The sequence below is a fragment of the Nocardioides oleivorans genome (assembly GCF_004137255.1).
In the GTDB taxonomy this organism is placed as follows: Bacteria; Actinomycetota; Actinomycetes; order Propionibacteriales; family Nocardioidaceae; genus Nocardioides; species Nocardioides oleivorans.
The window spans coordinates 338485-394711 of record NZ_SDWT01000001.1 but is presented as its reverse complement, the minus strand read 5'-3'; the positions used below and the strand labels follow the sequence as shown (position 1 = coordinate 394711).

General features: G+C 71.5%; 52 protein-coding genes and 1 riboswitch (2 of these 53 running past the window's edge). Of the genes, 27 read left to right on the top strand and 25 right to left on the bottom strand.

Annotated elements, in window-relative coordinates:
• Positions 1–463, top strand: the 3' portion of a protein-coding gene (gene sucC / locus EUA93_RS01860; RefSeq protein ID WP_129398238.1) for an ADP-forming succinate--CoA ligase subunit beta. Its footprint begins 707 nt before the window's first position; 463 of the gene's 1170 nt are visible here — the last part of the coding sequence; the start codon falls outside the window, past its left edge; its stop codon occupies positions 461–463.
• An 18-nt stretch (positions 464–481) separates the two neighbouring features.
• Positions 482–1363: a succinate--CoA ligase subunit alpha gene (sucD, locus tag EUA93_RS01855; protein WP_129398236.1), complete on the top strand. Its 882-nt coding sequence runs from the start codon at positions 482–484 to the stop codon at positions 1361–1363.
• A gap of 1 nt (position 1364) precedes the next feature.
• Here sucD and EUA93_RS01850 read toward each other — a convergent pair whose 3' ends face one another.
• Genes EUA93_RS01850 through EUA93_RS01840 form a run of 3 tightly spaced genes read right to left on the bottom strand, consistent with a single transcriptional unit; the run spans position 1365 to position 4306 of the window.
• Positions 1365–1589, bottom strand: a complete 225-nt coding sequence (locus tag EUA93_RS01850) for a hypothetical protein (RefSeq protein ID WP_129398234.1) — start codon at positions 1587–1589, stop codon at positions 1365–1367.
• Between the two features lie 47 nt (positions 1590–1636).
• A complete protein-coding gene (locus EUA93_RS01845; protein WP_129398232.1) occupies positions 1637–2368 on the bottom strand; it encodes a hypothetical protein in 732 nt (243 codons plus the stop codon).
• Between the two features lie 45 nt (positions 2369–2413).
• Positions 2414–4306, bottom strand: a complete 1893-nt coding sequence (locus tag EUA93_RS01840) for a SigE family RNA polymerase sigma factor (RefSeq protein ID WP_129398231.1) — start codon at positions 4304–4306, stop codon at positions 2414–2416.
• A gap of 74 nt (positions 4307–4380) precedes the next feature.
• Here EUA93_RS01840 and EUA93_RS01835 point away from each other — a divergent pair, with 74 nt between their 5' ends.
• The 6 genes from EUA93_RS01835 to EUA93_RS01810 all read left to right on the top strand — a co-directional run bounded on the left by EUA93_RS01835 (position 4381) and on the right by EUA93_RS01810 (position 10556).
• Positions 4381–5682 (top strand): cell division protein PerM, encoded by a 1302-nt coding sequence (locus EUA93_RS01835; protein ID WP_129398229.1) that lies wholly within the window; start codon positions 4381–4383, stop codon positions 5680–5682.
• A 1-nt stretch (position 5683) separates the two neighbouring features.
• The gene (locus EUA93_RS01830; RefSeq protein ID WP_165355026.1) at positions 5684–6910 is read left to right on the top strand and encodes a YibE/F family protein; all 1227 of its coding nucleotides are present in this window, start codon (positions 5684–5686) and stop codon (positions 6908–6910) included.
• 19 nt (positions 6911–6929) lie between these two features.
• The gene (gene purN / locus EUA93_RS01825; RefSeq protein WP_129398225.1) at positions 6930–7532 is read left to right on the top strand and encodes a phosphoribosylglycinamide formyltransferase; all 603 of its coding nucleotides are present in this window, start codon (positions 6930–6932) and stop codon (positions 7530–7532) included.
• Between the two features lie 16 nt (positions 7533–7548).
• Positions 7549–7626, top strand: a riboswitch (ZMP/ZTP riboswitch).
• Between the two features lie 37 nt (positions 7627–7663).
• Complete coding sequence (gene purH, locus EUA93_RS01820) at positions 7664–9241, top strand: bifunctional phosphoribosylaminoimidazolecarboxamide formyltransferase/IMP cyclohydrolase (protein WP_129398224.1); 1578 nt, start codon at positions 7664–7666, stop codon at positions 9239–9241.
• Between the two features lie 116 nt (positions 9242–9357).
• Positions 9358–10206, top strand: a complete 849-nt coding sequence (locus tag EUA93_RS01815; RefSeq protein WP_129398222.1) for a bifunctional methylenetetrahydrofolate dehydrogenase/methenyltetrahydrofolate cyclohydrolase — start codon at positions 9358–9360, stop codon at positions 10204–10206.
• Positions 10206–10556 carry a DUF3017 domain-containing protein gene (locus EUA93_RS01810; RefSeq protein ID WP_129398220.1) on the top strand — a complete coding sequence of 117 codons (351 nt, stop codon included), beginning with the start codon at positions 10206–10208 and terminating at the stop codon, positions 10554–10556. Before EUA93_RS01815 ends, EUA93_RS01810 begins: the two co-directional genes overlap by 1 nt.
• An 82-nt stretch (positions 10557–10638) precedes the next feature.
• Here EUA93_RS01810 and EUA93_RS01805 read toward each other — a convergent pair whose 3' ends face one another.
• On the bottom strand, positions 10639–11625 hold the full coding sequence (locus tag EUA93_RS01805) for a malate dehydrogenase (protein WP_129398218.1): 987 nt from the start codon (positions 11623–11625) through the stop codon (positions 10639–10641).
• 78 nt (positions 11626–11703) lie between these two features.
• Here EUA93_RS01805 and EUA93_RS01800 point away from each other — a divergent pair, with 78 nt between their 5' ends.
• Positions 11704–12369, top strand: coding sequence for a hypothetical protein (locus EUA93_RS01800; RefSeq protein WP_129398216.1), 666 nt, complete (start codon positions 11704–11706; stop codon positions 12367–12369).
• Positions 12370–12375: 6 nt separating this feature from the next.
• Here the strand turns inward: EUA93_RS01800 and EUA93_RS01795 are convergent, their stop codons facing one another.
• On the bottom strand, positions 12376–13488 hold the full coding sequence (locus EUA93_RS01795; protein WP_129398214.1) for an MIP family channel protein: 1113 nt from the start codon (positions 13486–13488) through the stop codon (positions 12376–12378).
• A 169-nt stretch (positions 13489–13657) separates the two neighbouring features.
• On the opposite strand from EUA93_RS01795, the gene EUA93_RS01790 reads away from it, so the two are divergent.
• The 3 genes from EUA93_RS01790 (at position 13658) to EUA93_RS21460 (ending at position 17494) form a co-directional block, all read left to right on the top strand.
• Entirely contained in the window at positions 13658–15865 is a 2208-nt protein-coding gene (locus EUA93_RS01790; RefSeq protein WP_129398212.1) for an NADP-dependent isocitrate dehydrogenase, read from the top strand.
• An 86-nt stretch (positions 15866–15951) separates the two neighbouring features.
• Positions 15952–17181 carry an MFS transporter gene (locus EUA93_RS01785; RefSeq protein ID WP_242497202.1) on the top strand — a complete coding sequence of 410 codons (1230 nt, stop codon included), beginning with the start codon at positions 15952–15954 and terminating at the stop codon, positions 17179–17181.
• 151 nt (positions 17182–17332) lie between these two features.
• The gene (locus EUA93_RS21460) at positions 17333–17494 is read left to right on the top strand and encodes a hypothetical protein (protein ID WP_165355025.1); all 162 of its coding nucleotides are present in this window, start codon (positions 17333–17335) and stop codon (positions 17492–17494) included.
• Between the two features lie 52 nt (positions 17495–17546).
• Here the strand turns inward: EUA93_RS21460 and EUA93_RS01780 are convergent, their stop codons facing one another.
• The 6 genes from EUA93_RS01780 to EUA93_RS01755 form a co-directional block, all read right to left on the bottom strand.
• Entirely contained in the window at positions 17547–18737 is a 1191-nt protein-coding gene (locus EUA93_RS01780) for a hypothetical protein (RefSeq protein WP_129398210.1), read from the bottom strand.
• A complete protein-coding gene (locus EUA93_RS01775) occupies positions 18734–19252 on the bottom strand; it encodes a sigma-70 family RNA polymerase sigma factor (protein WP_129398209.1) in 519 nt (172 codons plus the stop codon). Before EUA93_RS01775 ends, EUA93_RS01780 begins: the two co-directional genes overlap by 4 nt.
• Positions 19253–19339: 87 nt before the next feature.
• Positions 19340–20167 carry a carbohydrate ABC transporter permease gene (locus EUA93_RS01770; protein WP_129398207.1) on the bottom strand — a complete coding sequence of 276 codons (828 nt, stop codon included), beginning with the start codon at positions 20165–20167 and terminating at the stop codon, positions 19340–19342.
• The gene (locus tag EUA93_RS01765) at positions 20164–21177 is read right to left on the bottom strand and encodes a carbohydrate ABC transporter permease (RefSeq protein WP_207208584.1); all 1014 of its coding nucleotides are present in this window, start codon (positions 21175–21177) and stop codon (positions 20164–20166) included. Before EUA93_RS01765 ends, EUA93_RS01770 begins: the two co-directional genes overlap by 4 nt.
• Positions 21174–22427, bottom strand: a complete 1254-nt coding sequence (locus tag EUA93_RS01760; protein ID WP_129398205.1) for a sugar ABC transporter substrate-binding protein — start codon at positions 22425–22427, stop codon at positions 21174–21176. The genes EUA93_RS01765 and EUA93_RS01760 overlap by 4 nt, the downstream gene beginning before the upstream one ends.
• Before the next feature lie 58 nt (positions 22428–22485).
• Complete coding sequence (locus EUA93_RS01755; protein ID WP_165355024.1) at positions 22486–23544, bottom strand: LacI family DNA-binding transcriptional regulator; 1059 nt, start codon at positions 23542–23544, stop codon at positions 22486–22488.
• A gap of 72 nt (positions 23545–23616) precedes the next feature.
• Here EUA93_RS01755 and EUA93_RS01750 point away from each other — a divergent pair, with 72 nt between their 5' ends.
• Positions 23617–25695 (top strand): glycogen debranching N-terminal domain-containing protein, encoded by a 2079-nt coding sequence (locus tag EUA93_RS01750; RefSeq protein WP_165355023.1) that lies wholly within the window; start codon positions 23617–23619, stop codon positions 25693–25695.
• Here the strand turns inward: EUA93_RS01750 and EUA93_RS01745 are convergent.
• On the bottom strand, positions 25692–26921 hold the full coding sequence (locus EUA93_RS01745; protein ID WP_129398199.1) for a lipase family protein: 1230 nt from the start codon (positions 26919–26921) through the stop codon (positions 25692–25694). The two genes, EUA93_RS01750 and EUA93_RS01745, sit on opposite strands and share 4 nt — an antisense overlap.
• Before the next feature lie 96 nt (positions 26922–27017).
• Complete coding sequence (gene trpS, locus EUA93_RS01740) at positions 27018–28076, bottom strand: tryptophan--tRNA ligase (protein ID WP_420819071.1); 1059 nt, start codon at positions 28074–28076, stop codon at positions 27018–27020.
• Between the two features lie 50 nt (positions 28077–28126).
• Between trpS and EUA93_RS01735 the strand changes: the two genes are divergently transcribed.
• The 3 genes from EUA93_RS01735 to EUA93_RS01725 all read left to right on the top strand — a co-directional run bounded on the left by EUA93_RS01735 (position 28127) and on the right by EUA93_RS01725 (position 30894).
• Complete coding sequence (locus EUA93_RS01735) at positions 28127–28636, top strand: 2'-5' RNA ligase family protein (RefSeq protein ID WP_129398197.1); 510 nt, start codon at positions 28127–28129, stop codon at positions 28634–28636.
• Positions 28636–29691 carry a YihY/virulence factor BrkB family protein gene (locus EUA93_RS01730; protein ID WP_129398195.1) on the top strand — a complete coding sequence of 352 codons (1056 nt, stop codon included), beginning with the start codon at positions 28636–28638 and terminating at the stop codon, positions 29689–29691. The genes EUA93_RS01735 and EUA93_RS01730 overlap by 1 nt, the downstream gene beginning before the upstream one ends.
• A gap of 261 nt (positions 29692–29952) precedes the next feature.
• Positions 29953–30894 carry a hypothetical protein gene (locus EUA93_RS01725; RefSeq protein WP_129398193.1) on the top strand — a complete coding sequence of 314 codons (942 nt, stop codon included), beginning with the start codon at positions 29953–29955 and terminating at the stop codon, positions 30892–30894.
• A gap of 211 nt (positions 30895–31105) precedes the next feature.
• Here the strand turns inward: EUA93_RS01725 and EUA93_RS01720 are convergent, their stop codons facing one another.
• The 3 genes from EUA93_RS01720 to EUA93_RS01710 are packed head-to-tail and all read right to left on the bottom strand — an operon-like array spanning position 31106 to position 34597.
• Entirely contained in the window at positions 31106–31849 is a 744-nt protein-coding gene (locus tag EUA93_RS01720; protein WP_129398191.1) for a succinate dehydrogenase/fumarate reductase iron-sulfur subunit, read from the bottom strand.
• The gene (locus EUA93_RS01715; protein ID WP_129401031.1) at positions 31846–33882 is read right to left on the bottom strand and encodes a fumarate reductase/succinate dehydrogenase flavoprotein subunit; all 2037 of its coding nucleotides are present in this window, start codon (positions 33880–33882) and stop codon (positions 31846–31848) included. The genes EUA93_RS01720 and EUA93_RS01715 overlap by 4 nt, the downstream gene beginning before the upstream one ends.
• A gap of 31 nt (positions 33883–33913) precedes the next feature.
• On the bottom strand, positions 33914–34597 hold the full coding sequence (locus EUA93_RS01710; RefSeq protein ID WP_242497200.1) for a succinate dehydrogenase cytochrome b subunit: 684 nt from the start codon (positions 34595–34597) through the stop codon (positions 33914–33916).
• Between the two features lie 161 nt (positions 34598–34758).
• Between EUA93_RS01710 and EUA93_RS01705 the strand changes: the two genes are divergently transcribed.
• From EUA93_RS01705 to EUA93_RS01695, 3 genes are read left to right on the top strand one after another with little or no spacing between them, the layout of a single operon-like run.
• Positions 34759–35580, top strand: coding sequence for a hypothetical protein (locus EUA93_RS01705; protein ID WP_129398189.1), 822 nt, complete (start codon positions 34759–34761; stop codon positions 35578–35580).
• Positions 35580–37478, top strand: coding sequence for a fumarate reductase/succinate dehydrogenase flavoprotein subunit (locus EUA93_RS01700; protein WP_207208583.1), 1899 nt, complete (start codon positions 35580–35582; stop codon positions 37476–37478). The genes EUA93_RS01705 and EUA93_RS01700 overlap by 1 nt, the downstream gene beginning before the upstream one ends.
• Positions 37478–38254: a succinate dehydrogenase/fumarate reductase iron-sulfur subunit gene (locus EUA93_RS01695; RefSeq protein ID WP_207208582.1), complete on the top strand. Its 777-nt coding sequence runs from the start codon at positions 37478–37480 to the stop codon at positions 38252–38254. Before EUA93_RS01700 ends, EUA93_RS01695 begins: the two co-directional genes overlap by 1 nt.
• Positions 38255–38263: 9 nt before the next feature.
• On the opposite strand, the gene EUA93_RS01690 is transcribed toward EUA93_RS01695, so the two are convergent.
• The 4 genes from EUA93_RS01690 to EUA93_RS21745 form a co-directional block, all read right to left on the bottom strand.
• Entirely contained in the window at positions 38264–38761 is a 498-nt protein-coding gene (locus tag EUA93_RS01690) for an Hsp20/alpha crystallin family protein (RefSeq protein ID WP_129398187.1), read from the bottom strand.
• 31 nt (positions 38762–38792) lie between these two features.
• The gene (locus tag EUA93_RS01685; RefSeq protein WP_129398185.1) at positions 38793–39725 is read right to left on the bottom strand and encodes an ABC transporter substrate-binding protein; all 933 of its coding nucleotides are present in this window, start codon (positions 39723–39725) and stop codon (positions 38793–38795) included.
• Entirely contained in the window at positions 39725–41290 is a 1566-nt protein-coding gene (locus tag EUA93_RS01680; RefSeq protein ID WP_165355022.1) for a BCCT family transporter, read from the bottom strand. Before EUA93_RS01680 ends, EUA93_RS01685 begins: the two co-directional genes overlap by 1 nt.
• A gap of 69 nt (positions 41291–41359) precedes the next feature.
• Positions 41360–42178: a DUF4328 domain-containing protein gene (locus tag EUA93_RS21745; protein WP_207208581.1), complete on the bottom strand. Its 819-nt coding sequence runs from the start codon at positions 42176–42178 to the stop codon at positions 41360–41362.
• Positions 42179–42283: 105 nt separating this feature from the next.
• Between EUA93_RS21745 and EUA93_RS01670 the strand changes: the two genes are divergently transcribed.
• From EUA93_RS01670 to EUA93_RS01635, 8 genes are all read left to right on the top strand, one after another.
• Positions 42284–44152: a methylmalonyl-CoA mutase family protein gene (locus EUA93_RS01670; protein ID WP_129398181.1), complete on the top strand. Its 1869-nt coding sequence runs from the start codon at positions 42284–42286 to the stop codon at positions 44150–44152.
• On the top strand, positions 44149–46344 hold the full coding sequence (gene scpA / locus EUA93_RS01665; protein ID WP_129398179.1) for a methylmalonyl-CoA mutase: 2196 nt from the start codon (positions 44149–44151) through the stop codon (positions 46342–46344). The genes EUA93_RS01670 and scpA overlap by 4 nt, the downstream gene beginning before the upstream one ends.
• Entirely contained in the window at positions 46344–47354 is a 1011-nt protein-coding gene (gene meaB, locus EUA93_RS01660) for a methylmalonyl Co-A mutase-associated GTPase MeaB (RefSeq protein WP_129398177.1), read from the top strand. Before scpA ends, meaB begins: the two co-directional genes overlap by 1 nt.
• 73 nt (positions 47355–47427) lie before the next feature.
• Complete coding sequence (locus EUA93_RS01655; RefSeq protein WP_129398175.1) at positions 47428–47775, top strand: hypothetical protein; 348 nt, start codon at positions 47428–47430, stop codon at positions 47773–47775.
• Positions 47772–48605 carry a hypothetical protein gene (locus tag EUA93_RS01650; protein ID WP_129398173.1) on the top strand — a complete coding sequence of 278 codons (834 nt, stop codon included), beginning with the start codon at positions 47772–47774 and terminating at the stop codon, positions 48603–48605. Before EUA93_RS01655 ends, EUA93_RS01650 begins: the two co-directional genes overlap by 4 nt.
• A 10-nt stretch (positions 48606–48615) precedes the next feature.
• The gene (locus EUA93_RS01645) at positions 48616–49119 is read left to right on the top strand and encodes a hypothetical protein (RefSeq protein ID WP_129398172.1); all 504 of its coding nucleotides are present in this window, start codon (positions 48616–48618) and stop codon (positions 49117–49119) included.
• Positions 49120–49160: 41 nt separating this feature from the next.
• Positions 49161–50126 carry a hypothetical protein gene (locus EUA93_RS01640; RefSeq protein WP_129398170.1) on the top strand — a complete coding sequence of 322 codons (966 nt, stop codon included), beginning with the start codon at positions 49161–49163 and terminating at the stop codon, positions 50124–50126.
• 35 nt (positions 50127–50161) lie between these two features.
• Positions 50162–51346 carry an amidohydrolase gene (locus EUA93_RS01635; RefSeq protein ID WP_129398168.1) on the top strand — a complete coding sequence of 395 codons (1185 nt, stop codon included), beginning with the start codon at positions 50162–50164 and terminating at the stop codon, positions 51344–51346.
• A gap of 28 nt (positions 51347–51374) precedes the next feature.
• Here the strand turns inward: EUA93_RS01635 and EUA93_RS01630 are convergent, their stop codons facing one another.
• The 5 genes from EUA93_RS01630 to EUA93_RS01615 form a co-directional block, all read right to left on the bottom strand.
• Positions 51375–51866, bottom strand: coding sequence for a nucleoside deaminase (locus EUA93_RS01630; RefSeq protein WP_129398166.1), 492 nt, complete (start codon positions 51864–51866; stop codon positions 51375–51377).
• A gap of 20 nt (positions 51867–51886) precedes the next feature.
• Positions 51887–53191 (bottom strand): ABC transporter permease, encoded by a 1305-nt coding sequence (locus EUA93_RS21740; protein ID WP_242497199.1) that lies wholly within the window; start codon positions 53189–53191, stop codon positions 51887–51889.
• Positions 53188–54447: an ABC transporter permease gene (locus tag EUA93_RS21735; protein WP_242497198.1), complete on the bottom strand. Its 1260-nt coding sequence runs from the start codon at positions 54445–54447 to the stop codon at positions 53188–53190. Before EUA93_RS21735 ends, EUA93_RS21740 begins: the two co-directional genes overlap by 4 nt.
• A complete protein-coding gene (locus EUA93_RS01620; protein WP_129398162.1) occupies positions 54444–55967 on the bottom strand; it encodes an ABC transporter ATP-binding protein in 1524 nt (507 codons plus the stop codon). Before EUA93_RS01620 ends, EUA93_RS21735 begins: the two co-directional genes overlap by 4 nt.
• Before the next feature lie 148 nt (positions 55968–56115).
• Positions 56116–56227 carry the 3' portion of a BMP family lipoprotein gene (locus EUA93_RS01615; protein WP_242497197.1) on the bottom strand. It continues 1010 nt past the right edge of the window, so 112 of the gene's 1122 nt are visible here — the last part of the coding sequence; the start codon falls outside the window, past its right edge; the stop codon is at positions 56116–56118.

Sequence of the window (56227 nt, the reverse complement as noted above, 5' to 3'; positions counted from 1 at the left end):
GAAGGCCAAGGACAAGGGCCTCAACTACGTCAAGCTCGACGGCGAGGTCGGCATCATCGGCAACGGCGCGGGCCTCGTGATGAGCACCCTCGACGTCGTCGCGTACGCCGGTGAGGCGCACGGCGGCGTGAAGCCCGCCAACTTCCTCGACATCGGCGGCGGCGCCAACGCGCAGGTCATGGCCGACGGTCTCGACGTGATCCTCAACGACGAGCAGGTCAAGAGCGTCTTCGTCAACGTCTTCGGTGGCATCACCGCGTGCGACGAGGTGGCCAACGGCATCAAGGGTGCCCTCGAGATCCTCGGCGACAGCGCCACCAAGCCGCTCGTCGTCCGCCTCGACGGCAACAACGTCGACAAGGGCCGCGCGATCCTCGACGAGCTCAACCACCCGCTGGTCACCCAGGTCGACACGATGGACGGCGCGGCCGACAAGGCCGCCGAGCTCGCCCACCAGGCCTGAGAGAGAGAAACAGAACCGATGAGCATCTACCTCAACTCAGACTCCAAGATCATCGTCCAGGGCATGACGGGCGGCATGGGTGCCAAGCACACGACCCTGATGGTCGAGTCCGGCGCCAACATCGTCGGCGGCGTCAACGCCCGCAAGGCCGGCACCACCGTCGAGCTCGGCGGCAAGGAGCTCCCGGTCTTCGGCACCGTCGAGGAGGCCATGAAGGAGACCGGCGCCAACGTGTCCGTCGCCTTCGTCCCGCCGGCCTTCACGAAGGACGCCGCGATCGAGGCCATCGACGCCGAGATCCCGCTGCTCGTGGTGATCACCGAGGGCGTCCCGGTCCTCGACACCGCCGAGGTCGTGCAGTACCTCGAGGGCAAGTCCACCCGGATGATCGGGCCGAACTGCCCCGGCATCATCACGCCCGAGGAGTCGCTGGCCGGCATCACGCCCCACACCATCGCGGGCAAGGGCCCCATCGGCCTGGTCTCGAAGTCGGGCACGCTGACCTACCAGATGATGTTCGAGCTGAAGGACTTCGGCTTCACCACCGCGATCGGCATCGGCGGTGACCCGATCATCGGCACCACCCACATCGACGCGCTCGAGGCCTTCGAGAACGACCCCGACACCAAGGCGATCGTGATGATCGGCGAGATCGGCGGCGACGCCGAGGAGCGTGCGGCGGCCTACATCAAGGAGCACGTCACGAAGCCGGTCGTCGGCTACGTCGCCGGCTTCACCGCTCCGGAGGGCAAGACCATGGGCCACGCCGGCGCCATCGTGTCGGGCTCCTCGGGCACCGCGCAGGCCAAGAAGGAGGCCCTCGAGGCCGCCGGGGTCAAGGTCGGCAAGACGCCGTCCGAGACCGCTGAGCTGATGCGCGAGATCCTGCAGGGTCTCTGACTCAGAGCACTTCCAGACGGCCCCGCAGGTCCACCTGCGGGGCCGTTCTGTCTGCCGGCTGCCGGGCGGGACGCACCGCAGGACGCACCGCAGGACGTCGCGCGTCCCACAGCATCCGCCACACGACGTGGGCGCCGAGCAGGCGCACCGGTGCGACCGCGCTGACCCGGCGCGGCGACGGCAGCGTCGGGCACGCCGAGCTGGCGAGCGTGGAAGGTATGGACATGGTCTAGCACCCCGTTTTCTCGAACACGACACCGTACGTCTGCACCGTCACCCGACCTCCACCGGCGCCTCGAACGCCGCCATCGCCTCGACGGTCGCGAGGAGCGGGCCCCGCGTCGAGGCGATGCCGTCCGCGAGCTCCTCGGTGCTCCACCCGCCGTACGTCGACGACACGAGGAGCGCAGCACCGAGGGGCACCACGTGGACGATGGTCGCGCCGGGTCCGGGCTGGTCGTCGAAGGCGTAGGTCTGCACCAGCATGGTGGCCGGCGCGGGTCCGAAGGGCGACGTACGCACGTCCGTGGTCACCTCGGTGCCGCCGCTGGCCTCGACGCCGCCGCACGTGGGCGGGAGCTCGGCGAACGCCTCGGCGACCGCGGCCGCCTCGTCGGGGCTCCCGAGCAGCACCAGCTCGCGCGTGCTGGCGGACTCGCCTCCGCTGTTGTCGGCGACCATCCGGTCACGGGTGTCGAGGCCGCGCAGGGGAGTGGTGCCGCAGAGGGCGAGGTCGCGCAGCCCGGTGCCGGTGCGGGAGGTCGCGACCAGGTCGTCCGGCCCACCCATCCCGGCGGACAGCGGGAAGTCGTCGGCGATCGTGACCTCCGGTGCGGGCGGCGCGGGCGTCGTGGGCGTCCCCGCCGTCCCGGACGAGGCGGACGCCGGGGAAGGGGCGTCGGCGTCGGTCCCGGTGGATCCGCCGTCGTCGGCGCGCACCGCGCAGCCGGCCACGACCAGCGTGCCGGCCACGGCGGCCGCCGTCAGCGCGGGTCGGAGCCTCATGCCCCTTATGACTACGACCGGGCCGAAAAGGTTGCGTCGCGGTCGTCAGCCGCCGTCGAGCGTGTCGAGCCGGTCGAGGACGCGGCGGGCCAGGGAGACGAAGTCGGGGCGCGACATCGTCATGTCGCGGTCGGGGGCGAAGCCGAGCTGGGAGACCGCCGTGCCCTCGCGGGCGATGGCCATCAGGAACGGGTAGGACTGGTCGTCGTTGAGCTGGAAGGTCAGGGCCCAGACGCTGAGGTCGCGACCCTCGGACGACGACGAGGTGAGCGGCGTGACGCTGGTGCCGAGGTTGGCCTGGCCGCACGCCCGGATGCGCGAGCGGACCTGCTCGACGAAGGCGCGGGCGCGGGGCTGCTTCATCCTGCCGACGGTCTGGGTGAGACCGAGCTGGGTGGCCTCGGGGGTCTCGGGGAAGACGAACGTGCGGGTGAGCGCCTTCTTGATGCCCTTGCCCTGGAACGACGTCCGGTCGCAGCGGGTGTTGGCGTCGTTGGTGCGTGCCCTGACCGGGTCGAGGCCGACCCACGGGCCGCGGACCGCGGCGACCGGCGGCAGGTCGACGACGGCCAGGACGCCGGGCGGGTTGCCGATGTCGAGGGGACGGGTCGTGGTGGAGCGGGCCCGACCGGCGCAGGCGGTGGCCGCGTCGGTGCCGCACAGCCCGTTGACGGCTGCGGCGAGGCCGGACAGCGCGGCCCGGTCACTGATCGGCCGGCCGCGGGTGCTGACGACGTTGGTCACGAGGAGGTTGCCGGTGCGGGCGATCCCGACCGTGATGTTGGTCGGGTTGCGGCCCCACGAGCGCAACCGGAACGCCCGCGCCTCGTCACCGATCCGCTCGACGGTCTGGGTGGCGAGCAGCTGGGTGCGGGGGTCGATGCAGCCGGCGACCCACATCGAGGCGGTGGCCAGGCCCGCCTCTGCGGCGGTGACGTTCGGGGAGAGCTCGACCATCTGCGTGGCCGTGGTCTGCACGGTCGTGACCTGCCGCTTGCGGGTGCGTTGGTTGTCGCCCTTGCCGACCTTCGCCTGCACGGTCCGGGTCGCCGATCCCTCCCACGTGCGGGCCAGGGCGGACACGGCAGCCGGGTCGGCGAAGCGCTCGCGCTGGCACGGGAGGATCAGCCCGTCGCCGCCGAGGTTGTCGGTGGTGGAGGTCTCCTCCCAGTCGAGCCCGGCGCCGAAGCGGGCCATCTGGGTCGGGGCGAGGAGCGAGGCCTCGCTGATCAGCTCGGCGCCGGCCGGCTCTACCGGGTCGTGGACGGTGATGGCGCCGGTCGCCTTCTCCTCGCTGAGGCTGGTGGGCTCGGCACCCGACCCCGTCGCGACCAGCGACCCGGACACGACGAGCGCCGTGGTGGCGAGCCCCGCGCCGATCACGGTGTGGGTGCGGCGCCGGGCCGCGCCCGCACGTCGTACGACGGTCGCGCGGGGCCAGCGGATCTCCTCCAGCGGTGCGGCGAGGTCCTCGAGCAGGCGGCGGATGTCGGTCGTGGGCAGGTCACGGTTCAGGGAGAACTGCGCGGTCGCGGTCTGCAGCTCGCGCTCGGCGTCGGCGCGGGTGAGGCCGACCTCGCGCCCGATCGAGGTCAGCGTCAGCGAGGTGAGGCCGTGGAGCACCAGCAGCTCGCGCTGGCGCGGGGTGAGCTTCGCGAGGGCGTCGAGGGTCGCGCGGCACTCGGGGTCGAGCGACTTGTCGCGGTGCCAGATGCGCGCGGTGTGGCGCCGCCGGGCACTGCGGAAGGCGAGCGGACGGACGTAGCCGTCGCGGTCGTCGAGGGCTCCCACCTTGCGCCAGTGGTGCCACGCGACCACGAAGGCGTCCCGCACGGCCGCGCGGGCGGCCGGTGCGTCACCGGTCAGCGCGTAGGCCTCGTGCAGGAGTCGCGTGCGGTTCTCGACGTAGTAGGCGTCGAAGGTCTCGGGGCTCCTCATGACCCGCTCCACGGTACGGGGTGGCGGCGTGGGAGCGCGATCCGAGGCGGGCCGCGAGTCATGATGGCTCGGCCATGACGTCCCTCCTCGCCCGCCCCGACCACGCCCGGACCGAGGCCCCGCGCCCGCGTCCGCTGGTGCTGATCGCGACGCTCGGCGGGGTGCTGGCGGCGCTCGGGCCCCTGGTCGTGCTGCTGGCCGTCGGGGTCGTCGGCTGGTTCGTGAGCGACGCCGGCGTGCACGGCGCCCCGCGCGACGGGATGCGGATGGGCGCCCTCGCCTGGCTCGCGGGCCACGGCTCCGGCTTCACCGTGATGGGCGCGCGGATCACGATCGTGCCGCTCGGCGTCACCGCGATCGCCGCCTGGTCGATGTGGCGGCTCGGCCACCGCGTCGGCGACTCGGTCTCCGGCCACGGACCCGACGCCGACCGGATCTCCGACGGCGAGCGCGACTTCACCGTCCCGACCGCGGTCGTCCTCTTCTTCGCCGGGTACGCCGTCGTGGCCGTGGTGGTCGCGACGCTGGCCGCCGGCACCACCGCCGACCCGTCGGTCCCGCGGGTGCTGGCCTGGACCGTGGGGTTGACGGCCCTCGTGGGCGCGCCCGCGATCGCGGTCGGCTCGGGCCGCGCGGCGATCTGGGCCGCCTTCACCCCGGCCACCCTGCGCGCGGGAGCGGCGGTCGCCGGCAAGGTGCTGACCAGCCTCCTCGCCGTCTCCGGCCTGCTGTTCCTCGTCGCCCTCGCGCTGTCCTTCGACGACGCCGCGACGATGGCCGCCCGGCTGCACACCAGCCCGTCGGAGGCCGCGCTCTACTCCCTCGTCAACGCCGCCTTTCTGCCCAACGCCTCGCTCTTCGCGGGGTCCTGGCTGCTCGGTCCGGGCTTCGTCGTCGGCGGCGCCACGATCGTCTCGCCGGGCGCCGTCGTGCTCGGCCCACTGCCGCTCGTCCCGCTGCTGGCCGCCCTCCCGTCCGTCGGCACGCCGCCGGGCTGGGTCGGCCTCGCGATGCTGGTGCCACCGCTGGTCGCAGCCGTCGCGGCCTTCCGGACCCTCCGTGGGCGCGCCCTCGGGTGGGACCAGCTCGCCCTCGCCGGGTGCGGCGGCGGACTGGTCGCCGGCCTGGCGTTCGCCGTGCTCTCGGCCCTCTCCGGCGGCTCCGCCGGGCCGGGCCGGATGCGCTTCGTCGGGCCGCTGGTGCCCGACGTCCTGGTCCACGCCGTCACGGCCTGCGGGATCGGCGCCCTCCTCGGCGCAGCGGTCCCGGCGGTCCTGGCGTGGCGGGCTGCCCGTGAGCGGGCAGCCGACGAGTCCGCCCCGGGCTCGGTGGAGGATGTCCCCGTGGACGCATCCTCCGACGACACCCGAGCCTGACGTGGGGGCTGGACACAGCCACGTCGAGCACCCCTCGCTCGGCCCCGCGCCCCGGAACCTGCGGGTGCTGATGGCAGCGCTCGTCGGCCCGCTCGTGCTCGCGACCCTCGTCGGCCTCGTGCTGCTCTGGCCCGACGGTGACCTCGAGCTGACCGCGCCGGGGGTCGACGTGCAGCGCGGGACGGCGACGGTGACCGAGCTCGTCCCGTGCCAGCTGGTTGGCGGCAAGGAGGTCGAGGGCTGCCAGGCCGCCACGATCGACGTGCTCAGCGGGCCTGGGGAGGGTGACGCCTCCGTGGCGGTCCTGCCCTACGGCGAGAAGGCGCCGCAGGTCGACGTGGGCGACCGCATCATCGTGTCCTACACCGCTGGCGCACCGGTCGGCGAGCAGTACGCCTTCCAGGACTTCGACCGGGGGCCGCCGCTGCTGACGCTGACGATCCTCTTCGCGGTCGGCGTCCTGGTCCTGTCGCGCTGGCGGGGGATCGGTGCCCTGGCGAGCCTGGCGTACTCCCTCGTGCTGATCGTGGTGTTCACGCTGCCCGCGATCATGGAGGGCTCCTCGCCGCTGGCCGTCGCCGTCGTGACCGCCTCGGCGATCATGCTGGTCACGCTCTACCTCTCCCACGGCTTCAACGTCCGCTCGACGGTCGCGATGCTCGGGACGCTGGTGTCCCTCGTGGTGATCGGCGTGCTCGGCTGGGTCTTCACCACCGTCGGGCACTTCACCGGCCTCGTCGACGAGGGCAGCCAGTACATCTCCGGGGTCGCCGGGCAGGTCGACCTCCACGGCCTCCTGCTCGCGGGCCTGGTGATCGGCGCCCTCGGCGTGCTCGACGACGTCACCGTGACGCAGACCTGGGCGGTGTGGGAGCTCGCCGACGTCGACCCCGACGCCAGCGTGCGGACGCTCTTCGGCCGGGCGATGCGGATCGGGCGCTCGCACGCCGCGTCCACGGTCAACACGCTCGTCCTGGCCTACGTCGGTGCGACGCTGCCGCTGATGCTGGTCTTCTCGGCGCTGTCGCTGCCCTTCGGGATCGCGATCAGCCAGGAGGTCGTCGCCCAGGAGGTCGTCCGGGGCCTCGTCGGCGGCCTCGGCATCCTCGCCGCCGTCCCGGTGACCACCGGCATCGCGGCGCTGATCGCCGCGCGCCTGGTCACGGACCGGGCGGCGGGCCGGGAGACCGGCCGGACGACGGCCGGCGGCGGCTCGCACCGCGCCTGACGCCGCCTAGACTCCCTCCGTGCCCGAAGCCCGTCTCGTCGTCCTCGTGTCGGGTTCCGGCACCAACCTCCAGGCCCTGCTCGACGCCTGCGCCGACCCGGCGTACGGCGCGCGGGTCGTGGCCGTCGGTGCCGACCGGGAGGGCATCGAGGGCCTCGCGCGCGCCGAGCGGGCCGGCGTCCCGACCTTCGTCCGCCAGGTGTCGGACTTCGAGACCCGCGAGGGCTGGGACAGCGCCCTGGCGACGGTGGTCGAGCGGTTCGAGCCCGACGTCGTGGTCTCGGCCGGGTTCATGAAGCTGCTCTCGCAGGACTTCCTCGACCGCTTCCTCACCCTCAACACCCACCCGGCCCTGTGCCCGGCCTTCCCCGGGATGCACGGGCCGCGCGACGCGCTCGAGCACGGGGTGAAGGTCACCGGCGCGACCCTCTTCGTGGTCGACGCGGGCGTCGACACCGGCCCGATCGTGGCCCAGGTGCCGGTGCCCGTGGAGGAGGACGACGACGTCGAGTCGCTGCACGAGCGGATCAAGACCGCCGAGCGGCAGATGCTCGTCGAGGCCGTCGGGCGGATCGCCCGCGAGGGCGTCGCCGTCGACGGGCGCCGGGTTCGCATCGGGTAGCCGTCGCTCGGTAGTGTGCGGACCACACGACTGGCGCAGGTGGGCAACCACCAGGGAGTGACGCGCGAGGGGATCGAACGCCTGGGTGCCCTCGACTCGCAAGCGAACCCCACTCGTCCCGAGGAGTCCCCGTGTCCCCCACCTCTTCCGACCAGGTCGCCATCAAGCGCGCGCTCGTCTCCGTCTACGACAAGGCAGGTCTCGACGACCTGGTCCGCGGCCTGCACGACGCCGGCGTCGAGCTCGTCTCCACCGGTGGCTCGGCCGCGCTCATCGAGTCGCTCGGCCTGCCCGTGACCAGGGTCGAGGACCTCACCGGCTTCCCCGAGTGCCTCGACGGCCGGGTCAAGACCCTGCACCCGCGCGTGCACGCCGGCATCCTCGCCGACCGCCGCCTCGACTCCCACGTCGCGCAGCTCGAGGAGCTCGGCGTCGAGCCGTTCGACCTCGTCGTGAGCAACCTCTACCCCTTCACCCAGACCGTCGCCTCGGGCGCGAGCCCGGACGAGTGCGTGGAGCAGATCGACATCGGCGGGCCGTCGATGGTGCGCGCCGCAGCCAAGAACCACCCGAGCGTCGCGATCGTGACCTCGCCGTCGGCGTACGACGCCGTGCTGGCCGCCGTGGCCGCCGGAGGGTTCACGCTGGCCGAGCGCCAGCGGCTGGCGGCGGAGGCCTTCGTGCACACCGCGACCTACGACGTCCACGTCGCCTCCTGGATGGGCAACGTCCTCACCGACACCAGCGCCGGCACGGGCTTCCCGGCCTGGGTCGGCGGCACCTGGGACAAGTCGGCCGTGCTCCGCTACGGCGAGAACCCCCACCAGCCGGCGGCGCTCTACCGCAACGGCCAGGGCGGACTCGCCGACGCCGAGCAGCTGCACGGCAAGGAGATGTCCTACAACAACTACGTCGACACCGACGCGGCCCGGCGGGCGGCCCACGACTTCGACGAGCCGGCCGTCGCGATCATCAAGCACGCCAACCCGTGCGGCATCGCCGTGGGCGCCGACGTCGCGGAGGCCTACGTCCGGGCCAACGCCTGCGACCCGACCTCGGCCTTCGGTGGCGTGATCGCGGTCAACCGCCCGGTCTCGGTCGCGATGGCCGAGGCCCTGCGCGAGACCTTCACCGAGGTCCTCGTCGCACCGGCCTACGACGACGGGGCGCTCGAGGTGCTCCGCTCGCTCCCGCGCGGGGGCAAGAACATCCGCATCCTCCTCGCGCCCGACCCGGTCGCCAGCGGCGTCGAGATGCGCCCGATCAGCGGTGGGCTGCTGATGCAGGTCGCCGACCACGTCGACGCCGCCGGCGACGACCCGGCCACCTGGACCCTCGCCACCGGCTCGGCCGCTCCCGACGACGTGCTGGCCGACCTCGCCTTCGCCTGGAAGGCGTGCCGGTCGGCGAAGTCCAACGCCATCCTGCTGGCCCGGGACGGCGCCTCCGTCGGCATCGGCATGGGCCAGGTCAACCGGGTCGACTCCTGCCGGCTCGCCGTCTCCCGCGCCGGGGAGCGGGTCAGTGGGACGGTCGCCGCGTCGGATGCGTTCTTCCCGTTCGCCGACGGTCCGCAGATCCTCATCGACGCCGGCGTGAAGGCCATCGTCCAGCCCGGCGGCTCGGTCCGTGACGCCGAGGTCGTGGCGGCCTGCGAGGCGGCCGGCGTGACGATGTACCTCACCGGCACCCGGCACTTCTTCCACTAGGACGAGCGCGGCGACTCCCCGCGTCCCCCGACGTCCGTTGCGTAGTCCGCACCCGGCTGCGCATGACGAAACTCGACCCTGTCGAAAGCGAGGCCACCGTGCCTAGACTGCCGTCCGTGACCGCACAGACCCTCGACGGCGCAGCGACCCTGCGGACCATCAAGGCGGAGCTCGCCCAGCGAGTCGCCGCCCTCAAGGAGCAGGGCGTCGTGCCCGGGCTCGGCACCGTCCTGGTCGGCGACGACCCCGGCTCGCACTGGTACGTCGGGGCCAAGCACAAGGACTGCGCGGAGATCGGCATCACCTCGATCCGGCGCGACCTGCCGGCGACGGCCACCCAGGCCGAGGTGGAGGCCGTCATCGACGAGCTCAACGCCGACGAGGCCTGCACCGGCTTCATCGTGCAGCAGCCGACCGGGCTCGACGAGTTCGCCCTGCTCTCGCGCGTCGACCCCGACAAGGACGTCGACGGCCTGCACCCGACCAACCTCGGCAAGCTCGTGCTCGGCGAGGCCGGCCCGCTACCGTGCACGCCGGTCGGCTCGATCGAGCTGCTGCGCCGCCACGGCGTGGAGATCGCCGGCGCGGAGGTCGTGGTCGTCGGCCGCGGGATCACCGTCGGCCGCCCGCTCGGGCTGCTGCTCACGCGCCGCTCGGAGAACGCCACCGTCACGCTCTGCCACACCGGCACGGTCGACCTCGGCGCCCACGTCCGCAACGCCGACATCGTCGTCGCGGCCGCCGGCGTGCCGGGGATCATCACCGCCGACATGGTCAAGCCCGGCGCCGCGGTCCTCGACGTCGGCGTCTCGCGCGTCGACGGCAAGGTCACCGGCGACGTCGCGCCCGACGTGTGGGACGTGGCGGGCTGGGTCTCGCCCAACCCGAAGGGCGTCGGCCCGATGACCCGCGCGATGCTGCTCTCCAACATCGTCGAGATCGCCGAGAGGTCCGTCGGCGCGTGATGGCCGAGCCCGACCACGTCGAGCACCTCGAGGGCGATCCCGTCGAGCCGGCACCCGAGGACGACGGGCGGCGCTACCCCTCGACGATCGGGGGAGCCTTCTACCTGCTCGTCCTGGCCGTCGTCGCGGCCGGGCTGGTGCTGGTGTCCTTCGACGAGTGGCGCCTGGGCATCCGCCTGATGGGCGGGTCGCTGATCTTCGCCGCACTGGTGCGGCTGGTGCTGCGCACCCGCGACGCCGGCATGCTCGCCGTACGCCACAAGGTGCTCGACGCCGTCGTGCTGATCGTGCTCGGCGGAGCGCTGATCGTCCTCGCGGGCTCGATCCCGGACCAGCCCGGCGGCTTCTAGCCCCGACAACGCACGAGCGGTGCGTGAGACAGGTGCCCGGGCACCGGACCACGTCTCACGCACCGCTCGGGTGCGTCGTTGCTCAGATCAGGCCGAGCTCCGTGACCGCGGCGCGCTCGTCGGCGAGCTCGGCGGTGGAGGCGTCGATCCTCGCGCGGGAGAAGTCGTCGATCTCGAGGCCCTCGACGATCGACCAGTCGCCACCGGAGGTGGTCACCGGGAACGAGGAGATCAGACCCTCGGGGACGCCGTACTCGCCCTGGGAGGCGACGGCCATCGAGACCCAGTCGTCGGCCGGCGAGCCGAACAGCCAGTCGCGGGCGGCGTCGATCGTGGCCGACGCGGCCGAGGCGGCCGAGGACGACCCGCGGGCGTCGATGATCGCGGCGCCGCGCTTGGCGACGGTCGGGATGAAGGTGTCCTCGAGCCATGCCTGGTCGTCGACCAGCTCGGCGGCGTTCTGGCCCTTGACCTGCGCGTGGAAGAGGTCGGGGTACTGGGTGGCGGAGTGGTTGCCCCAGATCGTCATGTGCGTGATGTCGGTGACGGCCGCGCCGGTCTTCGCCGCGAGCTGCGAGATCGCGCGGTTGTGGTCGAGGCGGGTCAGCGCGGAGAAGCGCTCGCGCGGGATGTCGGGCGCGTTGGTCATCGCGATGAGGGCGTTGGTGTTGGCCGGGTTGCCGGTGACACCGATCCGCACGTCGTCCGCGGCGACCGCGTTGAGAGCCTTGCCCTGCGCGGTGAAGATCGCGCCGTTGGCCGAGAGCAGGTCGCCCCGCTCCATGCCCGGGCCGCGCGGGCGCGCGCCGACGAGCAGGGCCAGGTTGACGCCGTCGAAGATCTTCTCGGCGTCCGAGCCGATCTCGACGCCGGCGAGGTTCGGGAACGCGCAGTCGTCGAGCTCCATGACGACGCCCTCGAGCGCCTTGAGGGCGGGCTCGATCTCGAGCAGTCGCAGCTCGATCGGGCGGTCCGCCGCGAGCGCGCCGCTCGCGAGGCGGAACAGCAGGCTGTAGCCGATCTGACCGGCGGCGCCGGTCACGGCCACCTTGAGGGGTGCGGAGGTCACGGTGGGTTGTCTCCTCGTGATGATGGTCTCTGGTCCCGCTGACGCTAGCAGCGGGGCGCTGCTGGCATGCTGGCGCCCATGTTCCGAGCTGCGGCGGTCACCCTGGCCCTCGCCGCGACTCTCTCGGGGTGCGCGGGCGTCGGCCAGCCGGCGCCGTACGACTCACCCGGCATCAACGGTCTCGTGATCCCGACGCCGAGCGCCGACCCCGCGGACTTCGTGGACACGGTCGACAACCCGTGGTTCCCGCTCGAGCCGGGCACGGCGCACCACTTCACGCTGACCTCCGACGAACAGGCCATCGGCAGCATGGACACGGAGGTCGGTGACGCGACGACCGAGATCGCCGGCCTGGTCGCGACCGTGCTCACCACCTCGACCACCATCGACGACGACACCGTGACCGTCACCGGCTACTACGCCCAGGACCGCGCCGGCAACGTGTGGCTCCTCGGACTCGAGACAGGTACGGCGTCGTGGCGGGCCGGCGTGGACGGGGCCGAGGCGGGCCTCGCGATGCCCGCCGACCCGCGGCTCGGGGACGGGTGGGTGAGCTTCGCCGTCCCCGGCGCGACCGAGGGACGGGCGACGATCGAGGACCAGTCGGCGGACCTGGTGCAGCTGCGCACCTACGAGGCAGACGACGAGGCCGACACCGAGGCTCGCAACGTGTACGAGAAGGGTGTCGGCCTCGTCGGTGTCGAGAGCCTGGCCGGTGGCTGGACCGCCAGGCTGACGGACTGAGGGCGGTCAGTCCGGGCGGCGCACCTGGGTGCGGCCGTCGTCGTCACCGTCCGGGTTGCCCCAGTGGCCCGGGGCGCTCGGCTGGCCGGGCTGGGCCGGGGGCTGCTGCTGCGGCGCACCCCACTGACCGGGCTGCTGGGCCGGGGGCTGCTGCTGCGGGGCGGGCTGGCCCCACTGCGCGGGGGGCGCCTGCGGGGTGGAGTACGGGTCGGGCTGCGGCTGGGACGGCTGCTGCTGCGGCGTGGGCTGCTGGCCCCACTGCTGCTGCGGGGGAGCGCCCCACGCGGCGCCGGGCTGGCCCCAGCCACCCTGCTGGCCCTGGTTCCACTGGGCCTCGTAGTTGCCGGGGACGAACTGGTCGCCCTTCCGGCCGCCGCCGAAGTTGAGCCCGGACCCGGCGACCGGCTCGGCACCGTGGCCGAAGAGGATCGGGTAGGTCAGCCCGGCGATCGCGGCACCGACGAACGGGGCGACCACGAAGAGCCACAGCTGGACGATGGCGTCGGTGCCGGCGAAGACGCCGACGCCGATCGAGCGGGCGGGGTTGACCGACGTGCCGGTCAGCGGAATCGCGACGAAGTGGATCATCGCCAGCGTGAGGCCGATGGCGAGCGGACCCATCACGGCGTTGATCTGGTTGCGCTCGTCGGTCACGGCCAGGATCACCCACAAGAAGACCGCGGTCAGCAGGATCTCCAGCAGCAGCGCCGCCCACCAGGCGTAGGGGGCGACGGGGTTCTGGTCGCCGAAGAAGTTCTGGCCCATGTTGCCCTCGGCGGTGAAGCCGTCGAAGCCGTGGCCGAGGCCGAAGAGCACGGCCCCGGCGAGCAGGCCGCCCACGAGCTGGGCGGCGAAGTAGATGCCGACCTTGTTCCACGGCAGCCGGCCGCCGAGCACGGCGCCGAGGGTCACGGCCGGGTTGAAGTGGCCGCCGGAGATCCGGCCGACGGCGTAGGCCATCACCACGACCGTGAGCCCGAAGGTCAGGCCGGTCGAGACGATGTTGCCGCCGCTGTAGATCGCGGCGCCGCAGCCGAAGAAGACGAGCACGAAGGTGCCCAGCAGCTCAGCGGTGAATTTCTGCCCCGTGGTCGGGGTGTCCTCGACGATGTCGCTCATGGCCGTCCTCCAGAAGTCATGTGGCCGCCCCCCGGCGGCCACACGCGACTCTAGCGGCGTGGTTGACGGGGTGCGAGGGTAGGCGAGTCGCCACGCGACCCGGCGTCAGGTATCTTGACGTCAAGAGTTATGCCGGATCAGATCGCGATCTACAGGAGCTGTCGTACCCATGGCCAAGATCATCTACACCCACACCGACGAGGCGCCCCTGCTGGCGACGTACTCGTTCCTCCCGATCATCGCCGCCTACGCGAAGACCGCGGGTGTGGACGTCGAGACCCGCGACATCTCCCTCGCCGGCCGCGTGATCTCGCAGTTCCCCGACCGCCTCACCGAGGACCAGCGCCTCGACGACGCCCTCGCTGAGCTCGGCGAGCTGGCCACCAAGCCCGAGGCCAACATCATCAAGCTCCCCAACATCTCCGCCTCGATCCCGCAGCTCAAGGCGACGATCGCCGAGCTGCAGTCGCAGGGCTACGACCTGCCGGCCTACCCCGAGAACCCGCAGACCGACGAGGAGCGCGAGACCCGCGCCCGCTACGACAGGGTCAAGGGCTCGGCGGTCAACCCCGTGCTGCGCGAGGGCAACTCCGACCGCCGCGCGCCGGCGTCGGTGAAGAACTACGCGAAGTCGCACCCGCACTCGATGGGTGCCTGGAGCAGCGACTCGCGGACCAACGTCGCCACGATGGGCAACGACGACTTCCGCAGCAACGAGAAGTCCGTCGTCATCGACGGCGACGACACCCTGTCCATCGTCCACGTCGCGGGCGGCGAGGAGACCGTGCTGAAGGAGGGCCTGAAGGTCCTCGACGGCGAGGTCGTCGACGCCACCTTCATGAGCGCGGCCAGGCTTGACGAGTTCCTCGAGGCGCAGGTCGCCCGGGCCAAGGCCGACGGCGTGTTGTTCTCCGCGCACCTCAAGGCCACGATGATGAAGGTCTCGGACCCGATCATCTTCGGCCACGTCGTGCGCGCCTACTTCGCCGACGTCTTCGCCCAGTACGGCGAGCAGATCGCGGCCGCCGGTCTCTCCGCCAACGACGGGCTGGGCGCCATCCTCTCCGGCCTCGACGCCGTCGAGGGTGGGGCCGAGATCAAGGCCGCCTTCGAGAAGGGCCTCGCCGAGGGCCCGGCCCTGGCGATGGTCGACTCCGACCGCGGCATCACCAACCTCCACGTCCCCTCCGACGTCATCATCGACGCCTCGATGCCGGCGATGATCCGCACGTCGGGCCAGATGTGGAACGCCGCGGGCGAGCAGCAGGACACCCTCGCGGTCATCCCCGACTCGTCCTACGCCGGCATCTACCAGGCCACGATCGACGACTGCCGCACCCACGGCGCGCTCGACCCGTCCACGATGGGCTCGGTGCCCAACGTCGGCCTGATGGCCAAGGCGGCCGAGGAGTACGGCTCGCACGACAAGACCTTCGAGATCCCGGCCGCCGGCACCGTCGAGGTCCGCAACGCCGCCGGTGACGTGCTGCTCTCCCACGACGTCGAGGCCGGCGACATCTGGCGCGCCTGCCAGACCAAGGACGCCTCGATCCGCGACTGGGTCAAGCTCGCCGTCACCCGGGCCCGCGCCAGCGCCACCCCCGCGGTCTTCTGGCTCGACGAGACGCGCGCCCACGACGCCAACCTGATCCGGCTGGTCGACACCTACCTCGCCGAGCAGGACACCGACGGCCTCGAGCTCTCGATCATGGCGCCGGCGGAGGCGACGACGTACTCCCTCGAGCGGATCCGCAAGGGCGAGGACACCATCTCGGTCACGGGCAACGTGCTCCGCGACTACAACACCGACCTCTTCCCGATCCTCGAGCTCGGCACCAGTGCCAAGATGCTCTCGATCGTCCCGCTGATGAACGGTGGCGGCCTGTTCGAGACCGGTGCCGGCGGCTCGGCGCCCAAGCACGTGCAGCAGCTGGTCAAGGAGGACTACCTGCGCTGGGACAGCCTCGGCGAGTTCTTCGCCCTGGCCGCCTCGCTCGAGCACCTCGCCGGCTACGCCGACAACCAGCGCGCGAAGATCCTCGGCGAGACCCTCGACCGGGCGACCGAGACCTTCCTCAACGAGGACCGCTCGCCGGGTCGCAAGCTCGGCACGATCGACAACCGCGGCTCGCACTTCTACCTCGCGCTCTACTGGGCCGAGGAGCTCGCGAAGCAGACCGACGACGCCGACCTGGCGGCCGCCTTCTCGGCACTGGCGGGCTCGCTGCGCGCCGACGAGCAGGCGATCGTCGACGAGCTGCTCGCCGTCCAGGGCAAGCCGGCCGACATCGGTGGCTACTTCCGCCCCGACGCCACCAAGGCCGACGCGGTGATGCGCCCGTCCGCCACGTTCAACGCGGCGCTCGCGACCCTCTGATCCGGTGCTGACCCGGCGCTGAGTCGCGCGTCACAGGCAGGGCCCTCGGGGAATACCTCCCCGGGGGCCCTGTCTTGCATGCTGTGATGACCATGACGACTGCCGCCACCACGAACGCCACAGACGACCTCGACGTCGCGACGGTGTCCGCGCGCCACTTCGGCCTCGCGGTCCTCGCGCTCGCCATGGGCGGCTTCGCGATCGGCACGACCGAGTTCGTCACCATGGGCCTGCTCCCGCAGATCTCCGCGGGCGTCGGCGTCTCGATCCCGACGGGTGGCCACGTCATCTCGGCGTACGCCGTCGGCGTCGTGGTCGGTGCCCCGCTGCTGGCCTTCCTCGGTGCCCGGCTCCCGCGCCGCGCGCTGCTGGTCGCGTTGATGGCCGCCTTCGCGGTGGGCAACGGAGTGAGCGCGCTGGCCGCCAGCTACGAGCAGCTCGTCATCGCCCGGTTCGTCGCCGGCCTGCCGCACGGTGCCTACTTCGGCGTCGCCTCGCTCGTCGCCGCCAGCATGGCGCGGCCCTCGCGCAAGGGGCGCGCGGTCTCCCAGATCATGCTCGGGCTGTCGGTCGCCAACGTGATCGGCGTACCCGCTGCGACGGTGCTCGGCCAGGAGCTCGGTTGGCGCGCGGCCTTCTGGGCGGTCTCGGTCCTGGCGATCATCACGCTCGCGCTGGTGACGTGGTTCGTCCCGTCGGTCGCCGGTGACGCGGAGGCCAGCGGACGCCGCGAGCTCTCCGCCTTCAAGCTGCCCCAGGTCTGGCTGACCCTGCTCGCCGGCGCGGTCGGCTTCGGCGGCATGTTCGCCGTCTACTCCTACATCGCGCCCGTCGTCACCGACGTGGCCGGGCTGGGGGAGCGGTCCGTCCCGGTCTACCTCCTGTCGTTCGGCCTCGGCATGGTGGCCGGCACCTGGCTGGCCGGGATCATGGCCGACTGGTCGATCTTCCGTTCGCTGATCATCGGGGGCTCCGGCATGGCCGCCTCGATGCTGCTCTTCTGGCTCGCCGCCCCGCACGGCTGGGCCGCGCTGCCGGTGGTCTTCCTGATCACGACCCTCGGCTCGGTGCTGGTGGTCAACCTCCAGCTGCGGCTGATGGACGTCGCCGGTGACGCGCAGACCCTCGGCGCAGCGATGAACCACGCCTCGCTCAACGTCGCCAACGCCCTCGGCGCCTGGCTCGGCGGCCTGGTCATCGCCGCCGGCTGGGGCCTGCGGGCGCCGGCGCTGGTCGGCCTCGCGCTCTCCCTCGGCGGCGTCGCGATCCTCCTGGTCTCCGCCCGCCTGCACGTGCGCCAGAGCGCCGCCGCCTGAACGGTCCCGCCTTCCGCGCGGAACCGTGCACGTCCTTTCCGTTCATGTTGCACGGAGTTAACACGGGCGGAACTGTTGTGTAGCGCGAGCTTGTAACGATCCAATCATGAAAGGGCGGACCCACCGCCCGAGATCTTCCTGAGGGGGAGTCATGGTGGATGAGCAGAAGGTCGCAGCCGAGATGGAGCGCCGCCGCTTCCTCGCCGACCGCAACGTGGGCGACGTGGTGAGCCTGCTGCAGCGCCGGGCCGAGCTGCGTGGGGTCTACCCTGCGGCCGACCTGGTCGCCGACAACGTGGGCTGGGTCGTCTGACCCGACCGATCGACTTCGCGGGCCCCGTGGGCCCCTGCCCGGCTCGACACGCTCAGCCAAATCCCGGCAGGGGCCGCGGGGCCCAGGTCGTCCCGTCGTCGGAGGAGCACCGGAGCTCGTCGACGGCACCGGCCCCCGCGACCACGCAGACCTCGTCACCCGACGTGAGGACACCCATGTCGTGCGGCGACATCGGGGTGCCCACCTCGTTCCCGTCCGCGTCGATCCGGACCAGGCCGTGCGAGCCCGTGACGAGGTACGCCGTCCCCTGCCGCGACATCGCGAGGCCGGACACGTCCTGGTAGACCGAGCGCTCCATGCCCTCGGACGTCGTCCAGGTGTCGCCCGCGTCGCTGGACAGGGCGACGTGGAGCCCCGTGACCGACCCGTCCGGGTCGTCCCCGAGCAGGACGTAGGCCAGGTGGTCGCCGTTGCCGGCCAGGAGGCCGGTGCCGGTGCTGTCCGCCCCGGGGTCGGCGACGTGGGTCATCTCCCACTGGAGGTCGCCGTCGCTGACCACGACCCGCCGCGGCCCGGCGACCCCGGGCGCGAGGACGAGCCGGCCGCCGGGCGTGACGTAGGCACTGCTGGGCTGCCACGTCCCGGCACCCGGCAGCCCGATCAGCTTCGTCCCGCGCAGGATGCGCCAGCCGGCGCGCGTCCGGACGGCCGTGTCCCCCGGCTCGACGTCGGTGCTGCCGGAGCCGGTGTCGACGACCGGCTCGAAGGTGCCCGACGGGGTGAGCAGGCTGACCTCGTCGACGTCCTCGTAGATCCAGCCGCCCGGGACCGCCGTCAGGGTCGGCGCGCTCGCTTCGAGCAGCCGTCCGGCCACCTCGTCGCCGTCGCGGACGGTGAGGGCGTAGGTGCACGGCCCGTCCCCGGCGCAGGAGCCCCAGACGACCGCGGCACCGGTGTCCGATCCCGCGAAGGACCACGGCTGCAGCCGCGCCCCGCGCAGGAAGGACTGCACCGTGGCCGGGAGGCGCGAGTCGACCTCGGGGGTGCCGTCCCACGGGGTCGACGGCCCCGGACGGGCCGGCTCGGGGCGCTGGTCGTCGCCCCCACCGGGCCGGCCCACCGCGAACCCCACCCCGGCGACGACGACGGCGACCGCGAGCCCCGACGCGATCGTCGTACGGCGTCGGCGGCGGGCGTGCTGCGCGCGGTCGACCACGGCGTCGAAGCCGGGCTGCGGCACGCGCTCGGCCACCTCGCGCGAGACGTGGGTGGGGAGGTTCATCGAGGGCTCCTCTCGGTCGGCGTCGCGGTGTCGGGCTCGGCCAGCAACGCGGCGAGGGCCGTACGACCGCGGGCCAGGCGCGCCTTGACCGTGCCGACCGGCGCTCCGACGGCGTCGGCGACCTCGTGGACCGAGAGGTCGGCGAGGTGGTGCAGGGCGATCGCCTCGCGCTGGGCGGCGGGCAGCTGGCGGAGCGCGGCCAGCAGCGCGATGCGGTCGTCCGGGAGGTCGGCGTACGACTGCTGGGCGACGAGTCGGTGGCTCACGTCGCGGAAGAAGCGGCTGCGGCGCCAGCGGGTCCGGGTGACGTTGACCGCGACGGTGCGCAGCCACGCCTCCGGGTTGTCGGCGGCGAGGAAGGAGCGTGAGGAGTTCACCGCGCGGGCGAAGGCCTCCATGACCGCGTCCTCGGCCTCGACGGGATCGCCCGTCACGCCGGTGAGCTGGCCCACGAGGCGGCGGTAGGAGGTGGCGTACACCTCCTGCACGCGGTCCACTGCGCTCGCCCGGGCCATGGCCCACCCTCCCACTCGTCGTCGGACCTCTCAGCCCCTCGTGCATGACGACCCGCGGGAGGGCGGGGTGGTTGCATCCGCTCGCGATCAGCCCTTCACGGCGCCGGAGCTGGTGTTCATGATCCGCTTCTGGAAGACCAGGAAGACGATCGCCACCGGGATCGTCATCACCGCGGCGGCCGCCAGCTTGAGCGGGTACTTGGTGCCCTGCCCGAGCTGGTTGGACGCCAGCGACGCCACGCCCTTGGTGAGGTTGGTCAGCTCGGGGTCGTTGGCCGCGACGATGAAGTGGCTCAGCTCGTTCCACGAGCCCTGGAAGGACAGGATCACGATCGTCACCAGCGCCGGCCGGGCCATCGGCAGCACGACCGACCAGAACAACCGGAAGGTCCCGGCACCGTCGATGCGGGCCTGTTCCTCCACCGACACGGGGATCGACTCGAAGAAGTTCTTCATGATGAAGATCCCCGCGGCGTCGACGAGCAGCGGCACGATCAGGCCGGCATAGGAGTTGTAGATGCCGAGCTGGTTGATGACCAGGAACTTCGGGATCAGCAGCACCACGTTGGGCACCGCCATGATCGCCACCAGGATCGCGAACATCAGCGCGCGGCCGCGGAAGTGGATCCGGGCGAGCGCGTAGCCGGCGAGGGAGTCGAAGAAGACCCGCCCCGCCGTGACGAACAGGGTGACGACGACCGAGTTCTTGAACCAGGTGGGGAACGCGTCCCCGCCGAAGAGCTGCTCGTAGGCCGCCGTCGTGAAGGTCTGCGGCACCAGCGAGATCGGGTTGGCCGCGGCCTCCGGCTCGGTCTTGAAGGACGTGGCGACGTCGATCAGGAACGGGAAGATGTAGACGACGGCCATCGCGACCAGGACGGCGTACAGCCACAGGCCGGGACGCCGGGCCGTCATGACTTCTCCCTGAGCGCCCACCGCTGGAGCAGCGTGAGGACGACGATGATCGCGAAGAGGATGAAGGCGATGGCGGCCCCTTCGCCCCAGCGCTGGGAGTTGAACGAGGTCTGGAACGACAGGTAGGCCGGGGTCAGCGTGGTCTTGGCGGGCCCGCCCTGCGTGCCCGTGTAGATCTGGTCGAAGACCTGCCACGTGCCGATCAGGCCCAGGGTCAGCACCGTGAACAGCGTCGGTCGGAGCATCGGCAGCGTGAGGTGCCAGAAGCGCTGCCAGGCGTTGGCGCCGTCGACCATGCCGGCCTCCTCGACCTCGTCGCCGACGTTGTTGAGCGCCGCGATGAACAGCAGCATGAAGGTGCCCGACGTCGTGAAGACCGCGAGCAGGATGAACGCCGACATGGCGAAGGAGGGGCCTGCGAGCCACTCCCACCAGGTGATGCCGAGCGCGCGGTGGTCGGTCAGCGCGGCCGGTGCGTCGACCCCGACGGCACCGAGGGCGGTGTGGATGATGCCGCGCGCGTCGCCGAACCAGTTCGGCCCGTCGATCCCGACCCAGCCGAGCATCGCGTTGACGGCCCCGGTGCTGTTGAAGAGGAACAGCCACAGCACCGTGATGGCGACCGCGCTCGTGACCGAGGGGAAGTAGAACGCCGTGCGGAAGAAGCCGCGTCCCTTCAGTGCCTTGGTGTGGACGAGCACGGCGAGTCCGAGGGCGACGGCGGTCTGGATCGGCACGACGAGCAGCACGTAGTAGACGTTGTTGCGCATCGCCGTGCCGAAGTCGCGCTGCTGCAGGCTGCCGCCCGTGAGGATGTTGGCGTAGTTGTCCGTGCCTACGAACCCGACGTCACCGGAGAACGGGCTGCCCACACCCCTCCAGTCCGAGACGCTGACCCACAGCGCCATCAGGACCGGGAAGGCGAGGAACACCGCCAGGAGCAGCATCGCGGGGGCGACGAACAACCACCCGTCCCGGTTCTGCCCCCGGCGGATCGACGCGGTCGTCACTGTCCGACGACGGCCTGCATCGACTGCTGGACCGACTCGAGGATCGCCTGCGGGTCTCCGCCCTCCAGGCCCTCGAGCTGGGCGTTGAAGTCGGCGATGACGTCGGCCGCGCCCTCCTGGGCCGGCGGGTTCTGGGCGTACTCGGCGCCCGCGACGAACGGCTGGAACTCGGGCCGGTCGGCGGCGTAGGACTCCGCGGCGCTCTGCACGGACGGGATCACGCCGAACGCGTCGGCGAACGTCAGCTGCTGGTCGGCCTGGGTGAGGTACTCGACCAGGGAGACCGCGTCGTCCTGGTTGCCGCTCTGGGCGGCGATGCCCCAGCAGTTGGTGAAGGCGAGGGTGCCCGGGCCGGCCGGTCCCTCGGGCAGCTCGGCCACCGTGTAGTCGACGTCGGGGAAGTCGTTCTGCATCGCGCCGGCGATCCAGTTGCCCTCGATCGTCATCGCGGCCAGCTCCTTGCCGAAGGCCTCGCCGCCCCAGCCCGCGCCGAGCGTGGAGGAGTAGGAGGCGACGCCGTCGTCCATCATCTGCTGCACGAAGTCGAGCGCCTCGAGGTTCTCGGGGCTGTCGACGGTCGCCTCGGAGCCGTCCTCGCTGACCATCGACCCGCCCGCCTGGGGGAAGAAGGAGCCGACGCGCTGGTACTCCGGACCGAAGGTGAGGCCGACGACCTTGCCCTGGGTCAGGGTCTCGGCGACGTCGGCCAGCTCGTCCCACGTGGTCGGCACGTCGGCGTCGGTGAGGCCCGCGTCCTTCCAGAGCCGGGTGTTGATGACCAGGCCGAGCGTGGAGAAGTCCTTCGGCGCGCAGTAGAACTGGTCGTCGATGGTGAAGGCGTCGACGAGGGTCGGGTAGAAGTCGTCGGCGTTGGCCAGCTGGTCGCCGTACGCCAGCAGCGAGCCGTTGGCGGCATAGCCGGCGAGGGCGTCGGTGGAGACGTAAAAGACGTCCGGCGGGTTGTTGGACGTGAAGCCCTGGCTCAGCTCCTGCGCGAGGTCGGTCGCGGCCTGGACCGTGGCCTCCGTGCCGCTCTCCTCCGACCACGCGGCCACCGCCTCCTCGACCGCCTGGGTCTCGGCGTCGCCCGACGACCCGATGAGGATCTGGATCGCCTCGCCGCCGCCACCACCGTCGGTGGAGGGGTCGCTCGAGTCGTCGAAGCCGCTGCCGCCACCGCAGGCGGCGAGGGCGAGCGACGCGGCGACCGCCAGGGCGGCAGCAGGTCCGGTGCGGTGGAGGTGCTTCATGGTCTCTCCTCGTGGAGGGGGTGGGGGATGGGTGGTGTGGTGGTGGCGGTGCGGGTGCTCAGTCGGTCTGGCCGCGCAGGCTCGACCCGCGGACGACCAGCTCCGGCTGGAGCAGCGACTGGTGGGGCTCGGTCGCGCCGTTGACCAGCGCCTCGACGGCCGTGACGAGGTCGTGGGCGACCTGCTCGAGCGGTTGCCGCAGGCTGGTGAGCCCCGGCGTGCTGAGTGCGGCGGCGGGGGAGTTGTCGAACCCGGTGACGGCGACGTCGGAGCCGGCGCGCAGCCCCCGCTCGGACAGTGCTCGCAGCACGCCGAGGGCGAGCGTGTCGGAGGCGCAGGTGATCGCGGTGGCCGGCTCGGACAGGTCGAGCAGCCGGTGGGCAGCGGTCCGGCCCTGGTCGAAGTCGTCGGCCACCTCGGCGTGGAGGTCGGTGTCGAGGCTGAGGTCCTTGCACGCCTCCTCCCAGCCGGCGAGGCGGTCCCGGCCGGTCTCGGAGCTGCGCGGCCAGCCGACGTGGGCGATGCGCCGGTGGCCCTGGGCCGCGACGTGCGACGTGGCGACGTAGAGCCCGTGCCGGCCGTCGACGTCGGTCCACGCGAGGTCGGTGTCGCCGTCCCACGAGCGGCCGAAGGTCGCGAACGGCACGCGGAGGTCGCGCAGGGCGGCCACGCGGGCGTCTCCGGCGTGGGCGCCGGTCAGCACGAAGGCGTCGACCGACGTGGTGCCCAGCAGCTCGCGGTATGCCGCGATCTCCTCGGCCTCGTCGTCGGCCTGGCACAGGATCAGGTGGCACCCGTTGGCCGAGGCGGACTCGGCGAGCGCGTGCAGGAACTGGTCGAGCAGCAGTGCCGCACGGTCGTCGCGCGAGGCCTCGACACGGACCCCGATGAGGCGCGAGCGCTGGTTGCGCAGCGCGCGGGCCGACCGGTTGGGGCGGTAGCCGAGCTCCTCGACGACCGCCAGGATCCGCTCGCGGGTCTGGGGCGCGACCCGCGCCGGGTTGTTGAGCGCGTTGGACACCGACTGTGCCGAGACGCCCGCGTGCCGGGCGACGTCGGCGAGCGTGACGTGGCCGTGGGGGACGGGGCCGCGGCTGTGCGGACGGGCGTCGGTCACGGCTCCTCCTGTCTCCCCGCTCCTGGGTGCGGGCTTGCCAAGTCGGTGATGTTTAGCGATAAAATCCGATCTGTGACGGAGGTTACACACGACGCCGAGCCCACGACAACCCCCCTGGCTGCGCCCGCGCTCCAGCCGCTCCTGCACGACCTCGCGTCGTGCGTCGCCGCGCCCGGGGTGCTCCTGACCTCGCTCGACGGGCAGCTGCGCGCGGGCGGCGTGAGCGGGTGGTACGTCGCCGACACCCGGTTGCTCGACCGCTGGGAGCTGTCGGTCGCGGGATCGGACCTCGACGTGGTGCGGGCCGACCACCGGGGCGCGGCCCGCCACTCCTTCTCCTACGTCGCACGCTCGATCGGTGACCTCTCGACCGCCGACCCGACCGTGCGCATCGACCGCACCAGGCGTCTCGACGCCGACGGCCTGCGCGAGGAGCTGACCGTCGAGTCGGCCGGCGCCGAGCCCGTCGACGTCGTGCTCCGCATCGACCTGGCCAGCGACCTGGCCGCGATGCCGGAGATCAAGCAGGGGCGGGCGGGGCCTCGGGTTCAGGCCTCGCCCGTCCCCGGCGGGCTCGAGTGGGCCTCCGACGAGGGGGTCGTGCGCGTCGTGGCCGACGGCACGACCCCCGAGGTCTCGCACGAGGACGGCCGGCTCACGTGGCACCTCAGCGTCGGCCGGGGGAGTCCCGCCACCGTGGCCCTGGCGGCCACGACCTCGGTGTCCTCGCTGTTCGGCGGCGGCCGCCCCGCCGGGTGGGCAGCGGACGTCGACGCGGGCGACGTACGGCTCACGCGGTTGGTGCGGCAGGGCCTCGCCGACCTCGACGGCCTGCTCCTGCGCGACGGCGACGACCGGTTCCTCGCCGCGGGCAGCCCGTGGTTCCTCACCCTCTTCGGGCGCGACTCGCTCTGGGCGGCGCGGATGCTCGCGCCGCTCGACCCCGACCTCGCGCTGTCGACCCTGCGCACCCTCGCGCGTCGCCAGGGCAGCACCGACGACCCGGCGACCGAGGAGCAGCCCGGCAAGATCCTCCACGAGGTCCGCAAGCAGGTGCTCGACCTCGGACAGCAGCGGCTGCCGCCGCTCTACTACGGCACGGTCGACGCCACCCCGCTCTTCGTCTGCGCCCTCGCCGACGCCCATGCGTGGGGCGCGGACCGCGAGCAGGTCCGCGCGCTCCTGCCGGCGGCACGCCGCTGCCTGGAGTGGGTGGTGGCGCAGTCCGTGTCGTCGGGCTGGCTCACCTACATCGACCACACCGGGGAGGGCCTGGCCAACCAGGGCTGGAAGGACAGCCACGACGGCATCCAGTTCGCCGACGGCCGGCTCGCCGAGCCGCCGATCTCGCTGAGCGAGGTCCAGGCCTATGCCTATGACGCGGCGGTCCGGGGCGGCGCGCTCCTCGCCGAGCTCGACGCCGACCCGGTCCCCGGACTGGCGGGGTGGGCGGCCGACCTCAGGGCACGTTTCGCACGGGACTTCTGGGTCGACGACGCCGAGGGCGGCCACGTCGCGATCGCGCTCGACCGGCGCGGCGAGCGGGTCGACTCGGTCGCTTCGAACCTCGGCCACCTGCTCGACACCGGCCTCCTCGACGCGGGCGCGGCCGAGCGCGTCGCCGCGCTGCTCGGCGACGAGCGGCTCGACTCGGGCTTCGGGCTCCGCACCCTCTCGGCGGCCTCGCCCCGGTTCTCGCGGCTCAGCTACCACGGCGGCTCGGTCTGGCCGCACGACACGGCGATCGCCGTACGTGGCCTGGCCTCGGTCGGCCGGTACGACGAGGCCGCGGGGCTCGCGGCGGGTCTGGTCCGGGCGGCCGAGGCCTTCGACGACCGGCTGCCCGAGCTCTACGGCGGCGACTCCGGCTCCGACGCGGACAGCCCGTCGGCGTACCCCGCCGCGTGCCGGCCGCAGGCCTGGTCGGCCGCCGGTCCGATCGCCTGCCTGGTCGCGCTGGGCGGGATCCGGCCGGATCCCGGAGCCCTGGTCCTGCGCCACCCCGTGCGCACGACGGGACGGCTCGGTGCGTGGACGCTGCGGGGGCTACGCCTCGGCGGGCACGCCTTCGACGTCGCCGTCGGGGTCGACGGCAGGGTGTCGGTCACCCTGCCGCCGGGGAGCCCGCTGCGGGTCGAGGTGGACGACTAGAGCAGCCAGCAGTTGCTGAGCTGCCCGATGCCGGCGAAGCGCGCCTCGAACCAGGGCAGCGCCTCGGCCGTCTGCGGCACGATGCCGCCGACGTGGAGCGGCGCGACGTTGGGCGAGAAGTAGACGTTGGCGCCCCTGCCGCACCACGACCTCGCCATCTGCTTGCCGACGGAGAACGGGATCACGTCGTCGAGGGTGGAGTGGGTCACCAGCACCGGGAAGGCCGGCTTGATGGTGCCGATCCGCTGCTGCTCGACGATGGACCGGAACGGCTCCTGCGTCATCAGCGCCGACATCGGCCGGCCGTCGGCGCTCAGCGTCGACGACCTCACGAAGGAGTGGTTGAGCAGGTCGAAGACGCAGTCCTGCTCGACCTGGTCGCTGGTCGCGCGGCCCTGGGCGTTGAGGTAGGGCGAGAGGTCGAGGTCGTAGCTCGCGGCCAGGCCGCGCAGCGCGAAGTAGGCGAAGGCGGAGTAGAGCCCACCGTCGAGGGAGCTCGCCACCTTCTGCAGGTCGGCCGGGACGGCGCCGACGACCGCGCCCCTGACCTTGAGGTCGGGGGCGTACGACGACGCCAGCTCGGCCGCAGCCGCCGCGGCGCCACCACCTTGCGAGTAGCCCATGATGCCGACCGGGCTGTTCGTGGTGAGGCCGGTGCCGGAGAGGCGCTGGGCGGCGCGGACCACGTCGAGCGTGGCCCGGCCCTGCGAGACGCGGTCCATGTAGGTGTGCACCCCGGCGGTGCCGAGGCCCTCGTAGTCGGGCATGGCGACGGCGTACCCGCGCAGCAGGAGGCCCTCGATGCCGATGCCTTCGTACTCGATGCCCTCGGAGAACTGGCGCGACGGGGCACAGCGGTCGGCCATGCCCTGGGTGCCGGGCGCGTAGCCGATCACCGGCCGGGACCCGACGCCGACCCACGGGCTCCTCGGCACCAGCACGGTGCCCGAGACCGCGATCGCCTTCCCGGTGCGGTTGGTCGTCCGGTAGAGGACGCGGTTCGCGTCGCGCACCAGGCTGGTGGCGTCGAGCGGGTCGAGCAGGAAGCTCATCTTCTCGCTGCGGATGACCGCGCCGTTGGTGATCGGCAGGGTGGCCGGAGCCTCGTAGAACGCGGGCCGGGGCGGCTCCGGCACGACCGCCGCTGCGGGCGACGTGCCGAGCGCTCCGGCTGCGAGCGTGGCGGTGAGCAGGGTGACGAGTGACGCGGTCGCACGGCGCAGCATGGTGTTCCCTCCCTCGGGCCGGACCCGACCGACCGTTGAGGGGAAACTACTCGTGAGTAGCGTCACACGTCATGTGACGTTCGTCACTTCGCCAGATCAGGCGTAGACCATGCCCATCGCCGCGCGCACCTCGTCGAGCGTCGCCTCGGCCACCTCGTTGGCGCGCGCGTTGCCGCCGCGCAGCACGTCGTCGAGGTAGCCCGGGTCGGCCAGCAGCTCGGCGCGACGGGCCCGCAGCGGGGCGAGCTCGGTGTTGATCGCGTCGGTCAGCCGACCCTTGAGCGCGCCGCCGCCGCCGTCACCGATCTCCTCGGCGACCGCTGCGGGATCGACGCCCTCGCAGAGCCCGATGAGGGTCAGCAGGTTGGCGACCTCGGGGCGTGCGTCCGGGTCGTAGGTGATGACGCGGTCGCTGTCGGTCTTGGCGCCCTTGAGCTTCTTCGCCGTCTCGTCGGCGGTCATCCGCAGCTCGACGACGTTGCCCTTCGACTTGCTCATCTTGGTGCCGTCGGTGCCGAGGATCAGCGGCGCCTCGGACAGCAGCGCGCCCGGCTCGGGGAAGACCGGGGCGTAGCGGTCGTTGAAGCGGCGCGCGACGACGCGCGTCTGCTCGAGGTGGGGGAGCTGGTCGCGACCGACCGGCACGACGTTGGCCTTGCAGAACAGGATGTCCGCGGCCTGGTGCACCGGGTAGGTCAGCAGGAGCCCGCCGATCGAGGTGATCCCGGCCGACTTGGCCTCGTCCTTGACGGTGGGGTTGCGCTGCAGCTCCGCGACGCTGACCAGGCTGAGGAACGGGAGCATCAGCTGGTTGAGGGCAGGCACCGAGGAGTGGGTGAAGATCGTCGCCTTGTCCGGGTCGAGGCCGGCGGCGATGTTGTCGACCAGCAGGTTGCGGACGTTGCCCGCGATGTCGCCGGCGACGTCACGGTCGGTGATCACCTGGTAGTCCGCGATGAGCTGCCAGATCTCCGCGCCGCTGTCCTGGAGGCGGATGCGGTTGCGGATCGAGCCGAAGTAGTGGCCGATGTGCAACGCGCCCGTGGGACGGTCCCCGGTCAGCATGCGCAGCGAGGCCGGGTCCGTCGCCATCTGCTCCTCGATGGCGTCGCTGCGGGCCTGGGCGGCGCGGAAGGTGTCACTCACGCCGCCGATCCTTTCACGCGGTGGTCAGGGGCAGCGATCGGGTTCTGTAGGGTCGTCGTGTGCCGACCATCGGAGTAGCGATCGCGATCCCGGAGCCCTGGGCGAGCGAGCTCCAGGACTACCGGACGTCCGTCGGCGACACCACGGCGACGCAGATCCCGACGCACATCACGCTGATCCCGCCGGCCGAGGTCTCCACCGACGACCTCGACGAGGTGACCTCCCACCTGGCCGAGGCGGCGGGCAACGTCGAGCCGTTCGACATCCACCTCCGCGGCACCGGCACCTTCCGGCCGATCTCGCCCGTCGTCTTCGTCACCCTGGCCGAGGGCATCTCCGCGTGCGAGCTGCTGGCCGACGCCGTACGCCAGGGGCCGCTCGCGGTCGACCTGGACTTCCCCTACCACCCGCACGTGACGGTCGCGCACCACCTCGACGACCCCACCCTCGACCGCGCCTTCGACGACCTCGCCGGCTTCGAGTGCCGCTTCTCCGTCGACGCGTTCAAGCTCTACGTCCACGACGCCGACGCCGGCTGGCAGCCCACCGACGAGTACGTCCTCGGCTGATGTCACTCGTCTCGAACATCAAGGAACGCGTCGCGGAGGTCCGCGAACGGCGGCCGTTCGTCGACCACCTGGTCCGGATGGTCGAGCACTACGGGGCCGTGAAGGGCAGCGCGCTCGCGGCGTCGGTGACCTACTTCGCCTTCCTGTCGTTCTTCCCCATCCTCGCCGTGGCGTTCGCCGTCGTCGGCCTGGTCTCGCGGGCCTACTCCCACGCCGACGACGACCTGCTGCAGGCAATCGACTCGCTGCTGCCCGGGCTCGTCGGGGGCGAGGGCGGCCTGAGCCTGTCGACGTTCCAGGACAACGCGCCCGGCCTGCTCAGCATCGGCATCCTGACCGCCCTCTACTCCGGCCTCGGCTGGCTCTCGGGCATGCGGACGGCCCTGGTCGAGGTCTTCGAGGAGCCCCAGCTCGAGCAGCCCAACTTCGTCGTCGGCAAGCTGCGCGACCTCGTCGCGCTCCTCACCCTCGGCTCCGTGCTGCTCGTGAGCGTGGCCGTCTCGGGCGTCGCCACCAAGGTCGCCACGCCGCTGCTCGACCTCGTCGGCCTCGGCGTGGGCGCCAAGCCGCTGCTGTGGGTGCTGGCGCTGGCCGTCGGGCTGGCGGCCAACGCGCTGCTCTTCTTCACCTTCTTCAAGACCCTCGCCGACCCCCGGATCCCGAGCCGTTCGCTGTGGTCGGGCGCCGCGCTCGGCGCGATCGCCTTCGAGCTGCTCAAGCAGGCCTCCACCTTCCTGCTCCAGGCGACCCGCGACCAGCCGGCCGTCCAGGCCTTCGGCATCGCGCTGATCCTCCTCATCTGGATCAACTACTTCTCCCGCGTCGTCTGCTACGCCGCCGCGTGGGCCCACACCTCGCCCGAGGCGCGTGCCGCCCGCGAGGCCCGCACGGTCGCCGAGCAGACGGTCGAGGGGCCCGGCATCGACCTCGCTGCGGCAGCGGCCGTCGTACCCGCCCCCGCGGGCCTCTCGCCCGCCTCCTCCCCGAAGGCCGCCTTCGCCGCCGGGGCTGCCTCGATGCTCGGGCTCGTCGCCCTCCTCCGCCGCCGGCGCTGACCCCTCCCCTCTCCTCCGCTGGGGCGGTGAGTGAGCCACTATCCGCGCGCCTCAGATGTGGCTCACTCACCGCTCGGCGCGTGTCGGGCGGGCGCGCGCCGGTGGGCGGTGCGTGACCACGATCGCCGCGCCTCAGATGTGGCTCACTCACCGCTCCGAGGCGGGCCACGAAACGTCCACAGGGCGAGTGCTGAGGCACCCCTCCACAGGTCCGATGTCCATCGGGTGCGATGCGGCCCGTCGCCGTGGCGAGATGCGTGCATGACCCGGATCCCGGAAGAATTCCTCCACGGCCCGTTCGGTCGTCGGTCCGCGCTGGACGCCGGCATCACGGCGCGGGTCCTCGAGGGCGTGAGGTTCCGACGCGTGCACGAAGCGGTCTACGTCCACCGCGACCACGAGACGACGTGGGCCGACCACGTGGAGGCCGCGCGGCTGGCGCTCCCGCACGCGGCGCGTACGACGGGCACGACCCGGCTGCGTCAGCTCGGGATCGACGTCGGCTCGCCGTTCCCGCTCCACTTCGTCGTCGAGGGTGACCTCCACCTGGTGCTCGACGGCGTGTTCCTGCACCGCACGGTCAAGATTCCGCCGTGCGACGAGGACGGCGTCTCGGTGGAGGCCGCGTACGTCGCCTACTGCGCGGACGCGCGGCTCATCGACGCGATCAGGATCGGCTGCTTCCTCCTGTACCAGCAGCGGCTCGACGGCGTGCTCCTCGACCAGCTCCTCACCGACGAGAAGTGGCGACGCGGGGCGGCCGAGACGGCGTACGCCCTGCCCTTCCTGGACGACCGGCCGCGCTCGATCCCCGAGGCCGAGCTGCTGGCGTACGTCGTGTTCGCCGGTCTGCCGGTGCCCGAGGTCAACGAGAGGACCACGCTGCCCGACGGGACCGAGCTGACTCCTGACCAGCACTTCGAGGACTACGACCTCGTCGTCGAGTACGAAGGCGGTCAGCACCTCGACGACCGCGGCCAGTACCTCGCCGACATCGACCGCTACGCCGCCTACCGCCGCAACGCCACGGCGTACGAGCAGGTCACCAAGGAGCTGATGCGCTCACCGAGGGCCACCGTCAGACGGATCCACGGCGCCCTCCGCAAGCAGGGCCATGGCGGTCCGGAGCCCGACTTCGAGGGTGCGTGGCTGATGTTGTTCCGGCGGCTCGAGGACCTGGTGAAAGAGGCACGTGCGGCCTGACGAGCGGTGCGTGAGCCACGTTCTCAACCCGTCGAATGTGGCTCACGCACCGCCCACGGGCGTGTTGAGGCGCAGACACGAGATGAGCGGTGAGTGACCCACAATCTGCGGGCACGGAATGTGGCTCACTCACCGCCCAAAGCTCAGCCGCTCGAGCCGGAGATGCCACGAGGGCCGGGGGAAGCCCCCCGGCCCTCGGATGTGCGAAGGATCAGTGCCCGTGGCGGATCGCGGTGCGGAGGTCCTTGTTGAGCTGGGAGATCACGTCGAGCGGGATCTCCTTGGGGCAGGCGGCGGTGCACTCGCCGATGTTGGTGCAACCGCCGAAGCCCTCGTGGTCGTGCTGGGCGACCATGTTGACCACGCGCTCGTCCCGCTCGGGCTGTCCCTGGGGGAGCAGGCCGAGGTGGGTGATCTTGGCACCCATGAAGAGCGAGGCCGAGCCGTTGGGGCAGGCGGCGACGCAGGCGCCGCAGCCGATGCAGGTCGCGACGTTGAAGGCGCGGTCGGCGTCGTCCTTGGGCACGGGCACCGAGTGGGCCTCGGGGGCCGAGCCGGTGTTGACGGAGATGAAGCCGCCCTGCTGGATGATGCGGTCGAAGGCGCTGCGGTCGACGACCAGGTCCTTGAGGACGGGGAAGGCGTCGGAGCGCCACGGCTCGATCGTGATGGTCTCGCCGTCGCTGAACGAGCGCATGTGCAGCTGGCAGGTCGTGGTGACCTCCGGGCCGTGCGCCTCGCCGTTGATCATCAGGCCGCACATGCCGCAGATGCCCTCGCGACAGTCGGAGTCGAAGGCGATCGGGTCCTCGCCCTCGGCGTTCAGCTGCTCGTTGAGCACGTCGAGCATCTCGAGGAACGACATGTCCTCGGACACGTCGGCCAGCTGGTAGGTGTGCATCGCCCCGGCGCTCGCGGCGTCGGGCTGGCGCCAGATCTTCAGGGTCAGGTTCACTTGTAGCTCCGCTGCTTCATCTCGATGGCCGTGTAGACCAGGTCTTCCTTGTGCAGGACGGGTGCGCGCATCTGGTTGGACTCGTCGTCGCCGGCCCACTCCCATGCGGACACGTAGGCGAACTCGTCGTCGTGGCGCAGCGCCTCGCCGTCCTCGGTCTGCGACTCGCCGCGGAAGTGGCCGCCGCACGACTCACGCCGGTTGAGGGCGTCGATGCACATGAGCTCGCCCAGCTCGAAGAAGTCGGCGACGCGGCCGGCCTTCTCCAGGGACTGGTTGAGGCTCTCGGCGGTGCCGAGCACCTTCACGTTGCGGTAGAAGTCGTCCTTCAGGGTGCGGATGAGGTCGATCGCCTTCTTCAGGCCGTCCTCGGTCCGCTCCATGCCGCAGTACTCCCACATGATGTTGCCGAGCTCGCGGTGGTAGGAGTCCACGCTGCGCTCGCCGTTGACCGTGAGGAAGTGCTCGATGCGGCCCTGGACCGACTCGCGCGCCTCGACGACCGCGGGGTGGTCCTCGGCGATGGGCTCGAACGGCCCGTCGGCGAGGTAGTCGCGGATCGTGTGGGGGAGGACGAAGTAGCCGTCGGCCAGGCCCTGCATCAGCGCCGAGGCGCCGAGGCGGTTGGCGCCGTGGTCGGAGAAGTTGGCCTCACCGGTCACGAACAGGCCGGGGATCGTCGACTGGAGGTCGTAGTCGACCCACAGGCCGCCCATGACGTAGTGCACGGCCGGGTAGATCCGCATCGGGACCGTGTAGGGGTCCTCGCCGGTGATCCGGGCGTACATGTCGAAGAGGTTGCCGTACTTGTTCTCCACCGCGTCGCGACCCAGGCGCTCGATCGCGTCGGCGAAGTCGAGGTAGACCCCGCGTCGTACGCCGTCGACCTCGGGCCCGACGCCACGGCCGTCGTCGCACTGGTACTTCGCCGCACGCGAGGCGATGTCGCGCGGCACCAGGTTGCCGAAGGCCGGGTAGATCCGCTCGAGGTAATAGTCACGCGCCTCCTCGGGGATGTCGCGCGGGTCCTTGTCGCAGTCGGCCTGGTCCTTGGGGACCCAGATGCGGCCGTCGTTGCGCAGCGACTCCGACATCAGCGTCAGCTTGGACTGGTGCGTGCCGGTGACCGGGATGCAGGTCGGGTGGATCTGCGTGTAGCAGGGGTTGGCCATGTAGGCGCCCTTGCGGTGCGCGCGCCACGCCGCGGTGACGTTGGAGCCCATCGCGTTGGTGGAGAGGTAGAAGACGTTGCCGTAGCCGCCGGAGGCGAGCACGACGACGTCGGCGAGGTGGGTCTGGATCTCGCCGGTGATCATGTCGCGGGCGATGATGCCGCGCGCCTTGCCGTCGGCGACGACGAGCTCGAGCATCTCGTGGCGCGAGTGCATCGAGACCGTGCCGGCCGAGATCTGGCGCTCGAGCGCCTGGTAGGCGCCGATCAGCAGCTGCTGGCCGGTCTGGCCGCGCGCGTAGAACGTGCGCGAGACCTGCACGCCACCGAAGGAGCGGTTGTCGAGCAGGCCGCCGTACTCACGCGCGAAGGGCACGCCCTGCGCGACGCACTGGTCGATGATGTTGGTGCTGACCTCGGCCAGTCGGTAGACGTTGTCCTCGCGCGAGCGGTAGTCGCCGCCCTTGACGGTGTCGTAGAAGAGGCGGTGGACGGAGTCGCCGTCCTCCTTGTAGTTCTTCGCCGCGTTGATGCCGCCCTGGGCCGCGATCGAGTGCGCGCGCCGCGGGGAGTCCTGGTAGCAGAACGTCTTCACGTTGTAGCCGGCCTCGCCGAGCGTGGCGGCGGCCGAGGCGCCGGCCAGGCCGGTGCCGACGATGATGATGCTCAGCTTGCGGCGGTTGGCCGGATTGACCAGTCGCGCCTCGAACTTGCGGTTCTGCCAGCGGTCGGCGATCGGGCCGTCGGGGGCCTTGGTGTCGATCAGCGGCGTGCCGGGCGTGTAGTAGCCGGCAGCGTCGTCGTAGTCCCCGTCGAGCGTTCCGGTGGGGGAGGCCTCGGTCGCGGTGACGGTGTCGGGCATGTCCATGTCGTGGCTCACGAGAGGTGACCCCTTACTTGGTGATGATGCCGGTGAGGACACCGAGCGGGACGAGGGAGAAGCCGACCGAGACGATCAGCGCGACGACGAAGCCGAAGACCTTGGCGCGGTGGCGCTTGGCCGCGGTGCCCGTCCAGCCGAGCGTCTGGGCGGCGCTCCAGATGCCGTGGTGCAGGTGGGCGCCGAGCGCGAGCATCGCGACGATGTAGATGAGCGTCAGCCACCACACGTCGAAGGTGTCGACGAGCAGGTTGTAGGGGTCGTTGGTCGCCCCGCCCTGCACGTTGACCTTGCCGATCGAGAAGTTCAGCAGGTGCCAGATCAGGAAGAGGAAGATCGTCAGCCCGCCCCACCGCATGAGGAGGCTGGCGCGCGTGGCACCGGTGTCCTTCTTCACGACGTACTTCGTGGTGCGCGCGCGGGCGGCACGACGCCAGAGGACGACGGCGCAGTAGACGTGGACCACGAGCGAGGCGATCAGCCCGACGCGCAGGATCCACAGCAGGCCCGCGTGCGGGAGCATCGGCTCACCGATCTCGCGGAGGTGCTCGGCGTACTCGTTGAACGCGTCGTGCCCGCCGAACGCCTTCAGGTTGCCGTACATGTGCGCGAGCACGAACCCGAGGAAGATGAAGCCGCTCACGGCCATGGCCATCTTCAGGGCGATGGTGGTGCGCGATGCCTTCGCGCCCTTCACCAGACTGGGGGGATTGGTTTGGGTTGCCACAACGTGCACGGTATCGCGACACCTCGTCGCGCGACTCGCCGAGGCCGTGTGACGTATCCCCCTTCCACTCCCGTGTGATGCGCGTCATAGTCACAGATGTCGACCGGACCCCAGACCGGCACGGAGGAAGCATGGCCTCGACCGACCACGGCGTGACCAGTACGACCCGTGCGCACATCGAGGCGCGGACGTTGCGCCAGGACCGGTGGTGGCTGCAACCACTCACGACCTTCGTCGTCTTCTCGTCGTTCGTGGTCTACGCGACGGTGCGCGCCTTCATGGGTCGCGACTACTACGCCTCGCCGTACCTCTCGCCCTTCTACTCGCCCTGCCTCGGCGACTGCGTGGAGGGCGCGTCGGACTTCGGCCAGCCCTTCGGGTGGTTCCCGCTCTCGGCGGCGCTGATCATCCTGGTCTTCCCGCTGGGCTTCCGGATGACCTGCTACTACTACCGCAAGTCCTACTACCGCGCGTTCTGGCTGAGCCCGCCCGCGTGCGGCGTCGCCGAGCCGCACCAGGCGTACTCCGGCGAGACCCGCTTCCCGCTGGTCCTGCAGAACGTGCACCGCTGGTTCTGGTACGCCGCTGTGCTGGTCGGCCTCGTGCTGACCTACGACGTGCTGCTCGCCTTCCGCCCGATGCCGGCGGAGTACGCCGTCGGCGACGGCGAGACGAGCGGCGTCCACATGGGGCTGGGCACCCTGCTGATGATCGCCAACGTCGCCTTCATCTGGCTCTACACGCTCTCGTGCCACTCGTGCCGCCACATCGTCGGCGGCCGGCTGCGCCACTTCAGCAAGCACCCCGTGCGCTACCGGCTCTGGACCTGGGTCTCGCGGCTCAACGAGAGCCACGGCAGGTGGGCGTGGTACTCGCTGTTCTCGGTCGCCCTCGTCGACCTGTACGTCCTCCTGCTCGCCACCGGCACGATCCAGGACCTGAGGTTCTTCTGATGAGCGACCGCCATCCGATGACCGGCAACGAGATGTCGCCCGACGCGCAGGCGGGCATGGAGCGGCACGCGTACGACGTCGTGGTGATCGGCGCCGGGGGAGCGGGGCTGCGGGCGGCGATCGCCGCGCACGACGCGGGGGCCCGGGTCGCGGTGGTCTGCAAGTCGCTGCTCGGCAAGGCGCACACGGTCATGGCCGAGGGCGGCATCGCGGCGGCGATGGGCAACCGCTGGCCCGAGGACAACTGGGAGGTGCACTTCCGCGACACCATGCGCGGCGGGAAGATGCTCAACCACTGGCGGATGGCGCAGCTGCACGCGCAGCAGGCGCCCGAGCGGGTGATGGAGCTCGAGGACTGGGGCGCCCTGTTCGACCGCACCGACGACGGGCTGATCTCCCAGCGCGACTTCGGCGGCCACAAGTACGCCCGGCTCGCGCACGTCGGCGACCGCACCGGGCTGGAGATGATCCGCACCCTCCAGCAGCGCACCGTGCAGCTCGGCATCGACGTCTTCATGGAGCTGACGATCACCGACCTCTTCAAGGACCCCTCGACGGGCCCAGGGCGGGCGGGCAGGATCAGCGGCGCCTTCGGCTACTGGCGCGAGACCGGCCGCTTCGTGCTCTTCGAGGCACCGGCGGTGATCCTCGCGACCGGTGGCATCGGCAAGTCGTTCAAGGTCACCTCCAACTCGTGGGAGTACACCGGCGACGGCCACGCGCTCGCCCTGCGTGCCGGCGCCAGCCTCATCAACATGGAGTTCGTGCAGTTCCACCCGACCGGCATGGTCTGGCCGCCGTCGGTGAAGGGCCTGCTCGTCACCGAGTCGGTGCGCGGCGACGGCGGCATCCTGAAGAACTCCGAGGGCACGCGCTTCATGTTCGACTACATCCCCGAGTTCTTCCGGGCCGAGACCGCCGACACGGTGGAGGAGGCGGACGCCTGGTATGACGACAAGAAGAGCAACCGGCGCCCACCTGAGCTGCTGCCGCGCGACGAGGTCGCCCGCGCGATCAACTCCGAGATCAAGGCGGGCCGCGGCACTCCGCACGGAGGCATCTACCTCGACATCGCCTCGCGGCGCAGCCCGGATTTCATCCGCAAGCGCCTGCCGTCGATGTACCACCAGTTCAAGGAGCTCGCCGACGTCGACATCACCGCCGAGCCGATGGAGATCGGCCCGACCTGCCACTACGTGATGGGCGGCGTCGAGGTCGACCCCGACACCCAGGAGAGCGCCGTCACCGGGCTGTACGCCGTCGGCGAGTGCTCCGGCGGGATGCACGGCTCGAACCGGCTCGGCGGCAACTCGCTCGGCGACCTGCTGGTCTTCGGCAAGCTGGCCGGCGAGGCCGCGACGTCGTACGCCACTGGGCTGGGCAGCGCCCGGCCGACGGTCGCCGACGCCGACGTGGAGGCCGCCTCGGCGAGCGCGGTCGCACCCTTCGGGACCGAGGGTGGGGAGAACCCGTACTCCATCCAGGCCGACCTCCAGCAGTCGATGAACGACCTGGTCGGCATCATCCGCACCGCCGGCGAGCTCGAGCGGTCGCTCACCGAGATCGAGGCCTTCAAGGAGCGGGCGAAGGCGATGACGGTCGAGGGTCATCGGCAGTACAACCCCGGCTGGCACCTCTCGATCGACCTGCGCAACATGCTGGTCGTCTCGGAGTCGATCGCGAAGGCGGCGCTCGCGCGCGAGGAGTCGCGCGGCGGCCACACCCGCGACGACTTCCCGGCCACCGACCACGAGGTGTGGGGTCACAAGAACCTGGTGGTCAGCCTCGACGACGCCGGCACCGGCGTCGTGCTCAGCGAGAAACCGCTGCCCGAGATGCCCGACGAGCTCAAGAAGTACTTCGAGACCGCACCGGCCGAGCCGAAGAAGGAGTCCTGATGGCCTACGACCTCAAGCTCCGCGTCTGGCGCGGGGACGGCGACGGCGGCGAGCTGACCGACTACACCGTCGAGGTGTCCGACGGCGAGGTGGTCCTCGACGCGCTGCACCGCCTCCAGGCGACCCAGACCGGAGACCTGGCGATCCGCTGGAACTGCAAGGCCGGCAAGTGCGGCTCGTGCAGCGCGGAGATCAACGGGCGGCCGCGGCTGATGTGCATGACCCGGCTCTCCGACTTCGACGAGACCGAGACGATCACGGTCACCCCGATGCGCACCTTCCCGGTGATCCGCGACCTGGTGACCGACGTGTCGTTCAACTACGAGAAGGCCAAGGAGCTGCCGTACGCCGAGCTGGGCCCGCGGGACGCCGACGGCAAGCGCCGGATGATGCAGGTCGACGTGGAGCGCGGCCAGGAGTTCCGCAAGTGCATCGAGTGCTTCCTGTGCCAGGACGTGTGCCACGTGGTGCGCGACCACGAGGACAACAAGCAGCACTTCGCCGGCCCGCGCTTCTTCATCCGCTACGCCGAGCTCGACATGCACCCCCTCGACACCCACGACCGCCGCAAGCTGGCCCAGGACGCGGCGGGCCTGGGGATGTGCAACATCACCAAGTGCTGCACCGAGGTGTGCCCGGAGGGCATCCACATCACCGACAACGCGATCATCCCGATGAAGGAGCGCGTCGTCGACCGGAAGTACGACCCGCTGGTGTGGCTGGGCAGCAAGATCGGCCTGCGCAACAAGGACAATGACGGCCGCGCCGAGGTCTGAGCTCCGGCCCTAGCTGGTCGGCTTGCGCCGCGAGCGCGCGCCACGGCTCTTGTGCGCGACCTGGATCCGGCTGCTCTCGCTGTCGGCCGCCGCCCCGGTGACGGTGACGGTGACGAGACCGTCCTCGAAGGCCGCCTCGATGTCGTCGGGGGTGGTCTTCTCCGGGAGCGTGATGGCGCGACGGAACTCGCCGTAGTAGCGCTCGCGCACCAGGAAGGCCGCGCCGTCCTCGCCGTCGTCCTCGGCGTGGCGCGCGCCGGACACGGTGAGCACGCCGTGGCTGAACCGGAGGTCGACGTCCTCGGGGTCGACGCCGGCCAGCTCGATCCGGATGAGCAGGTCGTCGCCACGGGCGAGGATGTCGGTGCTCGGCACCCAGGCCGAGGCGTGGGTGCGCTCGGCAACCTCGGCGGACTCCATCGAGCCGTGCACGCCGAGTGTGCGGAGGCGCGACAGCTCGCTGACGAAGTCGGTCACGCCCTCGAACGGGTTGCGGCGGTCGGGCATCGGTGTCTCCTGGTCTCGGACGGCGGGTGGGTCAGCTGCGCAGCGGGGTCATCAGGCCGACCCGACGCAGGAACGAGCGGGCCACGTCGACCTCGCTCCGGCCGTCGGTGACCTCGGCGTTCATCTGCACCATCGCGTCCTCGCTGAGCTCGGAGTTGACGGTGTCGATGACGTTCATGAAGGCCTCGGAGTCGATCGAGTCGAGCTTGCCCTCGTCGACGACCATCACGACGTTCTGCGAGCCGAAGAGCAGCTCGGGGTCGTCGAGGAGCGTGTAGCGCCCGCCGCTGAGCTGCGGGTCGGTGGTGAAGGCGTCGACCGCGTCGGCGTCGCCGTCGTCGAGCATGGCGTACTGGTCACCGAGCTCCGACGGCACGAAGCGGGCGTTGTCGAGGCCGTAGACCTCCTGCAGTCCGACGAGGCCGAGGTCGAGGTCCTCGAACTCGGGGCGGGCGCCCAGCACGAAGGAGTCGAGGTCGGCGAGGTCGGCGATCGAGGTGAGGCCGTTCTCCTCGGCGAACGCGTCGGCCACGGCGATGGCGTCCTTGTTCTCGAAGGGCGTCTGCTCGCTGACGACCATGTCCTGGCCCTCGTAGTAGTCGCGCACCGCCTCGTAGGTCTGCTCGGGGTCGAGGCCGGTGACCTCCTCGCCGGCGACGATGGAGAGCACCGTGCCGGTGTAGGCGACGTACCCGTCGACCTCGCCGTCGCGCAGGGCCTGGTCGAGGTCCTCGGCAGGACCGACCGCCTTGCGCAGGTTGACGGTGTAGCCGTTGACCGCCAGCGCCTGGCGCCAGAGCTCGCCGAGCACCAGCGCCTCGGGGAACTCCTGCGTGCCGATCGTGACGCGCAGCGACGCGCCCTGCGGCTGCTGCGAGGCGTCCCGCTCGGAGTTCTCCCCGCAGGCCGTGAGGAGCGCGGCGCCGAGGGCGACGACTGCCACGAGGGCACGTGCGCGGCGCATCACGAGGCGTCTCCGGCCCGTGCGCGCTGCTGGGGTCGTACGCCGTCCTCCGGCCCGTCGCGCTTCGGCTCGCGGCCCTCCTCGCGCAGCGCCTTGACCCAGCACCACGCGACGCCGACCAGGACGAACGTGAAGGGCACCGAGCCCAGGATCGCCGCCTGCTGGAGCGCGGTGAGTCCGCCGACGAGGAGCATCGCGCAGGCGATGCCGCCCATCAGCAGGCCGAGCACGACGGTGACGAACTTCGACGGCGTGATCGACCCGCGCGAGGCCATGGTGGCCATCACGACCGATGCGGCGTCGGCGCCGCTGATGAAGAACAGCGCGATCAGCACGATGCAGAGGCCGGCGCTGATGGCGGGGATCGGGAGCACGTCGAGTGCGGTGAAGAGCGAGAGCTCGGGCGTGGCCAGCGAGCCGACGATGTCGGCCTTGCCGCTGCGCTGGAGCTCGATGCCCGTGCCGCCGACGATGGCGAACCAGAGGAAGCCGAAGCCGGTGGGTGCGGCGACCACGCCGATGATGAACTCGCGGATCGTGCGACCACGCGAGATGCGGGCGACGAACATGCCGACGAAGGGGGCCCACGAGACCCACCAGGCCCAGTAGAAGAGCGTCCAGCCGGCCATCCACTGCTCGTCGCCGACGCCGGTCTGGAGCGACATCGGCAGCACCTGGATGACGTAGTTGCCGATCGACTCGATGCCCTGCGAGATCACCAGGACGGTCGAGCCGCCGACGACCAGGAAGAAGAGGAAGAGGCCGATCGTGGCGAACGAGCCGAGGTTGGCCAGGAAGTTGATGCCCTTCTCGACACCCGACGTCGCGGAGATGACGAAGAGCAGCGTCACCACCACGATGATCGCGACCGCGACGGCGTTGGACTTCGGCACGTCCAGCAGGTAGTTGAGCCCGCTGTTGAGCTGGAGCCCGTTGAGCCCCAGGGCAGTGGCGGTGCCGAAGAGCGTGGCGACGATCGCCAGGGCGTCGATCAGGCGGCCGATGGGCCTGTTGTTGGCGTCGGGCCCGAGGATCGGGGTGAAGGTCGAGCTCACCAGGATCGGCAGCCCCTTGCGGAAGCTGAAGTAGGCCATCGCGCCGCCCATGACGGCGTACATCGCCCAGCCGTTGAAGCCCCAGTGGAAGTAGGTGTAGCGCAGGGCCACCAGCGCCGCGGCCTCCGACTCGGGGTCGGCCAGGCCGTGGGGCGGTGACGTCCAGTGCGAGACGGGCTCGGTGATGCCGTAGAAGAGGAGGCCGGCACCGAGACCGGCGGCGAACATCATCGAGATCCACGAGAACGTGCCGAACTCCGGGCGCGAGTCGTCGGGGCCGAGCCGCAGCCGGCCCCACGGGTGGAGCGCGAGGAAGATGCAGAGCACGAGGACGGCGAAGGCGATCAGCACGAACACCCAGCCGAAGTTGCCGATCACCCAGCCGAGCGCGCTCGTCATGACGCTGCCGAGGCTGGTGGGGGCGAAGAGGCCCCAGGCGACGAAGACGCCGATCAGCAAGGCCGAGCCCCAGAACACGATGGGGTCGACGTCCTTCAGGATGCGCTTCACAAGATCTCCCGCCCAGGACACGGGCGAGGGCTCACCCGGAGGATTCGAGCAACCCTGTCGGGGTCGAGGTCAGCCTGTCAATCCTGTTGTCGCGTTTCTGAATTGATCTTGTCCAGTTCTGTCGGTGAGCACCAGTCGGGTCAGGTCGCGGACCACCACGATCGCCAGCACGGCCGCCGCGATCGTCATCAGCGACGTCCACTGGTGCACCCGCGCGACGTCGACCACGACGCGGGAGTAGCCGAGGGCGGGGGCGTCCGGGTAGGCCGCGGCAGTGGCGCTCGCCCGCAGCTGCGCGCCCCAGCTGAGGACGTACTGCCCGGCGAACAGTCCCCACCACCACACCTGGCTGAGGGGGACCACCGTCCGCGGGTCGCCCGTGGCGCCGCGGCGGACGTCGGTGACGACCCGGAACGGCTGCCAGAAGTTCATCACCGGCACGAACCAGCCGCCGATCGCCCAGCCGGAGTCGTGCCGCATGACGGAGCGGTCCATGCGACTGCTGTGGTGCGCGGTGTAGAGCCAGCCGATGAAGAGGACGCCGGTCACCAGCATCCACGCGCTGGCGGGGAGGGTCGACAGCAGCAGCGAGTCGATGCGCCGGCCGTCGGCCGGGGTCACGGAGTCGGGGAGCAGGCGCACCTCCTCGTCGAAGGCCAGGACCTGGCGATCGACCCAGATGCCGTAGGTGCTCGAGACCACCATGCCGACGAGCGCGAGCTGGGTGAGGGCCGACAACAGTGCCCACCGACGAGGCAGGTCGGGGTGGTGCGCCGTGGGCGTCGGTGCGACGGGGTGGACGTGCTCGGTCCATCGGTGCCCGTCCCACCAGCGCAGCCACCGACCGTCACGCGGGTCGGCGTACCAACCCTCCCCCGGAGTCGACATGGGCGGGAGCGTAGTGAGGGCGGGCGTCCGGGACTGCCGAACGCGGTGATCCATCCCACAGTCGACAGGGTGTCGCCCGCGTGACGACCGTCCTATTGTGCGGTCATGACCGACCCAGAAGCCGGCCCTGCCGACGGCCCTGCCGACGGCCCCGTCGACGGGGGGCTCGCGGAGCCCGAGGAGCTGCAGCCCGAGGAGGGCTCGCTCCGCCTGGTGGGCGACGGCGACACCTACGACGTGGGTGCCTGGGAGACGGCGACCGCGGCCGTCCTGCGCAAGGCGCGCCGCCTCGCCGACGACGCCCCGGACTCCGACGTCTGGGCGGCCCTGACCCGCACCACGCTCGACGGCATCGAGGTGGCCCCGATCGGCCAGCCGTCCGACCTCGACGGCCTGACCACCTCGGGCCGGCCCGCGCGTGCCGGTGCGTGGGACGTGCGCACCTCGCTCGTCGGCGACGACGCCGCGCAGATGAACGAGGCCGCGCTGGTCGATCTTGACAACGGCGCCACCTCGCTCCACCTCGACCCGTCCGACCTCGCCGACACCTCGGCCGTCGCCACCGCGCTGCGCGGCGTCCTGCTCGACCTCGCGCCGGTCAGCCTGGACCGACCGACCGCCGAGCAGTCCGAGGCGCTGGCCCGCCTGCTCGACGACACCGCGGGCGACCCGCACCCTCGCAACAACCTGTCCGCCGACCCGGCGACCGCGCTGGCGTTCGGCGAGCGCATCGGTGACGACGGCTCGACGGTGGCGGACACGTTCGTCGCGACCGTACGCCGGGCGCAGGCCCTCGGCGTGCTCGGAGCCGTCGTCGACGGCACGGCGCTGCACGACCGCGGCGCGAGCGACGCCCAGGAGCTCGGCTGGACCATGGCCGTCGGCGTCCACTACCTCCGCCTGCTGGCCGAGGCCGGCTTCTCCGTCGACGAGGCCGCCGCGCTCCTCGAGTTCCGCTACGCCGTCACCGACGAGCAGTTCCCGGCGATCGCCAAGCTCCGCGCGGCCCGCCGGCTGTGGGCGCGAGTGCTCGAGGTGTCGGGTGCGCAGGAGGTCCCCCAGCGCCAGCACGTCGTCACGAGCCGCGCGATCATGGGCAAGGTCGACCCCTGGGTCAACATGCTCCGCGGCACCATCGCCGCCTTCGCGGCCGGCGTCGGTGGCGCCGACGCGGTGACGGTGATCCCGTTCGACGAGCGGCTCGGCCTGCCCGACGCCCTCGGCCGCCGCATCGCCCGCAACACCTCCTCGCTCCTCATCGAGGAGTCGCACGTCGCCGCGGTGACGGACCCCGCCGGGGGGTCGTACGCCGTCGAGAAGCTCACCGACGACCTCGCCGTCGCCGGCTGGGCGGAGCTGGGCCGGATCGAGGCCGACGGTGGCTTCGGCGAGCGGGCCGCGGCGGGTGTCAAGGAGCGGGTCGCTGCCGTCCGCGCCCAGCGCGACGCCGAGGTCGCCGACCGCTCGCGCCCCCTGACCGGCATCTCGGAGTTCCCGAACCTCGGCGAGGCGATCCCGGAGCGCGCCCCCTGGGGCCGCGCCGGTGTGCACTACGGCTCCGCCTTCGAGGACCTGCGCTCCGAGCCCGCTGCGAGCCCGGTCTTCCTCGCCACGATGGGGCCCATCGCGGCCCACACCGCGCGCGCCACCTTCGCGACCAACCTGTTCGCAGCCGGCGGCGTCGCCGTCGAGGCCGCCGGTGCCACCGGCTCGGTCGACGACGTCGTGCGTGCCCACGCCGGGCAGCCCGTGGTGTGCCTGGCCGGCACCGACGCGGCGTACGCCGAGTGGGGCGCCGATCTCGTCGCCGCGCTGCGTGCGGCAGGCGCGACGTACGTCGTGCTGGCGGGCAAGCCGGGGGAGCGGACCGCCCTCATGCAAGGCAATGGGCCTGGCGACGTGGACGACTCGTGCGCCGTGGGAGTCGATGCGCTCGGCTTCCTGGCCCGGATCCGAGAGGAGCTCGCCCGATGACGATCCCGAAGAACTTCGCCGAGGTCGGACTGGGTGCCGACACGCCTCGTTCCCTTCGAGACGGCGCCTCGGCTGCCCGACCAGCGGACGAGTCCGAGCCGTGGAGCAGCCCCGAGGGGATCGACATCCTGCCGGTCTACGGACCCGAGCACCTCGCGGGCCTCGACGGGCTCGACACGTGGCCGGGCATCGCGCCGTTCCTGCGCGGGCCCTACCCGACGATGTACACCACCCAGCCCTGGACGGTCCGGCAGTACGCCGGCTTCTCCACCGCCGAGGCGTCCAACGCGTTCTACCGCCGCAACCTCGCCGCCGGGCAGAAGGGCCTGTCGGTCGCCTTCGACCTCGCGACCCACCGCGGCTACGACTCCGACCACCCCCGCGTGCGCGGCGACGTCGGCATGGCCGGCGTGGCGATCGACTCGATCTACGACACCCGCACCCTCTTCGACGGGATCCCGCTCGACGAGATGTCGGTGTCGATGACGATGAACGGCGCCGTGCTGCCGGTGCTCGCGCTCTACATCGCGGCGGCCGAGGAGCAGGGGGTGAAGCCGGAGCAGCTCGCGGGGACCATCCAGAACGACATCCTCAAGGAGTTCATGGTCCGCAACACCTACATCTACCCGCCGTCGCCGAGCATGCGGATCATCAGCGACATCTTCGCCTTCACCTCGCAGAAGATGCCCCGCTTCAACTCGATCTCGATCTCCGGCTACCACATCCAGGAGGCTGGAGCGACGGCCGACCTCGAGCTGGCCTACACGCTGGCCGACGGCGTGGAGTACATCCGCGCGGGCCTGGAGACCGGCATGACGATCGACCAGTTCGCGCCGCGGCTGTCGTTCTTCTGGGCCATCGGGATGAACTTCTTCATGGAGGTCGCGAAGATGCGCGCGGCCCGGGCGCTGTGGGCCCGTCTCGTCGACGACTTCGACCCGCAGAACCCCAAGTCGCGCTCGCTGCGCACGCACAGCCAGACCTCGGGCTGGTCGCTGACCGCGCAGGACGTCTTCAACAACGTCGGCCGCACCTGCATCGAGGCGATGGCCTCCACGCAGGGCCACACGCAGTCGCTGCACACGAACGCGCTCGACGAGGCGATCGCGCTGCCGACCGACTTCTCGGCCCGGATCGCCCGCAACACCCAGCTGCTGCTGCAGCAGGAGTCCGGCACGACGCAGGTCATCGACCCGTGGGCCGGCTCCTACTACGTCGAGAAGCTCACCCACGACCTCGCCGAGCGCGCGTGGGCGCACATCCAGGAGGCCGAGCGCGCCGGCGGCATGGCCGCCGCGATCGAGCAGGGCATCCCGAAGATGCGCATCGAGGAGGCGGCCGCCCGCACCCAGGCGCGCATCGACTCGGGTGCGCAGAAGGTCATCGGGGTGAACACCTTCCGGCTCGCGGCCGAGGACAAGCTCGACGTGCTCAAGGTCGACAACGACGACGTCTACCAGCAGCAGGTCGCCAAGCTCGAGCGGCTGCGCGCCGAGCGCAACGACGACGACGTACGCCGTGCGCTGGAGGCGCTGACCGCCAGCGCCGAGCGCGGTGCGGTCGGCGGCGGCTCCCTCGAGGGCAACCTCCTCGCGCTGGCCGTCGACGCGGCCCGCGCCAAGGCGACCGTCGGCGAGATCTCCGACGCGCTGGAGAAGGTCTACGGTCGCCACCAGGCCGTGATCCGTACGATCAGCGGCGTGTACCGCGACGAGGCAGCCAAGTCCGGCGGGGACGGTCCCGAGGGCTCCGCGGTCGCCGCCGTGCTCGCCGCGACCGAGGAGTTCGAGGCCGAGGAGGGGCGCCGCCCGCGCATCCTCGTCGCCAAGATGGGCCAGGACGGCCACGACCGCGGCCAGAAGGTCGTCGTCACCGCCTTCGCCGACCTCGGCTTCGACGTCGACGTGGGGCCGCTGTTCTCCACGCCCGAGGAGGTCGCCCAGCAGGCGATCGACGCGGACGTCCACATCGTCGGGGTCTCCTCGCTGGCGGCCGGGCACCTCACGCTGCTGCCGGCGCTCAAGCAGGCGCTGGCCGACCAGGGCCGTCCCGACATCATGGTCGTCATCGGCGGCGTGATCCCGCCCGACGACGTGGCCACCCTCAAGGAGATGGGCGCCGCCGCGGTCTTCCTGCCCGGCACCGTGATCGCGGAGTCCGCGCTCGACCTGCTGGCGCGGCTGCGCAGCTGATGGCTCGGCCCTCCCGAGAGGTGGACGTCGCGGCGCTGGTCGAGGGCGTCCGCTCCGGCTGGCGCGCCGACGTCTCGCGCGCCATCACGCTCGTCGAGTCGTCGCGCGCCGAGCACCGGGTGGCCGCGCGCGAGCTGCTGACGTCGCTCGCCACCGACGAGCTGCCCCCGGCGACGCGCGTCGGCATCTCCGGAGTCCCCGGGGTGGGGAAGTCCACCTTCATCGAGGCCCTCGGCACCCGCCTGACCGCGGCGGGCCACCGTGTCGGCGTCCTGGCCGTGGACCCGTCGTCGGTGCGCACCGGCGGCTCCGTCCTCGGCGACAAGACCAGGATGGCGGCGCTGTCGGTCGACCCGAACGCGTTCATCCGGCCCTCGCCCTCGGCCGGCACCCTGGGAGGTGTCGCACGCGCCACGACGCAGGCGATGCTGGTGCTCGAGGCTGCCGCGTACGACGTCGTGCTCGTCGAGACGGTCGGCGTCGGCCAGTCGGAGGTGACGGTCGCCGGGATGGTCGACACGTTCCTCTTCCTGACGATCGCGCGCACCGGCGACCAGCTGCAGGGCATCAAGAAGGGCATCCTCGAGATCGCCGACGTGGTCGCGGTCAACAAGGCCGACGCCCAGGGGGGCGACCACGAGGGCGAGGCGCGTGTCGCGGCCCGCGAGCTCGCCGGTGCGCTGAGGCTCGTGCGCGGCCACGCTGAATGGGCGCCGCCGGTGGTCACCTGCTCCGGCCTCACCGGGTCCGGGGTCGACGACGTCTGGGACCGCGTCGGCTCCCACCGCGAGCACCTCGGCGCCGACGGCCTCGCGCACAAGCGGGCCGCCCAGCAGCTCGACTTCACCTGGGCGCTCGTGCGCGACGAGCTCGACCAGCGACTGCGGTCGTCGGCCGGCGTCGCAGCGGTGCGCGACGACGTACGCCGTGCCGTCCTGGCGGGCGATCTCCCGGCGCCGCTGGCCGCGGACCGGCTCCTGGCGGCCTACGACGGCGACACGTCCGTTTGAGATCCGGTGCCGTGGGCAGGATGTGCGACACGACGGGGCGAACGCAGCCCGCCACTGATCTGATGGAGGACCGATGACTGGGCCACGTGGGGACGAGGTCGGTGCGAACCTCGCCGAGCTCTACAAGAAGGGCCGCGACGTGATGCCGCCGATCGCGAGCGACGTCGACCTCGCGCGCGACAAGGCGTGGATGATCACCGTGAGCGACGAGCTGCGGCGCGACAGCCGGCTGGGGCTGGGGGCGACCGGTCCGTCCGACGCCTTCCACACGATGGAGGCGGCGCTCAACCGCCGGATGTCGGCCGTGGTCGAGCAGCTCGAGGCGATCGGCATCAACATCATGAAGACGGCGCAGGACATGGCGACCGTCGACCAGGAGACGCGCGACGCCTTCGTGCGGGACGGAGGTCAGCTCGCATGAGCATCAGCTCCCGAGTCTCCGAGATCACCGCGGCGATGAACGACTACTGCACCGTGTGCGCCCGCAACGCGGTCCCGCGGGTGGAGGCGGCGTTCGAGCCCTGGCTCACCGTCGCCAGCCCCGGCGCCTTCGACCACGGCATGTCCGAGGCCCTCGCCGCGATGCAGAAGCTGTCGTCGGGCGAGGTCTCGAGCGACCCGATCGGCAACACGCCGGTCCAGCCCAACATCACCCTGCTCGACATCGCCTCCGTCGGTGGCGAGCTGACCGAGTGGCGGGGCAACGCGGCCGAGTCCTTCCGCGACAACATCGAGGTGCCCTTCCCGGGCGTCATGAAGAACTACTACAACGCCGTCTCGGTGCTGCGCGGTGCGCTCGACGCCGAGAAGGCCATCTGGACCGCCGTCGAGAACGACCTCGAGGACATCTCCAGCAAGGCCCTGTCCGCTGCCCAGGCACTCGGCGACACCAACGGCTCGCAGGCGGCGTTCGCGCTGACCGTGGTCGGCGCGGTCGTCGCGGTCGCGCTCGCGCCCGTCACCGCGGGTGCCAGCGTCGGTGCTGCCGTCGCGATCTCCGCGGTCGCCGGCGGCTTCGCGGTCGCGGGCTCCGCGGCCTCCGTGGACTGGTCGGGCGACTCGCCCGACGACATCGCGGGTGGGATCGAGACCGGCCTGAACCGGCTCAACGAGGAGCTGGTCACGCAGGAGACCAAGGTGCAGGAAGCCCTCGAGGGCATCACCGGCTGGCTCGACGGCGGAGGCCGTGGCTACGAGTTCCCGACCGTCGACCTCGGCACCGGCCCCGGCGGCCTGACCGGCCTCAAGTGAGGATGTGACCATGCCTGTCCTGAACGAAGAGCTCCAGCGCCACCCCGTCGACGTGTCGACGCCCAACGGCCAGCTGTTCGCACACCTGCGGTGGCCCGACCAGATCGAGATCACGATCGACCCCGGCTTCGCCGAGCGGCGTGGCGACCAGGAGACGGGCGAGCAGCTGAGCCGTCTCGCCCGGCTGCTGTTCGCGGCGCGTGCCGCGACCTACGAGGGCGTCAAGAAGCAGGTCCTCGAGCCCAACGTGCCCCACATCGAGCGACCGCGGGACATCGCCTACCGCGAGGCCTACGAGAAGCTCGCCGTCGAGGCGTCGAGCAACGACGGCAGCGTGAGCGTGACCTGCGTCGGCCTGCAGTTCTGGACCGTGACGGTCGCCCCGGGGTCCGCCGACAGGATCGGGACCTCCGGCATCGCCCAGGCCGCGACCGAGGCCGCCAACAAGGTCGTCGCCGAGCTGCGCCAGGCCGTGCGCGACCTGCGCCACGAGACCTACAAGAACCACGACTGATGGCGCGGGTCCGGCGTGGGGCACCCGTCGCCCTCGCCTGCATGGTCCTCCTGACGACTGCAGCCTGCGGTGACGACAGCAGCGGGGGCGCAGCCGGCGGGGCGGAGGCCCTCCCGGCCGTCGGCGACGCCGCGATCTCGGGCACCGACACCTACGTCCAGCTGCCCCACGGCCGGGTCGAGCTCACCGTGTCCGACCCCGAGGCGCTCGACCCCGACCTCGTCGAGCCGGGCTCGGACGACGGGCTCGCCGACGACCAGCAGGTCATCGGCGTCGACTGGGAGTTCGTCCCTTCCGAAGGCGTGCCGGACGACGTCACCGGGTTCGTGATCGCCGACGACGTCCCCGCGACCGTCTCCGTCGTCGTCGGCGACGAGGAGTACGCCCTCGGCGACGCCTACTCCGTCGCCGGCGGCTCCTCGACCGGCACGACGGCGGCCTTCGTGCCCGTCGGCTCCGGCGACGACCTCGACGACGTCAGGGTCGACGTCGACTTCGACGGCGTACGCCTCGGGGTCGGCGTGGGCTCCGGCGAGCGCACGCCCGCGGGGGCGGGTGAGCTGTACGCCGACGAGGCCGGCCCGACCGACCTCGCGTGCGAGCCGTCCCTCGAGCCGGCGTCGGTGTCCGGTCGGCTCACCTGCACGGTCGCGGCGCGGTCGCTGGCCTGGGTCTCCGACCTCGGCTGGGCGGACGACGGCAGCACCTGGTGGGTGGTCGACGCCTACACCGGTGCGCGCGACCTGCGCGACGGCTCCGGCGGTCGCTACGGCGTCACGGCGATGGAGGACGCGAGCACGGTCGCCGACTCGCCGGCCGACGCGACCCTGCTCACCGACTTCCTCACCGCCGAGTCCGCCCTGCGCACCCAGCAGGTCTTCGCCGGTGACGAGGCGAGCCCGCCTGCGATCTCCCTCGTCCGCACCCTCACGTGGAGCGAGCAGGACGCCGGCTCGTTGACCGACGGAGATCCGCTGCGCCTCGTCGCGGATGTCGGGACATCCTGAGGCCGGACGGCGTCGCGCACTACTCTGGGGAGGTCATGCCTGATCTCCCCGCCACGTCCGTCATCGCCGAGGTCGTCGACAAGCACGCCGACGACCTCGTCGCGCTCCGCCGCGACCTGCACGCCCACCCCGAGCTGAGCTGGACCGAGTCCCGCACCTCCGACGTGGTCGAGGCGGCGCTCGACGGCACCGGCTGGCGGATCACCCGCCCCGAGGGTGGGGGAGTGCTGGCCGACATCGGCACCGACGGCCCCCTCGTCGCGCTGCGCGCCGACCTCGACGCGCTCCCGGTCGACGACCTGACCGCCGACCCGTGGAAGAGCACCGTCACCGGGGTGGCGCACGCGTGCGGCCACGACGTGCACACCGCCGGACTGGTCGGTGCGGGCCTCGCGCTCGCCGAGGTCGCCGCCCGCGGGCTGCTGCCCGGCCGGGTGCGGCTCCTGTTCCAGCCGGCCGAGGAGGTCATGCCCGGTGGGGCCCTGCACCTCATCTCCACCGGCGCGCTCGACGACGTCTCCCACGTCTTCGGCCTCCACTGCGACCCGAGCCTCGACGTCGGCCGCATCGGCCTGCGCGAGGGACCACTCACCGGCGCGGCCGACGCCCTCACGATCAAGCTCTCCGGCAAGGGCGGCCACACCTCGCGTCCGCACCTGACCGAGGACCTCACCTTCGCGCTCGGCAAGGTGATCACCGAGCTGCCCGCCATCCTGAGCCGCCGCCTCGACCCCCGCGCCGGTGTCTCCGTCGTGTGGGGCGTGGTGAAGGCCGGTTCGGCCCACAACGTGATCCCGCACAGCGGTGTCGTCGCCGGCACGGTGCGGATGCTCGACGCCGTCGCCTGGGGCGAAGCCGAGCACCTGATCCGCCAGCTGATCGCCACGATCGTCGCGCCCTACAGCATCACCGCCGAGGTGAACTACCAGCGCGGCGTGCCGCCGGTCGTCAACCACCCGGTCTCCACCGGGCTCCTCGGCGTCGCCCTCGACCGGGTCCTCGGCCCCCACGGCCACGTCTCGACGGCGCAGAGCCTCGGCGGCGAGGACTTCGGCTGGTACCTCGACTCCATCCCCGGTGCCATGGCCCGCCTCGGCACCCGCACGCCCGGCGGGCCGACGTACGACCTCCACCAGGGCAACCTCCGCGTCGACGAGGCCGCCACGCCCATCGCCTCCCGCGTGCTCGCCGAGGCCGCGGTCACCGCGCTCAGCGCCTGACCGGCGACGGTGACCCGGCTGCGGGGACCTAGCGCGTCGAGGCCCGCAGGTGCAGCTCACGCAGCTCGTCGGCGAGCTCGATCGCCGGGCCGGCCACGGGGAGCTCGGGTGCCACGACGTTGATCGGCAGGGGAGCGACGGGGCCGGGCGGCATGCCCCAGAGCTGGCGCCAGGCGGTGAGCTGCTCGGTGGACGCGGCGAAGACGATCCGGCCGAGCCCGACCCACGCGTGCGCGGCCGAGCACATCGCGCAGTGCTCGCCGGAGGTGTAGACGGTGCACCCCGGGCGCAGGCCCGGGGGCACGTGCTCGGCGGCCCACCGCGCGAGCTCGAGCTCGGGGTGGCGGGTCTGGTCGCCGCTCGAGGTGCGGTTGCGGTCCTCGTGCAGGACGTCGCCGTCTGGCCCCACGAGCACCGAGCCGAACGGCTCGTCGCCCGCCTCCAGCGCCTCGTGGGCCAGCTCGACGCACCGGAGGAGGTGGGTGAGGTCGTCGGGTGTCACGTCGGTGAGATCGGTCATCCCCCGACAGTAGGCCTGTCCTACTGCTGCTTGTAGGGCACGCCGTCCGCGGCAGGTGGCCGCGAGCGCCCGACCAGGCCGGCCACCGCGAAGATCGTGATGACGTAGGGCAGCATCAGCATGAACTGGCTCGGGACCGGGGATCCCAGGACCGAGAGCACGCCCTGCAGGTTGGACGCGAAGCCGAAGAGCAGCGCGGCCAGCGTGGCGCGGATCGGGTCCCACTTGCCGAAGATGACCGCAGCCAGCGCGATGTAGCCCGCGCCTCCGGTCATCTCGCGGTTGAAGCCCGCGACCGACACGAGGCTGAAGTAGGCGCCACCGAGGCCGGCGATCGCGCCCGCGAGCAGGATCGTGCGGTAGCGGGTGCGGTTGACCTTGATGCCGACCGTGTCGGCCGCCTTCGGGTGCTCGCCGACCGCGCGGACCCGCAGGCCCCACCGCGTGCGGTAGAGCGCCCAGGCGACGAGCGCGACGATGATGTAGAGCACGTAGACGACCGCGGTCTGGCGGAAGAAGATCGGGCCGATCAGCGGGATGTCGCCCAGCACCGGGATCGGGACCCGCGGGAAGCGGTCGGGGGAGTTGAGCGCCTCGGCGTTGGGCGTGAGCACCTGGCGGAACATGAAGTTGGTCAGTCCGACGACGAGCACGTTGAGCACCACGCCGACGATCACCTGGTCGACGAAGTAGGTGATCGCGAAGAGGCCAAGCACGAGCGCGACCAGTGCGCCGGCCAGTCCCGCGGCCACGAGCCCGGCCCACGGCGAGCCGGTCAGCGAGGCGGTGATCGCCGCGGCGAAGGCACCGAGGAGGAGCTGGCCGTCGATGGCGATGTTGACCACGCCGGCACGCTCGCCGAGCACTCCGCCCAGGGCGCCGAAGACCAGCGGGATCGCCAGCGCGATCGCCCCGCCGAGGAGGCTCACGATGAGGATCCGGTTGTCGGCAGCAGCCCAGCTGAGGAAGCCGACCATCCATGCGAGGGCGAAGCCGATCGGGATCCACATCGGCTGCCTCGAGCGCGCCAGCATGCGGCGTACGGCCTCGGCGGTGAGCGCCAGGCAGACCACGACCATCGTCCAGGCGGTCCCGGCGGAGGGTACGACGATGTCGGGCAGGCTCACGAAGTCGGAGTCGGTCGCCAGGCGGAACGTGGTGTCACCCGAGTGGCCCGCACGGATCAGCACGATCGCCAGGCCGAGGGCCAGCACGCCGAGGATGATCGGCAGCTTGCGCGCGCCCGCCCCCTTGGTCGGGGTGACGACGGTGTCGGGCGCGAGCCCGCCGCTCTCGGGGGTGGGCTGTTCGATCGCGGTGCTCACTTGGCCTCCTGGGCGGGGAGCCGGAAGATCGCGCGCACCAGTGGCGGTGCGGCGAGGAAGAGGACGATCAGCGACTGGACCACCAGCACCAGGTCGACGGAGATGTTCTCCGAGGCCTGCATGGTGAAGCCGCCGGCCTTGAACGCGCCGAACAGGAGACCGGCCGCGAGGATGCCGAACGGTCGGGAGCGGCCGAGCAGCGCCACGGTGATGGCGTCGAAGCCGATGCCGGCGTCGATGTCGGTGGAGACGCCGCTGGTCACCGTGCCGAGCACCTGGTTGACGCCGGCGAGGCCGAGCAGCGACCCGGCGATCATCATGACCACGGTGTAGGTCCAGCCGACGTTGATGCCGGAGGCACGTGCGGCGTGCGGGTTCTCCCCGACGGCGCGGATGCGGTAGCCCAGCGTCGAGCGGGTGAGCAGCCACCACACGATCCCCACGGCGATGATCGCGAGCACGAAGCCGAGGTGGAGGTTGAAGCGCTCGCCCAGGATCTTCGGCAGGATCGCGGAGTCCTGCATCGGCGGCGACTTCGGGTTGACCGAGCCGGGGGTGGCGAGCAGCCATTCCTTGGTCAGCGCCCAGAAGACGAGGTAGTAGCCGACGTAGTTGAGCATGATCGTCACGATCACCTCGTGGGCGCCGGTGCGTGCCTTGAGCAGTCCTGCGATGCCGCCCCACAGCGCGCCGAACGCCATGCCGACGATGATCGCCAGCGGCAGGTGGATGATCATCGGCAGTCCGTCGAACCGGAAGCCGACCCAGGCTGCCGCGCCGCCACCGATGATCATCTGGCCGCGGCCACCGATGTTGAACAGCGAGGCGCGGAAGGCGATGCCGACGCCGAGGCCGCCGAGGATGAGCGGGCCGGCGAACTTCAGGGTCTCGGTCAGCGGCCGCCACTGCGCAGCCGGATCGGTGACCAGGCTGTTGTAGACCGCACCCCGGAACATGGCGGTGTAGGCGCCGGACACGGCGTCCCACACGGCGTTGAGGAAGTCGGACGGGCGAGCCGTGACGTAGCCGGCCGTCTCGCGCACGGTCGCGTCGGTCGCGGCGATCATCACCGAGCCGACGAGGATGGCCAGGACGACCGCGAGCACACCGGCGAGGGCGTTGCCCGAGGCGATCTCACGCAGCATCGACCGGGAGCGGTCGGTGGTCTCGCCGCTGGTGTCCTCGACGACGACCTCGTCCTCGAGGAGCTCGGGCTCCGGGGGCGGCTCGACGGCGGGCTTCTGCTCGTCGCTCACGCGACCACGTCCTTCAGGTCGTCGGGGCGCTCGCCGGTCATCATGAGGCCGAGCGTCTGGCGAGGTGTGTCGGCCGGCACGATGCCGACGATGCGGCCGCGGTAGAGGACCATGATCCGGTCGGCGAGCGCCACGACCTCGTCGAGCTCGGTGGAGACCACGAGCACCGGGATGCCACGGTCGCGGGTCGCGACGACCTGCTTGTGGATGAACTCGATCGAGCCGACGTCGACACCGCGGGTCGGCTGCGCCGCGACGAGCAGGCGCAGGTCGCGCGAGAGCTCGCGGGCCACGACGACCTTCTGCTGGTTGCCGCCCGAGAGATTGCCGGCCAGGGAGTCGATGTCCCTCGCGCGGACGTCGTACTCCTTCAGCTTCTGGTCGGCGAAGGCGCGGAGGGCGCCGATGCGCAGCGCGCCGTTCTTCACGAATGGTGACCTGAAGCTGCGGTTGAGCATGAGGTTCTCGGCGATGGTGAAGTTCGGCACCAGTCCGTCGACCTGGCGGTCCTCGGGGATGAAGCCGACGCCCGCGTCGAGGATCTTGCGCGTGGTGCGCCCGACCAGCTCGACGCCGTCGAGCGTGATCGAGCCCGACGTGTCGTCCTGGAGGCCGAGGATGGCCTCGGTGAGCTCGGTCTGCCCGTTGCCCTGCACGCCGGCCACGGCGAGGACCTCGCCGGCGCGGATCGTGAAGCTGATGCCGTCGACCTGCGTGTGGCCGGCCGGGTCGACGACGCGGAGGTCGGTGACCACGAGCGCGTCGTCGCCGAGCGTCGGTGCGTCCTTGTGGACCACGAGCTCGACCGGGCGCCCGACCATCATCGAGGCGAGCTCGGCGTTGCTGGCCTTGGGGTCGGCCTCGCCGACCACCTTGCCGTGGCGGATCACGGTGATCCGGTCGGCGACCTCGCGGACCTCGCGGAGCTTGTGGGTGATGAAGACGATGGCCTTCCCGGCCTCGCGGAGCTGGCGCATGATGTCCATCAGCTCGTCGGTCTCCTGGGGCGTGAGCACCGCGGTGGGCTCGTCGAAGACGAGCAGCTCGGCGTCACGCGAGAGGGCCTTGATGATCTCGACCCGCTGCTGCACGCCGACCGGGAGGTCCTCGACGATCGCGTCGGGCTTCACGTGGAAGCCGAAGCGGTCGGAGATCTCGGTGACGCGGGCGCGGGCGGCCTCGACGTCGAGCGAGCCGGCGAACCCGGTGGACTCGTTGCCGAGCATCACGTTCTCCGCGACGGAGAAGACGGGGACGAGCATGAAGTGCTGGTGGACCATGCCGATGCCGGCGGCCATCGCGTCGCCCGGGCCGGTGAACTGCTGGACGACCCCGTCGAGCTCGATCTCGCCCTCGTCGGCCTTGTAGAGGCCGTAGAGGACGTTCATCAGGGTCGACTTGCCGGCGCCGTTCTCGCCGAGCAGGCAGTGGATCTCTCCGGGCTCGACGGTGAGGGAGATCGAGTCGTTGGCCACCACGCTGCCGAAGCGTTTGGTGATGCCTCGCAGGACGAGTCTCATGGCATCGCATCCTAGGGGTCGGATCGGTCACGGCTGAGGCGCAGGTGTGCCAAAGATCGCGCCGTGGGTCTGGCAAAGAAGAGGGAGGCCGACGGTGCCGTCGGCCTCCCTCCCCAGTGAGCTGGGTGGTGCTGGGTGGTGCTGGTGATCAGCCCAGGTAGGAGTTCACCTTGATCGAGCCGTCGATGATGCCGTCCTTGATCGTGTCGAGCTCGCCCTGCAGGTCGGGGTTGACCTTGTCCTCGAAGTTGTGGAACGGC

What these genes read in the sequence shown, in the direction of transcription:
- sucD (WP_129398236.1), top strand. Translation starts at nt 482, where the DNA reads ATGAGCATCTACCTCAACTCAGACTCCAAGATCATCGTCCAGGGCATG.
- EUA93_RS01850 (WP_129398234.1), bottom strand. Translation starts at nt 1,589, where the DNA reads ATGTCCATACCTTCCACGCTCGCCAGCTCGGCGTGCCCGACGCTGCCG.
- EUA93_RS01845 (WP_129398232.1), bottom strand. Translation starts at nt 2,368, where the DNA reads ATGAGGCTCCGACCCGCGCTGACGGCGGCCGCCGTGGCCGGCACGCTG.
- EUA93_RS01840 (WP_129398231.1), bottom strand. Translation starts at nt 4,306, where the DNA reads ATGAGGAGCCCCGAGACCTTCGACGCCTACTACGTCGAGAACCGCACG.
- EUA93_RS01835 (WP_129398229.1), top strand. Translation starts at nt 4,381, where the DNA reads ATGACGTCCCTCCTCGCCCGCCCCGACCACGCCCGGACCGAGGCCCCG.
- EUA93_RS01810 (WP_129398220.1), top strand. Translation starts at nt 10,206, where the DNA reads ATGGCCGAGCCCGACCACGTCGAGCACCTCGAGGGCGATCCCGTCGAG.
- EUA93_RS01800 (WP_129398216.1), top strand. Translation starts at nt 11,704, where the DNA reads ATGTTCCGAGCTGCGGCGGTCACCCTGGCCCTCGCCGCGACTCTCTCG.
- EUA93_RS01795 (WP_129398214.1), bottom strand. Translation starts at nt 13,488, where the DNA reads ATGAGCGACATCGTCGAGGACACCCCGACCACGGGGCAGAAATTCACC.
- EUA93_RS01790 (WP_129398212.1), top strand. Translation starts at nt 13,658, where the DNA reads ATGGCCAAGATCATCTACACCCACACCGACGAGGCGCCCCTGCTGGCG.
- EUA93_RS01785 (WP_242497202.1), top strand. Translation starts at nt 15,952, where the DNA reads ATGACCATGACGACTGCCGCCACCACGAACGCCACAGACGACCTCGAC.
- EUA93_RS21460 (WP_165355025.1), top strand. Translation starts at nt 17,333, where the DNA reads ATGGTGGATGAGCAGAAGGTCGCAGCCGAGATGGAGCGCCGCCGCTTC.
- EUA93_RS01780 (WP_129398210.1), bottom strand. Translation starts at nt 18,737, where the DNA reads ATGAACCTCCCCACCCACGTCTCGCGCGAGGTGGCCGAGCGCGTGCCG.
- EUA93_RS01775 (WP_129398209.1), bottom strand. Translation starts at nt 19,252, where the DNA reads ATGGCCCGGGCGAGCGCAGTGGACCGCGTGCAGGAGGTGTACGCCACC.
- EUA93_RS01770 (WP_129398207.1), bottom strand. Translation starts at nt 20,167, where the DNA reads ATGACGGCCCGGCGTCCCGGCCTGTGGCTGTACGCCGTCCTGGTCGCG.
- EUA93_RS01760 (WP_129398205.1), bottom strand. Translation starts at nt 22,427, where the DNA reads ATGAAGCACCTCCACCGCACCGGACCTGCTGCCGCCCTGGCGGTCGCC.
- EUA93_RS01745 (WP_129398199.1), bottom strand. Translation starts at nt 26,921, where the DNA reads ATGCTGCGCCGTGCGACCGCGTCACTCGTCACCCTGCTCACCGCCACG.
- EUA93_RS01730 (WP_129398195.1), top strand. Translation starts at nt 28,636, where the DNA reads ATGTCACTCGTCTCGAACATCAAGGAACGCGTCGCGGAGGTCCGCGAA.
- EUA93_RS01725 (WP_129398193.1), top strand. Translation starts at nt 29,953, where the DNA reads ATGACCCGGATCCCGGAAGAATTCCTCCACGGCCCGTTCGGTCGTCGG.
- EUA93_RS01715 (WP_129401031.1), bottom strand. Translation starts at nt 33,882, where the DNA reads ATGCCCGACACCGTCACCGCGACCGAGGCCTCCCCCACCGGAACGCTC.
- EUA93_RS01705 (WP_129398189.1), top strand. Translation starts at nt 34,759, where the DNA reads ATGGCCTCGACCGACCACGGCGTGACCAGTACGACCCGTGCGCACATC.
- EUA93_RS01700 (WP_207208583.1), top strand. Translation starts at nt 35,580, where the DNA reads ATGAGCGACCGCCATCCGATGACCGGCAACGAGATGTCGCCCGACGCG.
- EUA93_RS01695 (WP_207208582.1), top strand. Translation starts at nt 37,478, where the DNA reads ATGGCCTACGACCTCAAGCTCCGCGTCTGGCGCGGGGACGGCGACGGC.
- EUA93_RS01690 (WP_129398187.1), bottom strand. Translation starts at nt 38,761, where the DNA reads ATGCCCGACCGCCGCAACCCGTTCGAGGGCGTGACCGACTTCGTCAGC.
- EUA93_RS01685 (WP_129398185.1), bottom strand. Translation starts at nt 39,725, where the DNA reads ATGCGCCGCGCACGTGCCCTCGTGGCAGTCGTCGCCCTCGGCGCCGCG.
- EUA93_RS21745 (WP_207208581.1), bottom strand. Translation starts at nt 42,178, where the DNA reads ATGTCGACTCCGGGGGAGGGTTGGTACGCCGACCCGCGTGACGGTCGG.
- EUA93_RS01670 (WP_129398181.1), top strand. Translation starts at nt 42,284, where the DNA reads ATGACCGACCCAGAAGCCGGCCCTGCCGACGGCCCTGCCGACGGCCCC.
- scpA (WP_129398179.1), top strand. Translation starts at nt 44,149, where the DNA reads ATGACGATCCCGAAGAACTTCGCCGAGGTCGGACTGGGTGCCGACACG.
- meaB (WP_129398177.1), top strand. Translation starts at nt 46,344, where the DNA reads ATGGCTCGGCCCTCCCGAGAGGTGGACGTCGCGGCGCTGGTCGAGGGC.
- EUA93_RS01655 (WP_129398175.1), top strand. Translation starts at nt 47,428, where the DNA reads ATGACTGGGCCACGTGGGGACGAGGTCGGTGCGAACCTCGCCGAGCTC.
- EUA93_RS01650 (WP_129398173.1), top strand. Translation starts at nt 47,772, where the DNA reads ATGAGCATCAGCTCCCGAGTCTCCGAGATCACCGCGGCGATGAACGAC.
- EUA93_RS01645 (WP_129398172.1), top strand. Translation starts at nt 48,616, where the DNA reads ATGCCTGTCCTGAACGAAGAGCTCCAGCGCCACCCCGTCGACGTGTCG.
- EUA93_RS01640 (WP_129398170.1), top strand. Translation starts at nt 49,161, where the DNA reads ATGGTCCTCCTGACGACTGCAGCCTGCGGTGACGACAGCAGCGGGGGC.
- EUA93_RS01635 (WP_129398168.1), top strand. Translation starts at nt 50,162, where the DNA reads ATGCCTGATCTCCCCGCCACGTCCGTCATCGCCGAGGTCGTCGACAAG.
- EUA93_RS01630 (WP_129398166.1), bottom strand. Translation starts at nt 51,866, where the DNA reads ATGACCGATCTCACCGACGTGACACCCGACGACCTCACCCACCTCCTC.
- EUA93_RS01620 (WP_129398162.1), bottom strand. Translation starts at nt 55,967, where the DNA reads ATGAGACTCGTCCTGCGAGGCATCACCAAACGCTTCGGCAGCGTGGTG.